Annotated in this window: 44 protein-coding genes and 1 pseudogene; 25 read left to right on the plus strand and 20 right to left on the minus strand. The window is 49.4% G+C overall.

The features are described from left to right. Positions 1-195: 195 nt before the first annotated feature. The 3 genes from ACLJTG_RS22860 to hpaR all read right to left on the minus strand — a co-directional run bounded on the left by ACLJTG_RS22860 (position 196) and on the right by hpaR (position 2,946). Positions 196-708, minus strand: a complete 513-nt coding sequence (locus ACLJTG_RS22860; RefSeq protein WP_001195551.1) for a 4-hydroxyphenylacetate 3-monooxygenase reductase subunit — start codon at positions 706-708, stop codon at positions 196-198. Between the two features lie 17 nt (positions 709-725). Further along, positions 726-2,288, minus strand: coding sequence for a 4-hydroxyphenylacetate 3-monooxygenase, oxygenase component (gene hpaB / locus ACLJTG_RS22865; RefSeq protein WP_000801496.1), 1,563 nt, complete (start codon positions 2,286-2,288; stop codon positions 726-728). Between the two features lie 217 nt (positions 2,289-2,505). Continuing rightward, on the minus strand, positions 2,506-2,946 hold the full coding sequence (hpaR, locus tag ACLJTG_RS22870; protein WP_000543920.1) for a homoprotocatechuate degradation operon regulator HpaR: 441 nt from the start codon (positions 2,944-2,946) through the stop codon (positions 2,506-2,508). A 275-nt stretch (positions 2,947-3,221) separates the two neighbouring features. Here hpaR and hpaG point away from each other — a divergent pair, with 275 nt between their 5' ends. From hpaG to ACLJTG_RS22915, 9 genes are all read left to right on the plus strand, one after another. Beyond that, complete coding sequence (hpaG, locus tag ACLJTG_RS22875) at positions 3,222-4,511, plus strand: 4-hydroxyphenylacetate degradation bifunctional isomerase/decarboxylase (RefSeq protein WP_000679210.1); 1,290 nt, start codon at positions 3,222-3,224, stop codon at positions 4,509-4,511. Continuing rightward, on the plus strand, positions 4,508-5,974 hold the full coding sequence (gene hpaE, locus ACLJTG_RS22880) for a 5-carboxymethyl-2-hydroxymuconate semialdehyde dehydrogenase (protein ID WP_000723524.1): 1,467 nt from the start codon (positions 4,508-4,510) through the stop codon (positions 5,972-5,974). The genes hpaG and hpaE overlap by 4 nt, the downstream gene beginning before the upstream one ends. A gap of 1 nt (position 5,975) precedes the next feature. After that, positions 5,976-6,827, plus strand: a complete 852-nt coding sequence (gene hpaD, locus ACLJTG_RS22885) for a 3,4-dihydroxyphenylacetate 2,3-dioxygenase (protein WP_000516978.1) — start codon at positions 5,976-5,978, stop codon at positions 6,825-6,827. 9 nt (positions 6,828-6,836) lie between these two features. Next, positions 6,837-7,217, plus strand: a complete 381-nt coding sequence (locus tag ACLJTG_RS22890) for a 5-carboxymethyl-2-hydroxymuconate Delta-isomerase (protein ID WP_023218304.1) — start codon at positions 6,837-6,839, stop codon at positions 7,215-7,217. 144 nt (positions 7,218-7,361) lie between these two features. Further along, positions 7,362-8,165: a 2-oxo-hept-4-ene-1,7-dioate hydratase gene (gene hpaH, locus ACLJTG_RS22895; RefSeq protein WP_000884795.1), complete on the plus strand. Its 804-nt coding sequence runs from the start codon at positions 7,362-7,364 to the stop codon at positions 8,163-8,165. 10 nt (positions 8,166-8,175) lie between these two features. Then, complete coding sequence (gene hpaI / locus ACLJTG_RS22900) at positions 8,176-8,967, plus strand: 4-hydroxy-2-oxoheptanedioate aldolase (protein WP_023244840.1); 792 nt, start codon at positions 8,176-8,178, stop codon at positions 8,965-8,967. A gap of 71 nt (positions 8,968-9,038) precedes the next feature. Beyond that, the gene (gene hpaX, locus ACLJTG_RS22905) at positions 9,039-10,415 is read left to right on the plus strand and encodes a 4-hydroxyphenylacetate permease (RefSeq protein ID WP_001285795.1); all 1,377 of its coding nucleotides are present in this window, start codon (positions 9,039-9,041) and stop codon (positions 10,413-10,415) included. A gap of 9 nt (positions 10,416-10,424) precedes the next feature. Next, positions 10,425-11,321, plus strand: a complete 897-nt coding sequence (gene hpaA / locus ACLJTG_RS22910) for a 4-hydroxyphenylacetate catabolism regulatory protein HpaA (RefSeq protein ID WP_000336602.1) — start codon at positions 10,425-10,427, stop codon at positions 11,319-11,321. A gap of 13 nt (positions 11,322-11,334) precedes the next feature. Beyond that, on the plus strand, positions 11,335-12,273 hold the full coding sequence (locus tag ACLJTG_RS22915) for an MBL fold metallo-hydrolase (protein WP_000976561.1): 939 nt from the start codon (positions 11,335-11,337) through the stop codon (positions 12,271-12,273). A gap of 407 nt (positions 12,274-12,680) precedes the next feature. On the opposite strand, the gene ACLJTG_RS22920 is transcribed toward ACLJTG_RS22915, so the two are convergent. The 3 genes from ACLJTG_RS22920 to cbpA form a co-directional block, all read right to left on the minus strand. Next, a complete protein-coding gene (locus ACLJTG_RS22920) occupies positions 12,681-13,043 on the minus strand; it encodes an anti-adapter protein IraM (RefSeq protein WP_001542612.1) in 363 nt (120 codons plus the stop codon). Positions 13,044-13,696: 653 nt separating this feature from the next. Then, entirely contained in the window at positions 13,697-14,002 is a 306-nt protein-coding gene (gene cbpM / locus ACLJTG_RS22925; protein WP_001284251.1) for a chaperone modulator CbpM, read from the minus strand. After that, positions 14,002-14,922 (minus strand): curved DNA-binding protein, encoded by a 921-nt coding sequence (gene cbpA, locus ACLJTG_RS22930; RefSeq protein ID WP_000420603.1) that lies wholly within the window; start codon positions 14,920-14,922, stop codon positions 14,002-14,004. The genes cbpM and cbpA overlap by 1 nt, the downstream gene beginning before the upstream one ends. Positions 14,923-15,156: 234 nt before the next feature. On the opposite strand from cbpA, the gene ACLJTG_RS22935 reads away from it, so the two are divergent. The 5 genes from ACLJTG_RS22935 to agp all read left to right on the plus strand — a co-directional run bounded on the left by ACLJTG_RS22935 (position 15,157) and on the right by agp (position 19,944). Then, on the plus strand, positions 15,157-15,519 hold the full coding sequence (locus tag ACLJTG_RS22935) for a copper resistance protein (RefSeq protein WP_001118902.1): 363 nt from the start codon (positions 15,157-15,159) through the stop codon (positions 15,517-15,519). Between the two features lie 48 nt (positions 15,520-15,567). After that, complete coding sequence (locus ACLJTG_RS22940; RefSeq protein WP_058107694.1) at positions 15,568-17,454, plus strand: protein-disulfide reductase DsbD family protein; 1,887 nt, start codon at positions 15,568-15,570, stop codon at positions 17,452-17,454. Next, complete coding sequence (locus ACLJTG_RS22945) at positions 17,451-18,074, plus strand: DsbA family protein (RefSeq protein WP_000876685.1); 624 nt, start codon at positions 17,451-17,453, stop codon at positions 18,072-18,074. The genes ACLJTG_RS22940 and ACLJTG_RS22945 overlap by 4 nt, the downstream gene beginning before the upstream one ends. After that, entirely contained in the window at positions 18,064-18,570 is a 507-nt protein-coding gene (locus ACLJTG_RS22950; protein WP_000729206.1) for a protein disulfide oxidoreductase, read from the plus strand. The genes ACLJTG_RS22945 and ACLJTG_RS22950 overlap by 11 nt, the downstream gene beginning before the upstream one ends. Positions 18,571-18,702: 132 nt before the next feature. Beyond that, complete coding sequence (gene agp / locus ACLJTG_RS22955; RefSeq protein ID WP_079951472.1) at positions 18,703-19,944, plus strand: bifunctional glucose-1-phosphatase/inositol phosphatase; 1,242 nt, start codon at positions 18,703-18,705, stop codon at positions 19,942-19,944. A gap of 33 nt (positions 19,945-19,977) precedes the next feature. Here agp and ACLJTG_RS22960 read toward each other — a convergent pair whose 3' ends face one another. Both ACLJTG_RS22960 and wrbA read right to left on the minus strand, forming a co-directional pair. Further along, complete coding sequence (locus tag ACLJTG_RS22960) at positions 19,978-20,205, minus strand: YccJ family protein (RefSeq protein ID WP_001143125.1); 228 nt, start codon at positions 20,203-20,205, stop codon at positions 19,978-19,980. Between the two features lie 20 nt (positions 20,206-20,225). Further along, positions 20,226-20,822 (minus strand): NAD(P)H:quinone oxidoreductase, encoded by a 597-nt coding sequence (wrbA, locus tag ACLJTG_RS22965; RefSeq protein WP_001062898.1) that lies wholly within the window; start codon positions 20,820-20,822, stop codon positions 20,226-20,228. Positions 20,823-21,206: 384 nt separating this feature from the next. Between wrbA and ACLJTG_RS22970 the strand changes: the two genes are divergently transcribed. Together ACLJTG_RS22970 and rutR are read left to right on the plus strand one after the other, a co-directional pair. After that, entirely contained in the window at positions 21,207-21,374 is a 168-nt protein-coding gene (locus tag ACLJTG_RS22970; RefSeq protein WP_001273663.1) for a general stress protein, read from the plus strand. Positions 21,375-21,510: 136 nt separating this feature from the next. Next, complete coding sequence (gene rutR, locus ACLJTG_RS22975; protein ID WP_000083128.1) at positions 21,511-22,149, plus strand: HTH-type transcriptional regulator RutR; 639 nt, start codon at positions 21,511-21,513, stop codon at positions 22,147-22,149. Here rutR and ACLJTG_RS22980 read toward each other — a convergent pair. Both ACLJTG_RS22980 and putA read right to left on the minus strand, forming a co-directional pair. Continuing rightward, the gene (locus tag ACLJTG_RS22980; RefSeq protein WP_000821059.1) at positions 22,146-22,541 is read right to left on the minus strand and encodes a lysozyme inhibitor LprI family protein; all 396 of its coding nucleotides are present in this window, start codon (positions 22,539-22,541) and stop codon (positions 22,146-22,148) included. The two genes, rutR and ACLJTG_RS22980, sit on opposite strands and share 4 nt — an antisense overlap. Positions 22,542-22,599: 58 nt before the next feature. After that, positions 22,600-26,562 carry a trifunctional transcriptional regulator/proline dehydrogenase/L-glutamate gamma-semialdehyde dehydrogenase gene (putA, locus tag ACLJTG_RS22985; RefSeq protein ID WP_023263043.1) on the minus strand — a complete coding sequence of 1,321 codons (3,963 nt, stop codon included), beginning with the start codon at positions 26,560-26,562 and terminating at the stop codon, positions 22,600-22,602. A gap of 421 nt (positions 26,563-26,983) precedes the next feature. On the opposite strand from putA, the gene putP reads away from it, so the two are divergent. Continuing rightward, positions 26,984-28,492, plus strand: a complete 1,509-nt coding sequence (gene putP, locus ACLJTG_RS22990) for a sodium/proline symporter PutP (protein WP_001018467.1) — start codon at positions 26,984-26,986, stop codon at positions 28,490-28,492. Between the two features lie 892 nt (positions 28,493-29,384). Further along, positions 29,385-30,173, plus strand: a complete 789-nt coding sequence (phoH, locus tag ACLJTG_RS22995; RefSeq protein ID WP_000533527.1) for a phosphate starvation-inducible protein PhoH — start codon at positions 29,385-29,387, stop codon at positions 30,171-30,173. 105 nt (positions 30,174-30,278) lie between these two features. Here phoH and ACLJTG_RS23000 read toward each other — a convergent pair whose 3' ends face one another. The 3 genes from ACLJTG_RS23000 to ACLJTG_RS23010 form a co-directional block, all read right to left on the minus strand. Continuing rightward, positions 30,279-31,160 (minus strand): MurR/RpiR family transcriptional regulator, encoded by an 882-nt coding sequence (locus ACLJTG_RS23000; protein WP_000433673.1) that lies wholly within the window; start codon positions 31,158-31,160, stop codon positions 30,279-30,281. Positions 31,161-31,445: 285 nt separating this feature from the next. Continuing rightward, positions 31,446-32,942 carry a sodium:solute symporter gene (locus ACLJTG_RS23005; RefSeq protein WP_000628085.1) on the minus strand — a complete coding sequence of 499 codons (1,497 nt, stop codon included), beginning with the start codon at positions 32,940-32,942 and terminating at the stop codon, positions 31,446-31,448. Between the two features lie 341 nt (positions 32,943-33,283). After that, a complete protein-coding gene (locus ACLJTG_RS23010; RefSeq protein ID WP_000054241.1) occupies positions 33,284-33,964 on the minus strand; it encodes an N-acetylmannosamine-6-phosphate 2-epimerase in 681 nt (226 codons plus the stop codon). Between the two features lie 505 nt (positions 33,965-34,469). Between ACLJTG_RS23010 and ACLJTG_RS23015 the strand changes: the two genes are divergently transcribed. From ACLJTG_RS23015 to ACLJTG_RS23030, 4 genes are all read left to right on the plus strand, one after another. Beyond that, positions 34,470-35,630, plus strand: coding sequence for an N-acetylneuraminate epimerase (locus ACLJTG_RS23015; protein WP_000525756.1), 1,161 nt, complete (start codon positions 34,470-34,472; stop codon positions 35,628-35,630). Positions 35,631-35,675: 45 nt separating this feature from the next. Then, positions 35,676-36,368 carry an oligogalacturonate-specific porin KdgM family protein gene (locus tag ACLJTG_RS23020; protein ID WP_000700610.1) on the plus strand — a complete coding sequence of 231 codons (693 nt, stop codon included), beginning with the start codon at positions 35,676-35,678 and terminating at the stop codon, positions 36,366-36,368. A 282-nt stretch (positions 36,369-36,650) separates the two neighbouring features. Continuing rightward, positions 36,651-37,931: an MFS transporter gene (locus ACLJTG_RS23025; RefSeq protein WP_000560758.1), complete on the plus strand. Its 1,281-nt coding sequence runs from the start codon at positions 36,651-36,653 to the stop codon at positions 37,929-37,931. Between the two features lie 10 nt (positions 37,932-37,941). Then, a complete protein-coding gene (locus ACLJTG_RS23030) occupies positions 37,942-39,048 on the plus strand; it encodes a Gfo/Idh/MocA family protein (RefSeq protein WP_000988585.1) in 1,107 nt (368 codons plus the stop codon). Positions 39,049-39,214: 166 nt separating this feature from the next. Here ACLJTG_RS23030 and ACLJTG_RS23035 read toward each other — a convergent pair whose 3' ends face one another. Continuing rightward, positions 39,215-39,508: a YciI family protein gene (locus tag ACLJTG_RS23035; RefSeq protein ID WP_000114401.1), complete on the minus strand. Its 294-nt coding sequence runs from the start codon at positions 39,506-39,508 to the stop codon at positions 39,215-39,217. A 30-nt stretch (positions 39,509-39,538) separates the two neighbouring features. Between ACLJTG_RS23035 and ACLJTG_RS23040 the strand changes: the two genes are divergently transcribed. Both ACLJTG_RS23040 and ACLJTG_RS23045 read left to right on the plus strand, forming a co-directional pair. Beyond that, a complete protein-coding gene (locus ACLJTG_RS23040) occupies positions 39,539-39,757 on the plus strand; it encodes a hypothetical protein (protein ID WP_023226754.1) in 219 nt (72 codons plus the stop codon). 84 nt (positions 39,758-39,841) lie between these two features. After that, complete coding sequence (locus tag ACLJTG_RS23045; RefSeq protein ID WP_165488521.1) at positions 39,842-40,225, plus strand: hypothetical protein; 384 nt, start codon at positions 39,842-39,844, stop codon at positions 40,223-40,225. A gap of 350 nt (positions 40,226-40,575) precedes the next feature. Here the strand turns inward: ACLJTG_RS23045 and ACLJTG_RS23050 are convergent, their stop codons facing one another. The 6 genes from ACLJTG_RS23050 to ACLJTG_RS23075 form a co-directional block, all read right to left on the minus strand. Then, positions 40,576-40,842: a hypothetical protein gene (locus tag ACLJTG_RS23050; protein WP_023226753.1), complete on the minus strand. Its 267-nt coding sequence runs from the start codon at positions 40,840-40,842 to the stop codon at positions 40,576-40,578. A 443-nt stretch (positions 40,843-41,285) separates the two neighbouring features. After that, positions 41,286-41,675, minus strand: a complete 390-nt coding sequence (locus ACLJTG_RS23055; protein ID WP_023226752.1) for a lysozyme inhibitor LprI family protein — start codon at positions 41,673-41,675, stop codon at positions 41,286-41,288. Further along, the gene (locus ACLJTG_RS23060) at positions 41,676-42,137 is read right to left on the minus strand and encodes a hypothetical protein (protein ID WP_023226751.1); all 462 of its coding nucleotides are present in this window, start codon (positions 42,135-42,137) and stop codon (positions 41,676-41,678) included. It abuts the gene before it with no gap. A 1,144-nt stretch (positions 42,138-43,281) separates the two neighbouring features. Then, on the minus strand, positions 43,282-43,764 hold the full coding sequence (locus ACLJTG_RS23065) for a hypothetical protein (RefSeq protein WP_051129339.1): 483 nt from the start codon (positions 43,762-43,764) through the stop codon (positions 43,282-43,284). 537 nt (positions 43,765-44,301) lie between these two features. Beyond that, positions 44,302-44,937, minus strand: coding sequence for a GAD-like domain-containing protein (locus ACLJTG_RS23070; protein ID WP_023226748.1), 636 nt, complete (start codon positions 44,935-44,937; stop codon positions 44,302-44,304). Positions 44,938-45,060: 123 nt separating this feature from the next. Continuing rightward, complete coding sequence (locus ACLJTG_RS23075; RefSeq protein WP_023226747.1) at positions 45,061-45,186, minus strand: hypothetical protein; 126 nt, start codon at positions 45,184-45,186, stop codon at positions 45,061-45,063. A 412-nt stretch (positions 45,187-45,598) separates the two neighbouring features. Between ACLJTG_RS23075 and ACLJTG_RS23080 the strand changes: the two are divergent. After that, positions 45,599-45,729: pseudogene (locus ACLJTG_RS23080) on the plus strand (IS3 family transposase); the annotation flags it as partial. Between the last annotated feature and the right edge of the window lie 593 nt (positions 45,730-46,322).

Raw genomic sequence — 46,322 nt, forward strand, 5'->3', positions numbered from 1 at the left:
GTGTACGCTCCGGTTTTTGCGCGCTGTCCGTGTCCAAACTGGCTGCGCCAATAACGCCTGGTGGGATAGGCTCTTAGATTGTATTAATCGCCGCGATTTATGGCGAGCAAACATCGCGGCGGGAATAAAAATCTTCAGCGTATCGACTCTTCTCCCACAAGCGGTGGTTATCCCGCTTGTGGGCATGAGTGACGGTTAAACAGGCGCTTCCATCTCAAGTCTGACCGGATGAAAACGGCGTTTGAAATAAATCAGGCCATGCCCATCCTGGCTAAGAATAATATTTTTGATCGCCACCAGATACACCAGATGCGTGCCAATGGTTTGTACCTCGCTGATCTCGCCTTCAAGACCGGCCAGCGCGCCGTTAAGTACCGGCTGGCCCAGCGGCCCGTTTTGCCAACATGGCTGGTGAAAACGCTCTTCCATCGCCATCCCCGTCATACCGGCAAAGTGGCGCGCCATCAGCTCCTGCTCATGGTTAAGTACATTAATGCACAGCTTGCCGTTGCCCTGAAAGACGGGGTTCATGGCGCTATTGGCATTAATACATACCATCACGGAGGGCGGCGTATCGGTGACGGAACAGACCGCTGTTGCGGTGATACCGCAGCGTCCGGCGTGACCCGCCGTGGTTACGATGTTGACCGCTGCCGCCAGACTTGCCATCGCATCGCGAAAACGCAGACGTTGTTCATCTACTTGCATGAGAACCTCCTGCCGCGTTATTTCAGCAGCTTATCCAGTTGATTGATGTCGTCGTTATTGTGCAAATGCGAAACCGTCCAGCCATTCTGATCGTATTCGGAGAGGCAGCGATCGACCATTGCCATCATCTTATCCATATTGCCGGAGCTCTGGGCCTGACGCAGGCACTGCAGACGAATTTCATCCTGGCTGCCCGAGTAGTTAATCTCGTACAGCTCATGGCGACCGCCAAACTCGCTGCCGATGGCATCCCACATCAATTTAAGAATTTTGATACGTTCAACATGGTCCATTCCGTTAGAGCCGCGTACGTATTTCGCCAGGTACTGGTCGATTTGCGGATTATTCAGATCGCGGGCGCTGGAAGGCAGGTAAATCAGGCCGCTGGTAACGTTACGTTCAATAATATTTTTAATTTTCGCGTAGGCCATTGGGGCCATCACACGATAGGTTTGCAGCGCGGCGTGGTCCGGTAGCCAGGCGCCGTTTACCCACGGGGTTGCTTCGGAACACATAGAATCGCTCAATGCCCAGAACATATTGCGCCAGGCCACGACTTCGCCGAGATCGGCCTGCACGCCCCGGAACTCTACGGTACCCGTACATTCGAGCGATTTTTTCAGCAGCGCGGTAATGAAATCAAGTTTAACCGCCAGACGAACACAGGCTTGCAGTGGATACATACGGGCAAAGCCGCCTTCCATCGTCCAGCGACGGCAACGATCGAAATCACGGTAAATCAACACGTTTTCCCACGGGATCAACACCTTGTCCATCACCAGAATGGCATCGTTTTCATCAAAGCGGCTGGAGAGTGGATAATCAAACGGCGAGCCCGTCGCGCCCGCGACCATTTCATACGAGGCGCGCGAAATAAGTTTTACGCCTTCGGCATCCATTGGCGCGACAAACATCAGAGCGAAATCCGGGTTTTCGCCCATCACCTGGGCTGAGCCGAAACCAATCATGTTGTAGTGAGTCAGGGCGGAGTTAGTGGCGACAACTTTCGCCCCGCTGACAATAATCCCGGCGTCCGTCTCTTTCTCCAGCTTGATATAGACGTCTTTCACTTCGTCGGCAGGTTTGTGGCGGTCAATGGGCGGGTTGACGATAGCATGGTTAAAGTACAGGCCGGTCTCCTGAATGCGGGTGTACCAGTTGCGGGCGTTCTGCTCAAACTGGCCGTAGAAGGCTGGGTTAGCGCCCAGAGCGCAGCCAAAGGCGGCTTTGTAATCCGGTGTGCGTCCCATCCAGCCGTAACTCAGGCGTGACCACTCGGCGATAGCATCACGCTGTTGGCGCAGATCGTCTGCGCTTTTCGCCACGCGGAAAAATTTATGCGTATAACCGCCGCTGCCGGTATCGGTATTCCAGCACAGGGTATCTTGCATCGACGGTTTATGTAATGCGTCATACAGTTGTGCGACAGAGGCTGCGGCATTGCGGAATGCCGGGTGTGTCGTAACATCTTTAACGCGTTCGCCGTAAATATAAATTTCCCGCCCGTCCTGCAGGCTTTTTAAATACTCTTCGCCCGTTAACGGACGCTTGTTATCAGTACGAAAATCTTCAGGTTTCATTGCGGCCTCTTCCTCGTTAATCGGAATGTTTTGTTAATAATATGTTTCTTATTTGTTGTTCAATTGAATAGGCAGAAGCGTAAACTGTGAAGAGACTTTCAGGACAACGGCGGGTACTTTTCAGATGAACGTCGAAGAAGAAGAGTAAAATGCGATCGCCGTCAACGTTGTAAGCGGGAGGGGATTCCCGTGTCGGCGGCGTGGGAAGGAAAGAATACTATGCTTCCGCTTCGCTATCAGGATGCTGGCGTCCCAGAGCAATAAGATCGTCCAGCAGCAGCATCAATTGCTGTGTTTTTTCGGGCGTGAAATCGGCCTCAATTTTTCGATAAGCCTCTTCTACCTGGCTTCGGGCACGGGCGTACAACGTTTGTCCCTGCTCCGTCAACATGACATATAACTTACGCTGATCGTTAACCGGCTTGAGTCGCAACACCAGTCCGTCTCGCTCCATGCGCGTCAATATTCCGGTCAGACTTGGACGCAAAATGCAGGAACGAAAGGCCAGCTCGTGAAAATCCATAGAGGGGCTATCGGCCAGGATTCGCACAATGCGCCATTGCTGGTCGGTCAGATTGTGGCTTTTAACGATGGGGCGGAAATAGGTCATTGCCGCTTCGCGCGCCTGAAGCAATGCGATGGTTAATGAATCATGCATAAGCGTTTCTCTTTTGCAGAATTATTAATACCTGAATAATTCGTGTTTACCGATGTGAGCTATGACATCTGTTTTATGTCCAAAGTTTAACAGAAACAAGGACTTTTATTTAACTCTTTGATATGTATGCATTTAATAATAAATTTGTGAAAATATTGTTAATCACATCACAAATACTTTACTTCAGCTTGCTAAATGTACAGCGAAAGCATAAATCTAATCATTAATATATTAATGAAATCACAGCCCGTTGAAGCGGCCTGAGGAGTTTATGTATGAAGGGTACTGTTTTCGCCGTTGCGTTAAACCATCGCAGTCAGCTTGATGCCTGGCAAGAGGCTTTCTCTCAGCCTCCCTATAATGCGCCGCCTAAAACCGCAGTGTGGTTCATCAAACCGCGTAATACGGTGATTCGTCACGGCGAGCCCATTCCTTATCCGCAGGGAGAAAAGGTACTGAGCGGCGCGACAGTGGCGCTCATTGTGGGGAAAACCGCCAGCCGGATACGCCCTGAAGCGGCGGCGGACTATATCGCCGGGTATGCGCTGGCTAACGAGGTCAGCCTGCCGGAAGAGAGCTTTTATCGCCCGGCGATTAAAGCGAAATGTCGCGATGGCTTTTGCCCGCTGGGTGAAATGGCGCCGCTGAGTGATGTGGATAACCTCACCATTATCACGGAAATCAACGGACGAGAAGCGGACCACTGGAATACTGCCGATTTACAGCGTAGCGCCGCACAACTGCTTAGCGCGTTAAGTGAGTTCGCTACGCTTAACCCTGGCGATGCGATCTTACTCGGTACGCCGCAGAATCGCGTTGCGCTGCGTCCCGGCGATCGGGTGCGTATTCTGGCGAAAGGTTTACCCGCTCTGGAAAATCCGGTTGTCGCAGAAGATGAATTCGCCCGCCACCAGACTTTTACGTGGCCGCTGTCAGCGACGGGTACGTTATTTGCGTTGGGGTTGAACTACGCCGATCACGCCAGCGAGCTGGCATTTACGCCGCCGAAAGAGCCGCTGGTATTTATCAAAGCGCCAAACACCTTTACCGAACATCACCAAACGTCGGTGCGCCCGAACAACGTCGAATATATGCACTACGAAGCCGAACTGGTCGTGGTGATTGGCAAAACGGCGCGTAAGGTGAGCGAAGCCGAAGCCATGGAGTATGTGGCCGGTTACACCGTCTGTAACGACTACGCGATCCGCGACTATCTGGAAAACTACTACCGTCCGAATCTGCGGGTAAAAAGCCGCGACGGCCTGACGCCGATAGGCCCGTGGATTGTGGATAAAGAGGCGGTTTCTGATCCGCACAACTTGACGTTACGCACCTTTGTTAACGGTGAGCTGCGCCAGGAAGGGACGACCGCCGATCTGATCTTCAGCATCCCGTTCCTGATTTCTTATCTGAGCGAATTTATGACGTTGCAGCCGGGCGACATGATTGCCACCGGTACGCCGAAAGGGTTGTCCGATGTGGTGCCGGGGGATGAAGTTGTCGTGGAAGTAGAAGGCGTGGGTCGCCTGGTTAACCGAATCGTCAGTGAGGAGAGTGCAAAATGAAGAAAATAAATCATTGGATTAACGGCAAAAACGTTGCAGGTAACGACTACTTCCAGACCACTAACCCGGCGACCGGTGACGTGCTGGCGGAAGTGGCCTCCGGCGGTGAAGCAGAAGTGAACCAGGCTGTTGCGGCGGCAAAAGAGGCGTTCCCGAAATGGGCCAACCTGCCGATGAAAGAGCGCGCGCGCCTGATGCGTCGCCTTGGCGATCTGATTGACCAGCATGTGCCGGAAATCGCGGCGATGGAAACCGCCGACACCGGCTTGCCTATTCACCAGACTAAAAACGTGCTGATCCCTCGCGCCTCGCATAACTTCGAATTCTTCGCCGAAGTGTGCCAGCAGATGAACGGCAAGACCTATCCGGTTGACGATAAAATGCTCAATTATACGCTGGTGCAGCCCGTCGGCGTCTGCGCGCTGGTGTCGCCGTGGAACGTGCCGTTTATGACCGCGACCTGGAAAGTCGCGCCGTGCCTGGCGCTGGGTAACACCGCGGTGCTCAAAATGTCCGAGCTGTCGCCGCTGACTGCTGACAGGCTGGGCGAGCTGGCGCTGGAGGCAGGAATTCCGGCAGGGGTGCTGAACGTGGTGCAGGGCTATGGCGCGACGGCGGGCGATGCGCTGGTACGCCACCATGACGTGCGTGCGGTGTCGTTTACCGGCGGTACCGCCACCGGTCGCAATATCATGAAAAATGCCGGCCTGAAAAAATACTCGATGGAGCTGGGCGGCAAATCGCCGGTGCTGATTTTTGAAGATGCCGACATTGAGCGCGCGCTGGACGCCGCGCTGTTCACCATCTTCTCGATCAACGGCGAACGCTGCACCGCCGGGTCGCGCATCTTTATCCAGCAGAGCATTTACCCTGAGTTCGTGAAGCGCTTTGCCGAACGCGCGAATCGCCTGCGTGTCGGCGATCCGACCGACCCGAACACCCAGGTCGGCGCGCTGATTAGCCAACAGCACTGGGAAAAAGTCTCCGGTTATATTCGCCTCGGCATTGAAGAGGGCGCAACGCTGCTGGCGGGCGGTGCGGAAAAACCCACTGACCTGCCTGCGCATCTGAAAGGCGGTAACTTCCTGCGCCCAACCGTGCTGGCCGATGTCGACAACCGTATGCGCGTCGCGCAGGAAGAGATCTTTGGGCCAGTCGCCTGTCTGCTGCCATTCAAAGACGAAGCTGAAGGGTTACGTTTGGCGAACGACGTGGAATACGGTCTGGCCTCTTATATCTGGACCCAGGACGTGAGCAAAGTGTTGCGCCTGGCGCGTGGGATTGAAGCCGGCATGGTCTTCGTCAACACCCAGAACGTCCGCGACCTGCGTCAGCCGTTCGGTGGCGTGAAAGCCTCCGGTACCGGGCGCGAAGGCGGCGAATATAGCTTCGAAGTGTTTGCGGAAATGAAAAACGTCTGCATCTCAATGGGCGACCATCCTATCCCAAAATGGGGAGTTTGATATGGGCAAGTTAGCGTTAGCAGCAAAAATTACCCACGTGCCGTCGATGTATCTTTCTGAACTGCCAGGAAAAAATCACGGTTGTCGTCAGGCAGCCATTGATGGGCATATTGAAATTGGCAAGCGTTGCCGCGAAATGGGCGTTGACACCATTATCGTATTCGACACCCACTGGCTGGTGAATAGCGCTTACCACATTAATTGTGCCGACCATTTCCAGGGCGTCTATACCAGCAACGAATTGCCGCACTTTATTCGCGACATGACCTATGACTATGACGGTAATCCGGAACTCGGCCATCTGATCGCCGACGAGGCGGTCAAACTGGGCGTGCGCGCTAAAGCGCATAACATCCCGAGCCTGAAGCTGGAGTATGGCACGCTGGTGCCGATGCGCTACATGAACAGCGACAAGCACTTCAAAGTGGTCTCCATCTCGGCGTTCTGTACTGTGCATGACTTTGCCGACAGTCGCAGACTGGGCGAAGCCATTCTCAAGGCGATTGAGAAATATGACGGTACCGTAGCGGTATTCGCCAGTGGTTCTCTGTCGCACCGTTTTATTGACGACCAACGGGCGGAAGAGGGGATGAACAGCTACACCCGCGAGTTCGATCATCAAATGGACGAGCGCGTGGTCAAGCTGTGGCGCGAAGGCAAATTCAAGGAGTTTTGCACCATGTTGCCGGAGTACGCCGACTACTGCTACGGCGAAGGCAACATGCACGACACGGTCATGCTGCTGGGAATGCTGGGTTGGGACAAATACGACGGCAAGGTGGAGTTCATCACCGACCTGTTCGCCAGCTCCGGTACCGGCCAGGTGAACGCTGTTTTCCCGCTGCCTGCGTAAGGGGGCTTTATGCCGCACTTTATTGCTGAATGTACTGAAAATATTCGCGAGCAGGCTGATTTACCCGGCCTGTTCAGCAAGGTAAACGAGGCGCTGGCCACCAGCGGGATTTTCCCCATCGGCGGTATCCGCAGTCGCGCCCACTGGCTGGATACCTGGCAGATGGCTGACGGTAAGCATGATTACGCGTTTGTGCATATGACGCTGAAAATCGGTACCGGGCGCAGCCTGGAGAGCCGTCAGGAAGTCGGCGAAATGCTGTTTGGGCTGATTAAAGCCCACTTCGCCGACCTGATGGAGAACCGCTATCTGGCGCTGTCGTTTGAGATTGCCGAGTTACATCCGACGCTCAATTACAAACAAAACAACGTACACGCGTTATTTAAATAGCACACTCTTTCGCCCGGTGGCGCTGCGCTTACCGGGTCTACAAAAAAAACGATGCACGAAGCAATACCGAACCGTAGGCCGGGTAAGACGCACCCGCGTCGCCACCCGGCGCAGCAGCACCGAATGACGTAACAGGAAGCAATTATGCTCGATAAACAGACCCATACCCTGATCGCCCAGCGACTTAATCAGGCTGAAAAACAGCGTGAACAGATTCGCGCAGTGTCGCTGGATTATCCCAACATCACTATTGAAGATGCCTATGCCGTACAGCGCGAATGGGTCAATATCAAAATTGCCGAAGGGCGCACGCTCAAAGGCCACAAAATCGGCCTGACCTCAAAAGCGATGCAGGCCAGCTCGCAAATCAGCGAACCGGATTACGGCGCGCTGCTTGACGATATGTTCTTCCATGACGGCGGCGATATCCCCACCGACCGTTTTATCGTCCCGCGTATTGAAGTGGAGCTGGCGTTTGTGCTGGCGAAACCGCTGCGCGGCCCTCACTGCACGCTGTTCGACGTCTACAACGCCACGGATTATGTGATTCCGGCGCTGGAACTGATTGACGCCCGCAGCCACAACATCGACCCGGAAACCCAGCGCCCGCGCAAAGTGTTCGACACCATTTCCGACAACGCCGCCAACGCCGGGGTGATCCTCGGTGGTCGTCCCATCAAACCAGACGAGCTGGATCTGCGCTGGATCTCCGCGCTGCTCTATCGCAACGGCGTGATCGAAGAAACCGGCGTCGCCGCAGGCGTGCTGAATCATCCGGCCAACGGCGTGGCGTGGCTGGCGAACAAGCTTGCCCCCTACGATGTCCAGCTTGAAGCCGGGCAGATCATCCTCGGCGGCTCGTTCACCCGCCCGGTGCCGGCGCGCAAGGGCGACACCTTCCATGTCGATTACGGCAACATGGGCGCGATCAGTTGCCGGTTTGTGTAAGGAAAAAACGATGAAAAATGCTTTCAAAGACGCGTTAAAAGCGGGGCGCCCGCAAATCGGTTTGTGGCTGGGGCTTGCCAACAGTTACAGCGCTGAACTGTTAGCGGGCGCCGGCTTCGACTGGCTACTGATTGACGGTGAACACGCGCCAAACAACGTGCAGACGGTGTTGACCCAGTTGCAGGCGATTGCGCCTTATCCCAGCGAGCCGGTGGTGCGTCCGTCATGGAACGATCCGGTACAGATTAAGCAACTGCTCGACGTCGGCGCGCAAACGCTGCTGATACCGATGGTGCAGAATGCCGATGAAGCGCGAAACGCCGTGGCGGCTACGCGTTATCCGCCTGCTGGTATTCGCGGCGTGGGCAGCGCGTTGGCGCGGGCATCGCGCTGGAACCGCATTCCGGACTATCTCCACCAGGCCAACGACGCCATGTGCGTACTGGTGCAGATTGAAACGCGTGAGGCGATGAGCAATCTGGCGTCAATTCTCGACGTGGATGGCATTGACGGCGTGTTTATTGGTCCGGCGGACCTCAGCGCCGATATGGGCTTTGCCGGCAATCCGCAGCACCCGGAAGTGCAGGCGGCGATTGAGAACGCCATCGTGCAGATACGCGCGGCGGGGAAAGCGCCGGGGATTCTGATGGCCAATGAAGCACTGGCGAAACGTTATCTGGAACTGGGGGCGCTATTTGTCGCCGTCGGCGTTGACACCACGCTGCTGGCGCGCGGCGCGGAGGCGCTGGCGGCGCGCTTTGGCGTAGAAAAAAAACTGTCCGGTGCGTCCGGCGTCTATTAAGCCTGGCCCGGTAAGCGTAGCGCTACCGGGCAACCGTAGTACCCTACAAAATTCCCATCAGAGGAAAAAAAATGAGCGACACATCATCTGCACTTCCGGAAAGCCCCGAGTCTGTCCGTTCGCACAACGCGCTCAGCACGGGTCAACAAACCGTCATAAATAAACTGTTCCGCCGACTGATCGTATTTTTATTCGTGTTGTTTATCTTCTCGTTTTTAGACCGTATCAACATTGGTTTTGCCGGGTTGACGATGGGGCAGGATCTGGGGTTAAGCGCCACCATGTTTGGTCTTGCCACGACGCTGTTTTACGCCACCTACGTCATTTTCGGCATTCCCAGCAACGTGATGTTGAGCATCGTCGGTGCCCGCCGCTGGATTGCGACCATTATGGTGCTATGGGGCATTGCATCTACCGCCACGATGTTCGCGGTGGGACCGAAAAGCCTGTATGTGCTGCGAATGCTGGTGGGCATTACCGAAGCGGGCTTTTTGCCAGGAATATTGCTCTATTTAACCTACTGGTTCCCGGCATTTTTCCGCGCCCGCGCCAACGCATTATTTATGATTGCCATGCCGGCCACTACCGCGTTGGGGTCGATTGTCTCCGGCTATATTTTATCGCTGGACGGCATATTCAATCTGCATGGATGGCAGTGGTTATTCCTGTTGGAAGGATTTCCGTCAGTTTTGTTAGGCATTATGGTCTGGTTTTACCTGGATGATACCCCGGCAAAAGCCAAATGGCTGACGGCAGAGGATAAAAAATGTTTGCAGGAGATGATGGATAATGACCGCCTGACGCTGGTTCAGCCGGAGGGGGCCATCAGCCATAACGCCATGCAGCAGCGTAGTCTGTGGCGCGAAGTATTCACGCCAATTGTACTGATGTATACGTTGGCCTATTTTTGCCTTACCAATACGCTTAGCGCCATTAGTATCTGGACGCCGCAAATCCTGAAAAGTTTTAATGAAGGCAGTAGCAATATCACCATCGGCCTGCTGGCGGCGATCCCGCAGATTTGTACTATTCTGGGCATGATTTACTGGAGCCGCCATTCGGACAAACATCAGGAACGTAAACATCACACGGCGTTGCCGTTCCTGTTTGCCGCCGCGGGCTGGCTGCTGGCGTCGGCGACCGATCATAACCTGATCCAGCTCCTGGGGATCGTGATGGCATCCACGGGTTCCTTTAGCGCGATGGCGATCTTCTGGACCACGCCGGATCAGTCGATCAGTTTACGCGCCAGGGCGATAGGCATTGCGGTCATCAATGCCACCGGCAATATTGGCTCCGCGCTTAGCCCGTTTATGATTGGCTGGCTAAAAGATATCACCGGTAGCTTCAATAGCGGACTCTGGTTTGTCGCTTCTCTGTTAGTCGTCGGCGCCGCCATTATCTGGCTCATTCCCATGAAAGCATCGCGTCCGCGCGCCACCCCTTGAGGAGAAACTATGTGCCAACGTGCGATCGCCAATATTGATATCAGCAAAGAGTATGACGAAAGCATGGGCAGTAACGATGTGCATTATCAGTCGTTTGCTCGTATGGCGGATTTCTTTGGTCGTGATATGCAGGCGCATCGCCACGACCAGTTTTTTCAAATGCACTTTCTTGATACCGGGCAGATTGAGCTACAGCTCGACGATCATCGCTATTCGGTGCAGGCGCCGCTATTTGTGCTTACGCCGCCCTCGGTGCCGCATGCTTTTATTACCGAATCGGATAGCGATGGCCATGTTCTGACGGTACGCGAAGAGCTGGTTTGGCCGCTGCTGGAAGTGCTTTATCCCGGCACCAGAGAGGCCTTTGGCCTGCCGGGAATCTGCCTGTCGCTGGCGGATAAACCCAACGAGCTGGCGGCGCTCAAACATTACTGGCAGCTAATTGAGCGGGAGTCCACGGAACAACTGGCTGGCTGCGAACATACCCTGGTGCTACTGGCGCAGGCGGTATTTACCTTGCTGTTGCGTAATGCGAAGCTGGACGATCACGCCGCAACCGGGATGCGCGGTGAACTGAAACTTTTTCAGCGCTTTACCCTGTTAATTGACAACCACTTCCATCAGCACTGGACGGTGCCCGATTATGCCTGCGAGCTGCATATTACCGAATCTCGTTTGACCGATATTTGCCGACGTTTTGCTAATCGCCCGCCTAAACGCCTGATTTTTGATCGGCAATTACGCGAGGCGAAACGACTGCTGCTTTTTTCCGACAATGCTGTCAACGAGATCGCCTGGCAATTAGGTTTTAAAGATCCGGCTTATTTTGCCCGTTTCTTTAATCGCCTTGCTGGCTGTTCTCCTTCGCAGTTTCGCCAACGTGAAGTTCCCTCTTTTCTCAACTAAGAAGAGTAAAAACATGATGAAAAAAAGCGTCGCTATGCTGGCGGTTTGTATGCTGGCGCAAAGCCACCTTGCCATTGCTGCCGGTACTCCTGCGCCTCAAGAGATCAACATTGTTTTACTGGGCACCAAAGGCGGGCCTTCTTTGCTCAATACAGCCAGACTACCGCAAGCGACGGCGCTCACTATCGGCGATAAAATATGGCTGATAGATGCCGGCTACGGCGCCAGTCTGCAACTGGTGAAAAACGGCATTCCACTGCGCAACATCAATACTATTTTGCTTACCCATCTGCACAGCGACCACATACTGGATTATCCTTCCTTGCTGATGAATGCCTGGGCAAGTGGTCTGAAAGACCATACCATACAGGTGTATGGCCCGCCGGGAACCCAGGCGATGACGAAGGCTAGCTGGAAGGTCTTTGACAGGGATATCACGCTACGCATGGAAGAAGAGGGGAAACCCGATCCGCGCAACCTGGTTAAGGCGACCGATATTGGCCAGGGCGTCATCTATAAAGATGAACTGGTTACAATAAGCGCGCTAAAAGTGCCTCATTCCCCTTTCCCGGACGGTGAAGCGTTTGCTTACCGTTTTGATACCCAGGGTAAGCGAATCGTCTTCTCTGGCGATACGTCCTGGTTTCCGCCGCTTGCAACGTTTGCCCAGGGGGCGGATATCCTCGTACATGAGGCGGTACATGTCCCTTCGGTAGCAAAACTGGCTAATAGTATTGGCAACGGAAAAACGCTGGCTGAAGCGATTGCGTCGCATCACACCACGATTGAAGATGTCGGTAAGATTGCTCGCGAGGCCCACGTGAAAAAACTGGTGTTAAGTCATCTGGTGCCTGCGACGGTTGCGGATGACGTCTGGCAACAGGAAGCCATGAAAAATTACCCGGGCCCTGTCATTGTCGGTCATGACAATATGACGATAAGCGTACCGTAAGTATCAGGGCAGGGGTAAACCCACGGGCTGACATGATGTCAGCCCGTTATGCTTTTGGCGATCAGCATGACGCGCAGAGCTTTTGTCTAAAACATTATTTTTTCTAAACACTACTTGCTGATTTTTATGCACAATAAAGGTAAGATGATTGCTCTGGTGAAATATCACGAAATAAGAATGTCACGGATGGAATTTATACAGTGTTAAAAGCAATGCGTTTCTTTGTCTGCCGGCCATCAGTAATATCCTCTGTACCGGCTCCTCGTTGCCAAAGTGAAGGTTAGATTAAACGAATCAAAAAATATCCGAACTGTACAATTTTTATATCAAACATATTTAACTGCAAAATACTGCAAACATGCGCGAATACACTTAATCAGTAGTATGGCTAATGCATACTTTATTTCCTAAACTTTCTTATTATCTATTTGAATATTTCTGGTTAAACCAAATGGACAAACGGATACCAGACACTCGAAAGGATAACTGCAGGCTTCTGGTTTAGGATTGCAGTTACCAGGACAGTGGCTATTTTCTTTAAGCGATTTCCATAGAGCAGGATTAAACCTGGTAACGTTGTAAACAGTAACGGGATAAAGTTTATCGTTTATTAAGACCCCCTTATTAAAGGGGATGATAATGCTACCTGGAGGCATGTAAACATCTGCCTGATACCATAAGGTCAATCTAAGATTTTTTAGGCTATGTATGCATGAGAACGACACTCCGGTAGAGGGACTTATAACTGTATCAACGACCTTCCATTCCATTACAGAAACCTTTTAAGTGAAATAGTCAATGGTGTAAATTACATTTTCCGCAAGCCTATTCAGGATAGATGAAAATCTGAGAAACATAACTCGTTGAAAACGATCGTTTTTTATTGACCACTCTATTTATATTGATTTTTTAATAAGTTATTTATTTTATGCTCTTATTTTGTTTACATTCTATTACATTTTTGTATTTTAGGCGTGGTGTAAATATTGGGCGGTAGTGGATGTTATAACGCTCAATTATTAAACTGTAAGTGACTGTTGTATTTCTTATTTATAAATACCGCAACCTGTAAGCGCAGCGGTACATTTTACCCGGCATTGACAGGGAGAAGGTACGTATCAACCAGAGAGTACAAAACAGTGAAAGAATATATTCTTCAGGCAATAAATGATCGCTAACGTGTAAAAATAACCGACGTATCTAAAAAATGTGAACGTGTGGCTGGTCTTTATTTAAACGATGATCTTCGCAATGGCGCATTAATGGCTGACATTGGCGGTTCGTTGATCGGGTTGTGCGCGGTGAAAGGCTATATTTCTTCCGTTGGGGGAAGTATGTCAGAGGCATTCTGGTATTATACCGGGTGCATGTAAATCCGGGGTGGGCAGAAAGCCCACCCTCGGTTTATTGCCTTTATCGTGGATTAGGGATGCGAGATAAAGCGAGAAAGGCGTTGCAGCAGTAACCGGTTTTCTTCGCGCAGCCGCGAATTCTCTTCCAGCAGCGTTAACGCGACCGCGATCCCTGGCCAGTCGAGCGCCAGCTCCTCGCGTAAGCGTAGCGCGCGTTGTACCACGCTCGCTGCGCGATCGTCGAATTGCCAGTCGGCGTTATCGTCTTCGTAAGGCTCAATTACGCCAAGTCCGACGATTTCGTTTAGCTCCTCTTCCGTCACGCCGGTGTGCAAACAAAATTCGGTGATGGTAAAGGTGACAGTGATGTTAGCCATTATGCTTTCCCCCATTGCTGGCGTGGGTCAAAGGACGACTGCGCGTCCGCCAGTTGTTGCCACAGGGCAGCTGTTTTCTCGTCAGGTTTCGGCGGCATAACGATTTTGATGATGGCATAGAGATCGCCAGTGTGCTTTTTACTGGCTAATCCTTTTCCTTTGATACGCAGCCGCTGACCTGCCTGGCTACCGGGGGGAATGGTCAGCAAAATACGCTCTTTAAGCGTTGGCACAGACACCTTAGCGCCGAGCGCCGCCTCCCATGGGGCAAGCGGAAGGACGACTTCCAGATCCTGATTGACAATATCAAAGAGCGGATGCGGGGCAATATGGATAACGAGCCATAAATCGCCATTAGGTCCGCCGTTTTCCCCCGGCGTGCCCTGGCCTTTCAGTCTGATTCGTTGCCCGTTGCTGACGCCAGCCGGGATTTTCACATTCAATGTTTTGGGAATTTCCCGCTCCACCAGGCCGAACGCGTTATAAACGGGGACGGAATAGCTAATCGTACGCTGGTGCTCTTCCAGCGTTTCTTCCAGGAATACCGCCACTTCAATTTCGATATCATGACCGCGTGCGGCGTGGCGGTGGTGCGAATGGCGACCGTGCTGACCAAAAATAGACGAGAAAATATCATCAAAATCTTCGGCGTTATACGGCTGGCCTTCGTGTTGCTGGAACTGGCGATTAAATTGTGGATCGTTACGGTGTTGCCATAACTGGTCATACTCGGCGCGCCGTTGCTCATCACTCAGCACTTCCCATGCTTCAGCAACCTCTTTGAAACGGGCTTCGGCATCGGGTTCTTTGCTGACATCAGGATGGTACTTGCGGGCCAGTCGGCGATAGGCGGTCTTAATCGTCTTGAGATCGTCCGTCGGTTTCACGCCCATAATGGCGTAATAATCCTTAAGTTCCATAGCATCATCTCGCTAAATCAATACATACAGAAGGGACCCCAAAAGGTTTCTCCACTAAGTGTAGGGTAAACCTGAAAAGTGCGTATGAAAACACCAGTTATATCATTAGTAAGAATAAATTACGTTGTTCGACTATCAGAAGGTTGCGCAGCGCGCCGACATAACTTTACAGGGGAAAGGTTGCCAAAACCGTGCCAGTGGCTAAGATAACTCGCGTTAAACAGTGAGGGCGCAATGGCGAAACAACAACGGATGGGCTGGTGGTTTCTTTGCCTTGCATGTGTCGTGGTAATGGTTTGTACCGCGCAACGCATGGCGGGCCTGCACGCCTTGCAGATGCAGGCGACGGCCTCTGCTGCGGTGGTCAGCGCTCCCTCCTCGACAGATGACGGCTCGCCGGTCACCCCCTGCGAATTAAGCGCCAAGTCGCTGCTGGCGGCGCCTCCGGTACTCTTTGAAGGCGCTATCCTTGCGCTTTGTCTACTGCTTTCCTTACTGGCGCCTGTCCGGGTCATGCGCCTGCCTTTTTCGCCTCCACGGGCTATTTCGCCGCCCACATTACGGGTACATCTACGATTTTGTGTCTTCCGTGAATGACAGACCGGTTATTGCTAACGGTTAATTACTCATTCACGGAGAAAAAATATGATGATTTTGTTCAGGCAGATACTGTTCTGCCTGTTATGGCTTTGGCTGCCCGTCTCCTGGGCGGCGGAAAGCGGCTGGCTGCGTTCGCCCGATAACGACCATGCCAGCATACGGCTACGTGCCGATACGTCCGCTAACGGTGAGACCCGGCTGTTGCTGGATGTCAAACTGGAAAACGGCTGGAAAACCTACTGGCGCGCGCCGGGGGAAGGGGGCGTGGCGCCCTCTATCGCCTGGAAAGGCGACATGCCTGAGGTAAGCTGGTTCTGGCCAACCCCCTCGCGCTTTGATGTGGCGAATATCACCACCCAGGGATATCACGACGAGGTGACCTTTCCGATGATCGTGCGCGGTACGCCGCCGGCGACCTTGAGCGGCGTGTTGACGTTATCAACCTGCAGCAATGTTTGTCTGTTGACCGATTACCCCTTTTCCGTGAAGCCCACTGTGCAGAATGCCGATTTTGCCCATGACTATGCGCGGGCGATGGGTAAAGTTCCGCTCCGCAGTGGGCTAACGGACTCGCTTGACGTCGGCTATCGCCCGGGAGAACTGGTGGTCACTGCTACGCGAGCGGCGGGCTGGTCATCGCCCGGGCTCTATCTTGACACCATAGATGACGTCGATTTTGCGAAGCCTCGCCTGCGCGTAGAGGGCGACAGGTTACAGGCGACGGTGCCGGTGACGGACAGTTGGGGCGAAAAGGCGCCCGATTTGCGCAACAAATCGCTGACCCTCGTGTTAGCCGATGGCGCTATCGCCCAGGAGAGCACGCAAACCATTGGCGCTGCGCCAGCGCAAACGCCGGACAATGCGGCGCTACCTTTCTGGCAAGTTGTAATGATGGCGCTGATCGGCGGACTGATTCTTAATTTAATGCCCTGCGTACTGCCGGTTCTGGGCATGAAGCTTGGCTCTATTTTATTGGTAGAGGAAAAAAGCCGCTCTCACATCAGGCGACAATTTTTGGCTTCGGTCGCCGGTATCATTGCGTCATTTATGGCGCTGGCGGCGTTTATGACCCTCCTTCGCCTGTCAAACCATGCGCTGGCCTGGGGAGTCCAGTTCCAGAATGCATGGTTTATTGGTTTTATGGCGCTGGTGATGTTGTTGTTTAGCGCCAGCCTGTTCGGGCTTTTTGAGTTCAGGCTTCCCTCATCTATGACCACGAAACTGGCCACTTACGGCGGTAACGGTATGTCGGGACATTTCTGGCAGGGGGCATTCGCCACGCTGCTGGCGACGCCTTGTAGCGCGCCGTTTCTGGGCACGGCGGTCGCCGTGGCGCTCACGGCGTCGTTGCCGACGCTGTGGGGGTTGTTCCTTGCGCTTGGCCTGGGAATGAGCGCGCCGTGGCTACTGGTCGCGCTACGACCAGGGCTTGCGCTACGTTTACCGCGCCCCGGGCGTTGGATGAATGTCCTGCGCAGGATCCTCGGTCTGATGATGCTGGGATCGGCTATCTGGCTGGCGACGTTACTCCTGCCGCATTTCGGCTTCACTGCGTCAAAGAGCGCGCAAGACACGGTTCAGTGGCAACCCTTGAGTGAACAGGCAATCCAGTCGGCGCTGGCGCAGCATAAGCGGGTATTTGTCGATGTCACTGCGGACTGGTGTATTACCTGTAAAGTGAATAAATACAACGTCCTGCAAAAAGAGGATGTGCAGGCCGCCTTGCAACAGCCGGATGTTGTGGCGCTGCGGGGAGACTGGACGCTGCCGTCCGATGCCATTACAGATTTTCTGAAAACGCGTGGCCAGGTCGCCGTGCCGTTTAATCAGGTATATGGCCCCGGCTTGCCGGAAGGGGAGGCATTGCCCACTTTGCTGACCCGCGATGCGGTATTACAAACGTTGAAAAAAGCGAAAGGAATAACCCAATGAAATACATGATTGTTTTACTGCTGGCGCTGTTTTCAACGCTGAGCATCGCGCAAGAAACCGCCCCTTTTACGCCGGATCAGGAAAAGCAGATTGAAAATCTGATCCATGCGGCGTTGTTTAACGACCCTGCCAGCCCGCGGATAGGCGCTAAACACCCTAAGCTGACGCTGGTGAACTTTACGGATTACAACTGTCCGTACTGCAAACAGCTCGATCCGATGCTGGAAAAGATTGTACAGAAATATCCTGACGTTGCGGTCATTATTAAACCGCTGCCATTCAAAGGAGAGAGTTCCATACTGGCGGCGCGTATTGCGCTGACCACCTGGCGCGAGCATCCGCAACAGTTCCTCGCGCTACATGAAAAACTCATGCAAAAGCGCGGTTACCATACGGATGACAGTATTAAACAGGCCCAGCAGAAAGCAGGGGCTACGCCAGTGACTCTGGATGAAAAAAGCATGGAAACGATACGCACTAATTTGCAGTTGGCAAGGCTGGTCGGCGTGCAAGGAACGCCAGCGACGATCATTGGCGACGAGCTGATTCCGGGCGCGGTGCCCTGGGATACGCTGGAAGCGGTGGTGAAAGAAAAACTGGCGGCTGCCAATGGCGGCTAAACTGCGGCGTTGGCTGCGTGAAGCCGCGGTTTTTCTGGCGCTCCTCATCGCGATAATGGTGGTCATGGACGTCTGGCGCGCGCCGCAGGCGCCTCCGGCGTTTGCCGCGACACCGTTACATACGCTGACGGGAGAGTCGACAACTCTGGCGACCTTGAGCGAGGAACGCCCCGTACTGCTCTATTTTTGGGCCAGCTGGTGCGGGGTATGCCGCTTTACTACGCCTGCGGTCGCTCGCCTGGCGGCTGAAGGGGAAAACGTCATGACCGTTGCGCTCCGCTCCGGCGATGACGCTGAGGTTGCCCGCTGGCTGGCGCGCAAGGGCGTTGACTTCCCGGTCGTCAATGATGCTAAAGGCGCCTTATCCGCTGGCTGGGAAATCAGCGTGACGCCAACGCTGGTGGTGGTTTCACAAGGTCGGGTTGTGTTCACCACCAGCGGCTGGACCAGCTATTGGGGCATGAAGCTTCGGCTGTGGTGGGCAAAAACGTTCTGAATATGCGCCGGGGTTTCCCGGCGCTAACGCGTTTACTGTAAGAAAAACCCCCGTTTTGCGAAATCGTTCCCGGAAAAATGATCCATTTCTGTCACACTCAGAACGATTTGATAACAACAAGAGGTCATAGGGATGAAAAAATCATTACTCGCTGTTGCTGTGGCAGGGGCTGTTTTGTTGTCATCCGCCGTACAGGCGCAGACAACGCCGGAGGGTTATCAATTACAACAGGTGCTGATGATGAGCCGCCATAATCTGCGGGCGCCGCTGGCGAATAATGGCAGCGTACTGGCGCAGTCGACGCCGAACGCCTGGCCGGCGTGGAACGTTCCCGGCGGGCAACTGACGACGAAAGGCGGCGTGCTGGAAGTCTATATGGGACATTACACACGTGAATGGCTGGTCGCGCAGGGGCTGATACCGTCGGGAGAATGTCCGGCGCCCGACACGGTATATGCCTATGCGAATAGTTTGCAGCGCACCGTCGCCACCGCGCAATTTTTCATTACCGGCGCTTTCCCCGGCTGTGATATTCCTGTTCATCATCAGGAAAAAATGGGCACTATGGACCCTACCTTCAATCCGGTGATTACCGATGATTCCGCCGCGTTCCGGCAACAGGCCGTACAGGCGATGGAAAAGGCGCGTAGTCAGCTACATCTTGATGAGAGTTATAAACTGCTTGAGCAGATAACGCATTATCAGGACTCGCCGTCCTGCAAAGAGAAGCATCAGTGTTCGCTAATCGACGCGAAAGATACCTTCAGCGCGAACTATCAGCAAGAGCCTGGCGTGCAGGGGCCGCTTAAAGTAGGGAACTCGCTGGTGGATGCGTTTACCCTGCAATATTACGAAGGGTTTCCGATGGATCAGGTCGCCTGGGGCGGGATCCACACCGATCGGCAGTGGAAGGTGCTGTCAAAACTGAAAAACGGCTATCAGGACAGCCTGTTTACCTCACCCACGGTGGCGCGCAATGTCGCTGCGCCGCTGGTGAAATATATCGATAAGGTGCTGGTTGCCGATCGCGTTAGCGCGTCGAAGGTTACCGTGCTGGTGGGGCATGATTCCAATATCGCGTCGCTGCTGACGGCGTTGGATTTTAAACCCTATCAGCTCCATGACCAGTATGAGAGAACGCCGATTGGCGGTCAGCTTGTCTTCCAACGCTGGCATGACGGCAACGCTAACCGGGATTTGATGAAAATCGAGTATGTCTACCAGAGCTCCCGGCAGTTACGCAATGCGGAAGCGTTAACGCTCAAATCGCCCGCGCAAAGGGTAACGCTGGAACTGAAAGGATGTCCGGTGGATGCGAACGGCTTCTGTCCGCTGGATAAGTTCGATAACGTCATGAACACTGCTGCAAAATAGCCATATGCCCCCGCGCAGGCGGGGGCGTTTGTGTTATACGTTTTTACGTTCGATGATTTGTTCGCCCCAGAAGAGCGAGTCTTTGTCCGTTTTCTCAAAGGCTTTGATCAGCACCTCATCGCTACCTTCTTCCCATATTTTTTCTGCCAGTTTCTCGTCATAGTGAGCGACTTCAAAAATGGCTTCGGCAATTTCCGGCGACGTATTACGCAGGCTTGCCCATTCGCCGACGCGGTGCGCTTTTGCTTCTTGAGTTGGCATTCGAATCCTCCTGTTGAAGATTAGCCGTTGAGTTTGACTGCCAGACCGGCGACGTATTCCCCCTGATAGCGAGCGATAGAGAGTTCCTCCTGGCTTGGTTGACGTGAACCGTCGCCTCCGGCGATAGTCGTTGCGCCGTAAGGCGTGCCGCCGCGAACCTGGGAGACGTCAAAGAGTTCCTGTGCGGCATAGCCTATCGGGACGATCACCATCCCATGATGGGCAAGCGTAGTCCAGGTCGAGGTGATGGTCTGCTCCTGGCCGCCGCCCGTTCCGGTAGAACTGAACACGCTGCCGAGCTTGCCGTATAGCGCGCCGGATGCCCACAGTCCGCCGGTTTGGTCCAGGAAGGTACGCATCTGGCCTGACATATTGCCAAACCGGGTTGGCGTACCAAAAATAATGGCATCGTAATCCGCCAGCTCCTGTGGGGTGGCAACCGGTGCGTTTTGCGTTTTACCGCCAGCTTTTGCGAAGATTTCAGGCGGCATTGTTTCTGGCACACGCTTTATAATGACCTCTGCGCCGTCGACTTTCTTTGCCCCTTCCGCCACCGCGTGCGCCATGGTTTCAATGTGTCCGTACATGGAATAATAGAGCACCAGAATCTTTGCCATTTGTACTACTCCTCAGATTAATCAGGTGTGTAGCGATTCGCTACGTCTATTTAAAGATATGCTCTCCTGTGAAGAGTGCAAATTTCAGCGCCATTTCTTTGATTTATAACAATAATTAATTTGGCGACCTTTGTTGCAAAATGATACATTTTTAAGCGCTTTGATTTTCCCAAATATAAGAATAACTTATTTATTTCTTATGGTTATTATTCTGCGTATTCGGCTTCCAATGTTGCAGAATATTTCGGTAAGCGGCCTACCACGACGTTTTTCACTATGCTTAATGTTACGCGGCGTTACTGATGATATCGTTCATACGCGGCGCGAGGAGATACTCCTCATTACCTATGCAATATGATGTCTAATCTATGACGGAGGTCAGTAATGGCAAACCATCGTGGCGGTTCCGGTAATTTTGCGGAAGACCGCGAAAGAGCATCAGAAGCAGGTCGTAAAGGTGGTCAGCACAGCGGGGGCAATTTTAAGAATGACCCGCAGCGTGCATCCGAAGCAGGCAAAAAAGGGGGCAAAAGCAGTAACCGTAATAGCTAGCCTGCGTCACAACAGCAAGACGCTGAGCGTTTCGCGCTAAAAAGCGTCATGCGCCACCGCCGCCGGATTTCCGGCGGTTTTTTTGTTTATAAGCCGGATTTGGTATGCTTGCGTCCTGACAAAAAGGAGAGGGCGCATGTCGCAACGCACAGAGAAAAAAATCGGGAAACGCTCGCAGGCCACCGGTGCAAAACGGCAGCTTATCTTAACTGCCGCGCTTGCTGTTTTTTCCCAGTATGGCATTCATGGCGCGCGTCTTGAGCAGGTCGCCGAGCGGGCTGGCGTCTCCAAAACCAATCTGCTTTATTATTATCCCTCGAAAGAGGCGCTGTATGTCGCAGTAATGCGACAGATCCTGGATGTCTGGCTGGCGCCGCTCAAGGCGTTTCGCGCAGAATTTTCCCCTCTGGAGGCCATCAAAGAGTATATCCGTCTCAAGCTGGAGGTTTCGCGTGATTATCCGCAGGCGTCGCGGCTCTTCTGCATGGAGATGCTGGCGGGCGCGCCGCTCTTAATGGAGGAACTGACCGGCGATCTAAAAGCGTTGATAGATGAAAAATCCGCGCTGATTGCCGGATGGGTGCACAGCGGGAAACTGGCGCCCGTTTCTCCGCATCATTTGATCTTCATGATTTGGGCCGCCACGCAACATTACGCCGATTTCGCCCCTCAGGTTGAAGCGGTAACCGGCGCGACGCTTCGCGATGAAGCCTTTTTCAACCAAACGGTCGAAAGCGTTCAGCGCATTATTATTGAAGGGATTCGCGTGCGTTAACCGGCTGGCGGCAGTGGGCAGCTCAAATCACCCTCTTCACATTGCAGCAGCGAGGCTAAAAACGCTTCGCGTTCGTTCGTTTTATCGGTCAGGCACTGGCTGGCGATCATGGGTTGCACGCTGCCGCCCTCCGTACCTGAGCGAATCAGAGCGCAATCGGCGTCCCGCAGGGCAATCCATGCCACCTGCGCTTTTTGCAACAGCTCGCGCTGCGGCGGTTGCGCACGCTTAATCGCGCTTTGATAGGTTTCGTTCAGCTTTTTATCTGCCGCCTGGTATTGCGCGGCGGCGCAGCGATTCATTTCCAGCTGCGTACTGGCGCTGGCACACTCATCGGCCAACGCCTGACTGCTGAACAACAACGCCGCGCAGGTAAGGAAAATTCGTTTCATACGCTCCTCTGACGCGAGTAAAAAGGCTCCATTGACGGAGCCTTAATTAACCACAGTATTAGCCAATTGTCATCAGGCTGGCATTACCGCCAGCGGCAGCAGTGTTTACGCTCAGCGAACGTTCAATATAGAGCCGTTCCAGCAGCATATTGCTTTCGCCGCGGGCGAAACCCTGTACCGACACTATCGCGCCTTCGCGGGCGGCGACGGCTTCGCACACGGTTCGCAGCTTGTCGGAGTCGCCGTGGAAAATCACCGCGTCAAACGGCTGCGCCATCAGCGTTTCCGCTTTCGCAAACTGGACACGCGCCGCGACGGCGGCGGGGAGACGTTTCGCCAGATCGCGGTGGAAGGCGTCGTCTGACCATAGCGCCTGACTGCCGACGGCGAGAACAGCGGCAAGCTGCGTCAACGCGTCCTGTTCATCATCAGCCAGGCATAATACCCGTTCACGCGGCAACAGCGTCCAGGTATTACGCTCGCCGGTCGGTCCCGGTAGCAGGCGCTGCGTGCCGGCCTGCGCCAGATCGGCGAATTGTCGGCAGAGCGTCTGTAGCGCCGGGCGATCCGCCGCCCATTGCGTCAGGGCGGTCAACGGCGCGAGTAGCGTGGTTTTAAGCTGCGCATCTACCGGGTAACGCGCATCCTGACGAGTCAGCGTCGTATTGAGCGCATTGGGCGGACGGTGTGCCAGCAGGCGGTAGAGATAGAGCGGCCCTCCCGCTTTTGGCCCGGTACCGGACAGTCCTTCGCCGCCAAACGGCTGGACGCCGACGACCGCGCCCACCATATTACGGTTAACGTACAGGTTGCCGACGTGGGCGGAACCGGTGACTTGCGCAATGGTTTCATCAATACGGGTATGTACGCCCAGCGTTAGCCCGTAGCCGGAAGCGTTAATCTGTTCGATAAGCTCCGCCAGTTGGTTACGGTTATAACGCACGACGTGCAGCACAGGCCCGAAGACCTCTTTTTCCAGTTCTGCGAAGTTTTCCAGCTCAATAAGCGTGGGCATTACAAACGTACCGGTTTGCCATTCCTGCGCATCATCGCTGTTTTCACGCGCGGCCTGGAAAACCGGGCGGCCTTTGGCGCGCATTGTCTGGATATGACGTTCAATGTTGGCTTTGGCCTCGCTATCGATCACCGGCCCGATATCGGTCGTCAGACGGCCTGGATTCCCCATCCGACACTCCGCCATCGCGCCGCGTAACATTTTCAGCGTATGTTCGGCGATATCGTCCTGCAAACACAGCACGCGGAGCGCGGAACAGCGTTGTCCGGCGCTGTCGAAAGCGGAAGCCAGCACATCCACGACCACCTGCTCGGTGAGCGCGGAAGAGTCGACAATCATAGCGTTCATACCGCCGGTTTCCGCAATCAACGGAATAGGGCGGCCCTGGGCGTCAAGACGCGTGGCGATGTTGCGCTGCAACAACGTCGCGACCTCCGTGGAACCGGTAAACATCACGCCGCGTACACGCGCATCGGCGGTAAGCTGGGCGCCGACGGTTTCTCCCCGTCCCGGCAACAGTTGCACGACGCCCGGCGGTACACCCGCTTCCAGCAAAATGGCAATGCCCTGGGCGGCAATCAGCGATGTCTGCTCTGCCGGTTTCGCCAGAACGCTGTTACCTGCCGCCAGCGCGGCGGCGATTTGGCCGGTAAAAATAGCCAGCGGGAAGTTCCACGGACTGATGCAGACTACCGGCCCTAACGGGCGATGCGTTTCGTTATCGAAATCGTCACGTACTTGACCGGCATAATAATGGAGGAAGTCTACCGCTTCGCGCACTTCGGCAATGGCGTTGCTGAACGTTTTCCCCGCTTCGCGCACCAACAGGCCAATCAACTGCTGCATTTGGTCTTCCATCAATACCGCCGCCCGCTGCAAAATGGCGGCGCGTTCTTGCGGCGGCGTCGCAAACCAAACCGGCGCCTGATTGACCGCGTTTTGCAACGCCTGCTCAACCTCGCTTTCTGTCGCTTCGCGTCCCCAGCCAACAATATCTTTCGGTTCCGCCGGGTTGATAACCGGCGTCATCTCACCGTCGGCCACCGGTTGTTCCAGCACAGGTTTGGCCTGCCATTTCTGCATGGCGTTGCTTAACAGGGCAGAAGAAAGCGAGGCGAGGCGATGTTCATTCGCTAAATCAAGTCCGGCGGAGTTTATCCGACCTTCGCCGTACAGATCGCGCGGCAGCGGAATTTTCGGATGCGGTATGCCAGCCTGACCTTCCTGCTGCGCCAGTTTTTCCACGGCCTCGACCGGGTCCGCCACCAGTTCATCGAGCGGTAGGGTGGCATCGGCGATACGGTTGACAAAAGAGGTGTTGGCGCCGTTTTCCAGCAGGCGTCGTACCAGATAGGCCAGCAGGGTTTCGTGTGTTCCCACCGGCGCGTAAATACGGCAGGGACGGTTAAGTTTTCCGTCCGCCACTTTACCGGTGACCTGTTCATACAGCGGTTCTCCCATGCCGTGCAGGCACTGGAATTCGTACTGACCCGGATAGTAATTTTGCCCGGCCAGATGATAAATCGCCGCCAGTGTGTGAGCGTTATGGGTCGCGAACTGCGGGTAGATCAGATTAGGGACGGCGAGCAGTTTTTTCGCGCAGGCCAGATAAGAGACATCGGTATACACTTTGCGGGTATAAACCGGATAGCCCTCCAGCCCTTCCATTTGCGCGCGTTTGATCTCGCTATCCCAGTAGGCGCCTTTCACCAGACGAATCATCAGCCGACGGCGGCTACGGGAGGCCAGATCGACTAAATAATCAATGACCAGCGGGCAGCGTTTCTGGTAAGCCTGGATCACAAAGCCAATGCCGTTCCAGCCCGCCAGTTCGGGTTCGAAGCAGAGTTTTTCCAGCAGATCGAGCGAGATCTCCAGACGATCCGCCTCTTCGGCGTCGATATTGAGACCGATGTCATACTGGCGCGCCAGCAGCGTCAGGGATTTCAGGCGCGGATAAAGCTCCTCTATTACCCGATCGTATTGTGCGCGACTATAGCGTGGATGCAGGGCGGACAGCTTAATCGAGATGCCTGGCCCTTCGTAAATACCGCGACCGTTAGACGCTTTGCCGATGGCATGAATCGCTTGCTGGTAAGAGACCATATAGGCCTGCGCATCGGCGGCGGTTAACGCGGCTTCGCCCAGCATATCGTAAGAATAGCGGAACCCTTTCTCTTCCAGTTTTCGGGCATTCGCCAGCGCCTGAGCAATGGTTTCGCCAGTCACGAACTGCTCTCCCATTAAACGCATCGCCATGTCGACGCCTTTGCGGATTAACGGTTCGCCGCTCTTGCCGATAATGCGGTTCAGCGAGCGTGAAAGATTGGCTTCGTTATGCGTTGAGACCAGTCGGCCGGTAAAGAGCAGCCCCCAGGTGGCGGCATTTACAAACAGTGACGGGCTACGGCCAATATGCGACTGCCAGTTGCCATTACTGATTTTGTCGCGAATTAACGCATCGCGCGTAGCTTTGTCAGGAATACGCAGCAGCGCTTCCGCCAGACACATCAGCGCTACGCCTTCTTGCGAAGAGAGGGAAAACTCCTGCAACAGGCCTTGTACCATACCCGCGCGACCGCTGGCGGATTTTTGATTGCGCAATTTCTCCGCCAGTTGATACGCCAGTTTATGCGCCTGCTCAGCGACAGGCGGCGACAGGCGCGCCTGTTCCATTAGCATTGATACCGCATCGGTTTCCGGGCGGCGCCAGGCGGCGGTGATGGCGGCGCGAGAGACGGATTGGGGAAGAATCTGTTCGGCAAACTCCAGAAAGGGCTGATGCGGCTCATCCTGCGGCGCGACCGGCTCCTCGCTTTCATTTGCCGCGCCGGCAAACAGCGCAGGTAGCTCCGGTAGCGTATCGCTATTTTCCAGCTTGTCCAGATAGCTAAAGATTGCCTGTTTTATTAACCAGTGCGGCGTGCGATCGATACGCGACGCGGCCATTTTGATCCGTTCGCGCGTGGCGTCGTCCAGCTTAACCCCCATCGTGGTGGTTCCCATACCCTCTACTCCTGTTATTTGCTCTATCTGCTAACCAATAGTTAGCGGAAAATATCCACCATGTTGCAACTTTGTGCAACCGCGTTAAATGTGACCTGCGTTGCAAGCTTAAAAATGAATAAATTGTTAAAAAAAGAAAGGGGGAGTCTGACGGGGAAAACCATCTGGATTTATTTTCTCTGCGGTAGTTAACACTTTTAAAAGGTGCAACCGCAAAAAATGTGAGAGAGTGCAACCTGGAGAAAAATAGTATCCCTCTGCAATCAAATTTGATGTAAATGGTGTGTTAAATCGATTGTGAATAACCACCGCTTCCGGCAGGATACGGTCGCCCTGGTAAACATAACACCCTTGCCACGTTCCGGCAGGGTACGAAACGGCACGCTACGGTAGTGCCAATAAATAAATTTGGAGAACCTTGATGGCTATTAGCACACCGATGTTGGTGACATTCTGTGTCTATATTTTTGGCATGATATTGATTGGGTTTATCGCCTGGCGCTCAACCAAAAACTTTGATGACTATATTCTTGGCGGTCGCAGCCTGGGGCCGTTTGTTACGGCTTTATCAGCCGGCGCGTCGGATATGAGCGGCTGGCTGTTAATGGGGCTGCCTGGCGCTATCTTTCTGTCGGGGATCTCTGAAAGCTGGATCGCCATTGGCCTGACGTTAGGCGCATGGATTAACTGGAAGCTGGTGGCCGGGCGCCTGCGCGTGCATACCGAATTTAACAATAACGCGCTCACGCTACCGGACTATTTTACCGGTCGGTTTGAAGATAAGAGCCGAGTCCTGCGTATTATTTCCGCGCTGGTCATTCTGCTGTTTTTCACTATCTATTGCGCATCAGGTATTGTCGCTGGGGCACGACTGTTCGAAAGCACCTTCGGTATGAGCTATGAAACCGCACTGTGGGCGGGGGCCGCGGCAACCATTATTTATACCTTTATCGGCGGGTTTCTTGCCGTTAGCTGGACGGATACCGTTCAGGCCAGCCTGATGATTTTTGCGTTAATCCTGACGCCGGTGATGGTTATTGTCGGCGTAGGCGGTTTTAGCGAGTCGCTGGAGGTGATCAAGCAAAAGAGCATCGAGAATGTCGACATGCTCAAGGGGCTGAATTTTGTCGCTATTATTTCTCTGATGGGCTGGGGACTGGGTTACTTCGGTCAGCCGCATATCCTGGCGCGCTTTATGGCGGCGGATTCCCATCACAGTATTGTTCATGCGCGTCGTATCAGTATGACCTGGATGATTCTGTGTCTGGCGGGCGCGGTGGCGGTGGGCTTCTTTGGCATTGCGTACTTTAACAATAACCCCGCGCTGGCCGGGGCGGTGAACCAAAACTCAGAACGCGTATTTATTGAACTGGCGCAGATCCTGTTTAACCCGTGGATTGCCGGTGTTCTGCTGTCTGCTATCCTGGCGGCGGTGATGTCGACGTTGAGCTGTCAGTTGCTGGTATGCTCCAGCGCGATTACGGAAGATTTATATAAGGCTTTTCTGCGTAAAAGCGCCAGCCAGCAAGAGCTGGTATGGGTAGGGCGAGTGATGGTGCTGGTGGTAGCGCTGATCGCCATTGCGCTGGCGGCGAACCCCGATAACCGTGTGCTGGGGCTGGTGAGCTACGCCTGGGCTGGATTCGGCGCGGCATTTGGACCTGTTGTCCTGTTTTCTGTGATGTGGTCGCGTATGACACGTAACGGCGCGCTGGCGGGAATGATTATTGGCGCGGTGACGGTTATCGTCTGGAAACAATATGGCTGGCTGGATCTGTATGAGATCATCCCTGGCTTCATTTTCGGCAGCCTGGGGATCGTAATCTTTAGCCTGCTTGGCAAAGCGCCGACAGCAGCGATGCAGGAACGCTTTGCAAAAGCGGACGCGCATTATCATTCCGCGCCGCCGTCGAAGCTACAGGCGGAATAACCGACATGTCCGATAGCATTATCGCCATCGGACATATTTTACCAGGCGGCGTTATACGCCTGCCTGGTCCTCTGATAAGTCCCGTACCGATTGACTGAAGATGTTCAGGTAAATGAGGACGCACTCTCAAACCATTTTTAGCCCTTGAGCGCCGTTAACGCGGGCGTAATACGTCTCGAGTAATCACTAACTGGCCATATATGAAATCGCCTGTTAATGGTACCAATAGCCTTGACGCAATAGAGTAATGACAAAAATTAAAACGAGTCAGCGTTACTGGCGTAAGTATGCCGCACAAAATTTTGCATAAATAATGCCGTTTTAGCGATGGGAGAGAGGACACGTTAATTACTCCATTTTAACCTTTTATATGTTGAATATTCAATGGGTTATGGGTGGTTTCACCATTAATACCCGCAGTAGCTAATGATTATCTTTTTTAGTCTCCTGCCGATGAAATAATCGTGTAATCTTTCTGTAAGAGACTGACAATGACGCAATAATGTTTGGTTAATACTTGGTGAATATATTGTTGCATTATTGATGTTTTGTGTTGTACTTAGTAGTAATAGCGGTAGTTCCCCGGCAGTGATGGTCACTCACTATGGAGATCGCGAATGGTAATGTCCGCACCAGGACACATTGTTTACAGTAGTTACAACACCCTGTACGGACATTCTCTCTCCGGTGGTGGTCTTGTCACCTTAAAAGCTCTCATCATTTCTCTTACTGTCCATACCCATGACGTCATATGTGGTGCGCGTAGCCGTGTGTGGCGTCGTTTCAAAAAGCAAGCTAAGGCTTACAAGGAAGCCAACCCTCAGATGTGTGTGCGCATAATCGCGTTCAAGAGAACGCGGGTGATGTATACCTACAACTCAAGGTGCTATCCATGGGAAGACAAAAAGCAGTGATCAAAGCTCGTCGTGAAGCAAAGCGTGTGTTGAGACGAGATTCGCGTAGTCATAAGCAACGTGAAGAAGAATCGGTCACGTCACTGGTACAGATGGGCGGAGTAGAAGCCATTGGCATGGCGCGCGATAGTCGCGATACCTCTCCTGTTAAGGCGCGAAATGAAGCACAGGCGCATTATCTGAACGCTATCGACAGTAAACAGCTTATTTTTGCGACCGGCGAAGCCGGCTGCGGAAAAACATGGATCAGTGCGGCAAAGGCGGCAGAAGCATTGATTCATAAGGACGTCGAGAGGATCATTGTGACGCGTCCGGTATTGCAGGCTGATGAAGATCTTGGTTTTTTGCCCGGTGATATCGCTGAAAAATTCGCGCCTTATTTTCGTCCCGTCTACGATGTCCTGCTTAAACGGTTGGGCGCGTCCTTTATGCAATATTGTTTGCGCCCGGAAATCGGTAAGGTAGAAATTGCCCCGTTCGCCTATATGCGTGGGCGTACTTTTGAAAATGCGGTCGTGATCCTCGACGAGGCGCAAAATGTGACTGCGGCGCAAATGAAAATGTTTTTGACGCGACTAGGCGAAAATGTCACGGTCATTGTCAATGGCGATATTACGCAATGCGACCTGCCGCGCGGCGTGCGTTCCGGATTGAGCGATGCGTTGGAACGCTTTGAAGAAGATGAAATGGTAGGGATTGTGCATTTCAACAAAGACGACTGCGTGCGCTCGGCGCTTTGTCAGCGAACGCTCCACGCATACAGCTAATATAGCATTGACTTTCAGAGCCCGGGAGACCGGGCTTTGTTGTCTATAAAGCGTCCAGCAGACTCATGGACAAAAAAGGAAAATGACGCCTGTACGTGAAGGGAATTATTTTGTCATGTCCAGGGCATTCATTGTCCGTAATTTGCTTTCTCGGGCCTGTTCCGGCGAGGACTGTACAAGAAGGGTATAGAGCAGGTCAAAGACGAAAAGCTGCGCGGCTTTCGTACCGATCGAGTCACCCTGCAACATTCCTTGCCGATTACCATTGATCAGGCAAAAATCGGCCTCTTCACATAATGGAGAACCCAGATTATGGGTAATGGCGACTGTGGTGGCGCCAGCCTGTCGGGCCAATCGGAGTGAATGCACTGTTTCTGGCGATGTGCCCGAGTGACTGACACCCATCGCGACATCGCCTGCTTTTAATAGCGTAGCCTGCATGTACATAAAATGGTTATTGCTTACCGCATCGCCCCGTAAACCAATACGCATTAGCTTGTGTTTCATATCCAGCGCCGTGATCCCCGATGAGCCCACACCAAAGATATAAACTGAGTGACAGTGACGTAGGGCGTCCACGACACCGAGAACCTGTTGCATATCAAGCAGATTTAGCGTTTCAGATAATACATTACTAATGGTGTTCTGCAATTTTAAACCAATGGCGTGGGCATCGTCGGATTCGCTAACTTCGGCATCCAGTAGAGGACTACTGTCATCAGACTCGGTAGTGGCAAGTTCAATGGCCAGGTCCATTTTAAAATCCTGAAAACCTTTATAGCCCAGGGTGCGACAAAAGCGAATAACCGTGGCTTCTCCGGCCTGTGTGTCGCGCGACAAATCGGCAATAGATGACTGTGTCACCTGTCTGGGGAAGGCTAAAATATATTGCGCAATACGCTGGGAGGCACGTGTCAGGCTTTTTTGCATAGCACCCAGAGTGTCAAGGATTTTTCCGGGTTTAAGACGTGGGGGTTGAGGCTCCATATAGTTCCTGCTCTTGAGGGCTGATTGCGGCACAAAGCCTGCAATATCGAACAGAGCAGAGCCTATCAAGTCTGCGGCATGAAAAAAAGCGCGATGTAAGTAAAGGAGGGGGAATATTTACATCGCGTTGCCAACTTATGACAGAACATCACTGGAGAGTAATCTGTTTGCTCTTACGGTGTTTATAGCGCGCCATCTGTCGGATGGTTTATATCTGGCCCGGTATTGTCGCCCCGGGCGTTGGCGTCACCGTGTGCTGTGTCGGTATAGCGTGGTATCATGAAATCATAATGTCACCTTTGGCTCAGGTTTTTCATCCAGCGTCAATGGCGGTGCCGGGGCAAATAACGGGGCGAAAATAACGCCGCTGATCACCACGCTTAGCGAGCCAATGACCCCATAAAAGAAGAAGTTAAGGTCAGTGGCATAGCGTGCGCCCAGCACGGTAATGACGCTGATAATAATTCCTAAAACCGCACTCCCGGCATTTGCTCGTTTAAAGAAAATGCCCAGCATGAACAGACCGGTCATTGGCCCTCCCATCAGACCTATCAGACTATTAAATGCATCCCAGATTTCTGATTCATCGGCCATGACCAGCCATACCGAGGCCGCGCTACTTATCAGGCCCGCGACCAGAATAACTAACTTAGCTATTTTCATACGGTTTTCTGGCGTTCTTTTTTTATGACTCAAACGCTGATAGATATCGGAATTAAAACAACTGGAAATGCTGTTTAAGCTGCTGGAGATGCTGGACTGCGCGGCAGCGAAAATAGCGGCGATTATCAACCCTGCAATGCCGACTGGCATTTCGGTGACCACGAATAAGGGTAAAATGCCGCCAGTGTTGAATCCCGCCGGTAATAATTGTGGATGTTGCTGATAGTAGACAAACAATGCCGAGCCGATAGCAAAAAAGAAAACAGGGATCACAGCAACCAGTTTGGCATTTGTAAGTAATGTTTTCTTCGTTTCCTCTATGGAGTCAGTCACGATATAGCGTTGGACCACATCCTGACTGGCAGTAAATTGCTGAATATTGGCAAACAGAAAACCAATCATCAATACAGGTACTGTGCTTTCCGTCCAGCTCCAGTGGAACTGCGTAGCCGGAAAGAATTTATCCGCCTGCTGCGTCACCGTAAAAATTTCACCAATGCCGCCCTGGACTTTGAGACATATCACTATAAAAATCAGTATCGCGCTACCAGAAAGTAAGAGGCCTTGAATAACATCAGTCCATATTACTCCTTCAATTCCACCCATCCAGGTATAAATGATACACATCACGCTAATCAACAGTACCAAAATCACCGGGTCTATAGCGATGAAGGGGCGCAAGGCCAGCACGGTGAGGAAAGTGATAATGGCGATACGTCCGATATGAAACAACATAAATGACATGCTGGCGAATAGACGGCAGCGCACATCGAACCGTGCTTCGAGATATTCATAGGCTGATGTGACTTTCAATTTCCGAAAAAACGGAATATAGAAATAAAAAACCAGCGGTAAAATTGCGATAGCCAGATACTGACCAATGATAAACGTCCAGTCGGAAGTAAACGCTTTGGCAGGAATTGACATAAATGTAATTGAGCTTAACGTAGTAGCAAATACACTGACCCCAGCCGCCCAACCAGGAACCCGGCCACCACCGCGAAAATAATCGTCTGCTGTTTTTTGCCGTCTGGAAAAATAGACACCGACTAACATCATGGCCAGGAGGTAGCCAAATAATACAAGATAATTAACGATGCCGAAAGAATGTGTAATCATAGTTCTTTCCTGCTTATGGTTTTGAGTAGAGTTGCGGTCATCGTCTGTGTATTTTTATCTTCCCATCATTCAGACGATACGATACGATATTCAGATCAAGTAATAGTTTTTGTTAATCTCAATGACGGTAATCATGAGATGTAAAAGGCAGAGCATTTATGCTCCACCAATGGTGATGCCCAGACGTATGTCCTGCCGGATACCTGAAATAGCAGATATCCGATATTGCGTTCAAACAGGCTTCAGGCCTGGGGATCGTATTTGCCGATAGCATTATTAACGTCGGATTATTATCTGAGACATAAATATCAATAGTAAGCGTGTTCATTTTCTTTTCCTGTTCAGCGTTTTACTGCGTGACTGAACCACTGACAGATATGCTCGATACGGGTGATAGCGGAACCAACGGTAACTGCCCAGGCACCATGCTCAATAGCATTGGCCGCCAGTGCAGGCGTGTTATAGCGCCCCTCGGCAATAACACGACAACCTGCATGGCTCAGTTGTGTCACCATTGCCAAATCTGGCTCAACCGGCGTGATGGGGCCGGTATAGCCAGACAGTGTTGTACCAATGAATTCGATTCCTTTCTGATGGCAACTTATGCCTTCATTCACGGTTGAACAGTCTGCCATCGCCAGTAATCCATGCAGGCGAATACGTGTCAGTAAACTATCAATATCAACCGGGCGAGAGCGGAATGAGGCATCAAAAGCGATAATATCGGCACCTGCCTGCGCCAGGGCGTCAACATCCTGTAAATAGGGAGTGATACGGACTGGCGACCCTGTAAGGTCACGTTTAATTATCCCAATAATAGGAACAGAAAGATGGGGACGAACAGCCCGCAGATTCTCAATGCCTTCAATGCGCACAGCGACCGCACCCGCCGAAGCCGCTGCCTGTGCCATTGCAGCCACAATTTCAGGTTTATCCATAGGGCTGCCTGGTACCGGTTGGCATGAGACAATCAGCCCACCGTTTTCGTGTACACTTTGTTCCAGCCTGGCTAATAGTGACATCCAGTTCCGCCTTATATATTTTGAAGTTTTGCTCCGTTTTATGTTATGTTGTGGAGCGTTGCTACATCAAGCAAAAAGATAGAAAAATGTGAACACAGTCATAAGGTATGTTTGTTATTCAATTACTGCGCCAGCGGATTTGAGGCTATAACCTGAAGCTACAAGACAAATACAATTCACTCTGACGGCAGCATGCTGTATTTTATTAACTGCTTCCGGCATAAAGATAAAATGCTCAGAAAGAGCTTATACGCCACGGGATAGCCAGTATGAAATGCATCACATAATTCTTGTTGTATTTATTCGAATGCTATCACTAATGAGTTTGACCATAACAGGTCACCCATAATCACTTCTAACATCACCATGGTGTGCTTTTACCTCGCACATGATAACCCCATGTAATTATTTTTAGCGCTTGGTCACATTTTGTCATTATCATTGTTGAAATTGTGCGCCATAAGATCACTAATGATGAAGCTTTACTCCAATTGTATTTCTTCGCATGGGGATGCAGATGAAAAATTTTAAGAAAATGATGACGCTAATGGCGCTATGTTTATCAGTCGCTATCACCACATCAGGATATGCAACGACGCTTCCTGATATACCAGAACCACTGAAAAATGGTACTGGCGCTATTGATAATAATGGCGTGATTTATGTCGGCTTAGGTACCGCAGGGACATCCTGGTATAAAATTGATCTTAAAAAGCAACATAAAGACTGGGAGCGTATAAAGTCGTTTCCTGGTGGAGCTCGTGAGCAATCCGTGTCGGTATTTTTAAATGATGAGCTTTATGTTTTTGGTGGCGTAGGGAAAAAAAACAGTGAATCACCGTTGCAGGTTTATAGCGATGTGTACAAATACTCACCGGTGAAAAATACATGGCAAAAAGTTGACACTATATCTCCAGTTGGATTAACAGGGCATACGGGAGTAAAATTAAACGAAACGATGGTACTTATTACCGGAGGGGTTAATGAGCATATCTTTGATAAGTATTTTATTGATATAGCGGCTGCGGCTGCGGATGAAAGTGAAAAAAATAAAGTCATCTATAATTATTTTAATAAACCTGCCAAAGATTATTTTTTTAATAAAATCGTATTTATCTACAATGCTAAAGAGAACACATGGAAGAATGCCGGTGAGCTGCCAGACGCGGGGACGGCAGGATCGTCATCGGTAATGGAAAATAATTTCCTGATGCTGATTAATGGTGAGCTCAAACCGGGTTTACGTACCGATGTGATTTACCGCGCCATGTGGGATAACGACAAGCTAACATGGTTGAAGAACAGCCAGTTACCGCCATCGCCTGGAGAACAACAGCAAGAAGGGTTGGCCGGAGCATTTTCGGGCTATAGTCACGGTGTCCTGCTTGTCGGTGGTGGCGCGAATTTTCCGGGAGCAAAACAAAATTATACCAATGGAAAGTTTTATTCCCACGAAGGAATAAATAAAAAATGGCGAGATGAAGTCTATGGTTTGGTTAATGGCCATTGGCAATATATGGGTAAAATGAAACAACCTCTCGGCTATGGTGTATCAGTAAGTTATGGTGATGAAGTTTTCCTTATTGGTGGTGAAAATGCTAAAGGGAAACCTGTTTCGTCTGTAACCTCCTTTACCATGCGTGATGGTAATTTATTAATAAAATAATTTTTTAAATACAAAAATAAAGTTAATTGATGAGCGGAGTATTTTATGAAAATCAACAAATATCTTCTGGGTATGGTTTCGTTTATAGCATTTTCATCATATCTACAAGCGGCAACCCTTGATTATCGGCATGAATATGCTGATAGAACCAGAATTAATAAAGACCGTATTGCTATAATTGAAAAGCTTCCTAACGGCATTGGTTTTTATGTCGATGCCAGCGTTAAATCGGGAGGAGTAGATGGTGAGCAGGATAAGCATTTAAGCGATCTCGTCGCAAACGCTATAGAACTGGGCGTAAGTTATAATTATAAAGTTACGGACAATTTTGTTTTGCAGCCTGGATTTATATTTGAAAGCGGTCCAGACACTTCAATTTATAAGCCTTATTTAAGGGGGCAATATAATTTTGATTCTGGTGTTTATATGGCTGGTCGTTACCGTTATGACTATGCAAGGAAGACAGCTAACTATAGTGATGATGAGAAAACGAATAGATTTGATACTTATATAGGTTATGTTTTTGATGAGTTGAAATTAGAATATAACTTTACCTGGATGGATAGCGATCAAATTAAATTTGATAACAAAAAAACAAACTATGAACATAATGTGGCTTTAGCCTGGAAACTGAATAAGTCATTTACACCATACGTTGAGGTCGGAAATGTAGCGGTGAGAAATAATACCGATGAGAGACAGACCCGTTATCGCGTTGGATTACAATACCACTTTTGAGAAAGGTTAAAGAGTTACTGTACTAATCTTTGCTTAGTATTCATGTCGATAATCTTATAGCCCGTGGCTACGTTACAGAACGTTAGACTTTGTCTTGAGTATTCACGTCCTTAACGTAGCTACGAATAAGGATGGTAAACAATGAATATACGTCTTACATAGCTACGATCTCAGGCGGTTGTCGGAAAGTGCCGGTTGATTGTGTCTTATTCGGCAATTGATATGACTTAAAAATTAATTCCGTAAGCATTTCAGACGGTAACAGCAAATAAGGGTTTTATTGTGATAGCAAAATTCTTCCCGTGGTATAGCGAGATAACTCGTCCACAAAAAAATGCTTTATTTTCAGCATGGCTGGGTTACGTTTTTGACGGCTTCGACTTTATGCTGATTTTCTACATTATGTATCTGATCAAGGCTGACTTAGGATTGACAGATATGGAGGGCGCATTCCTTGCCACAGCGGCCTTTATTGGGCGACCATTTGGCGGGGCGCTATTTGGTCTGCTGGCAGACAAATTTGGCCGTAAGCCGTTGATGATGTGGTCGATAGTTGCCTATTCTGTAGGTACAGGGTTAAGTGGCCTGGCTTCCGGTGTAATTATGCTGACGCTTAGTCGCTTCATTGTCGGTATGGGGATGGCGGGGGAGTATGCTTGCGCTTCTACTTATGCCGTGGAAAGTTGGCCAAAGCATTTAAAATCTAAAGCGAGCGCATTTCTGGTTTCAGGTTTCGGTATTGGTAACATCATAGCAGCCTATTTTATGCCGTCATTTGCCGAAGCGTATGGTTGGCGTGCTGCTTTTTTTGTCGGTTTGCTACCCGTTCTTTTAGTAATCTACATCCGGGCCAGGGCTCCTGAATCTAAAGAGTGGGAAGAAGCTAAACTCAGTGGTCCCGGAAAGCATTCACAAAGTGCCTGGTCAGTTTTCTCTTTGTCAATGAAAGGGCTATTTAATCGAGCTCAATTTCCACTGACATTATGTGTATTTATTGTTCTGTTCTCTATTTTCGGCGCAAACTGGCCGATCTTTGGTCTACTGCCTACATATTTGGCGGGAGAGGGCTTTGATACGGGTGTGGTCTCTAATTTAATGACGGCGGCGGCATTCGGCACTGTATTGGGAAATATCGTTTGGGGGCTGTGCGCAGATAGAATTGGTTTGAAGAAAACGTTCAGCATTGGTCTTCTCATGTCCTTTTTATTCATTTTCCCGTTATTCAGAATTCCGCAAGATAATTATTTACTGCTGGGCGCATGTTTATTCGGTTTAATGGCGACTAACGTAGGTGTTGGCGGGTTGGTTCCCAAATTTCTCTACGACTACTTTCCTCTTGAGGTTCGTGGTTTGGGTACCGGGCTGATTTATAATCTTGCTGCGACATCAGGCACATTCAATTCAATGGCGGCGACCTGGCTTGGAATAACAATGGGGCTAGGCGCTGCGCTAACGTTCATTGTTGCTTTCTGGACCGCAACAATTCTACTCATTATTGGCCTATCCATTCCGGATAGACTAAAAGCACGTCGTGAAAGTTTTCAATCAACAAAAGAATTTTAATAGAGGATAAATGATGACGAAATACGGTGTTGTAGGTACAGGTTATTTTGGCGCTGAACTGGCGCGATTTATGTCTAAGGTTGAAGGGGCGAAAATCACTGCGATTTACGATCCGGTAAATGCGGCTCCGATAGCGAAAGAGTTGAACTGTGTCGCCACTGCAACGATGGAGGCGCTTTGTTCCCATCCTGATGTGGATTGCGTAATTATTGCTTCACCAAATTACTTACATAAAGCGCCAGTCATTGCGGCGGCTAAAGCGGGTAAACACGTGTTTTGTGAAAAACCTATCGCCTTAAATTACCAGGATTGTAAGGATATGGTTGATGCCTGCAAAGAAGCTGGTGTTACCTTTATGGCGGGTCACGTTATGAACTTTTTTCACGGGGTTCGCCACGCTAAAGCGCTCATCAAAGCTGGTGAAATTGGTGAAGTTACACAAGTTCACACTAAACGTAATGGTTTTGAAGACGTGCAGGATGAGATCTCATGGAAGAAGATTCGCGCAAAGTCAGGTGGGCATCTGTACCATCACATTCACGAGCTAGATTGTACACTGTTCATCATGGATGAAACCCCATCCCTGGTTTCAATGGCGGCGGGGAATGTTGCGCACAAAGGTGAAAAATTTGGTGATGAAGATGATGTTGTCCTAATCACCCTTGAGTTTGAAAGCGGTCGTTTCGCGACACTTCAGTGGGGATCATCGTTCCACTACCCTGAGCACTATGTATTAATTGAGGGCACGACAGGTGCAATTCTCATTGATATGCAAAACACGGCTGGTTATCTAATAAAAGCGGGCAAAAAAACACACTTTCTTGTGCATGAAAGCCAGGCGGAGGATGATGATCGTCGCAACGGTAACATATCCAGCGAGATGGATGGCGCAATCGCTTATGGTAAACCCGGTAAACGTACGCCGATGTGGCTCTCATCAATTATGAAACTGGAGATGCAGTACTTGCATGATGTGATAAACGGTCTGGAGCCAGGCGAGGAGTTTGCTAAATTGCTAACGGGAGAAGCGGCGACAAATGCCATTGCTACCGCTGATGCTGCGACGCTTTCCTCAAACGAGGGGCGCAAAGTAAAACTCACTGAAATTCTTGGCTAAAATGGGAAGCCGGATGGTGGTGTTATTACCCGGTGGCGCTGCGCTTATGTAGACCGGATAAGGCGCCCGTGAACTGTGCCGCCATCCGGCAATGGACGGGTCACATATATGAAAAAAGCCCGTTGTTCTGGTGTGAACTCCGACTGTCGGGCTTTGTTGTTTTTGGTTATAAGACCGCTTTTAATTCCGTGACCATCATTGTGGGTTCAAAAGGAATCAAATCGACTTTAGCTACGCCAGACAAGCGAAAAGGATCTTGTGCCAGATAGTTTTGCAGTACATCCGCGTCATCATAGTTTGCAAGTATTACGCCTCCTGTGCGCGGAATTTTTCGCCCGGAAGCCAGAAAAAGTCCATCGGCATAACCTTTTTTTAGCCATTCCACATGTGCAGGGATTTGCGCATCAATTTCATGCAATGGTTTTACGTAGGTTAAGACAACCACACAAAGCACACTCATTTTGTTGTCCATAAATATAAAGGGGATATTATGCTAGCACTCTATGCAGAGACGCGAAAAATTTTAATGTCTGGAATTATGGAAACGACCTTCATTAGTGGGCCGTTCTTCTATGCGCCAGGAGACGCCGCCAGTAATCTTGATGAACTTTATGTGAGGTTGGCTGAATTGCAATATGCGAAAAAAGCCGAGCTTGATGACAAACCTGTTGTGCGGTTATACATTATCCGACGTGGCAACGTTGGGTGAGGCGAAACCGAAACCCAACATTGCGGTATTGGGTATGAATGTTGGGTTACGCGCCGTTCCACCCAACCTCCGGGAACGATGGTTTTGGCAGTTGGAAAAGCGAAGCGCATTTCGGCATCAAGGTTTGTCAGTCGTCTGATACTTTCGTACAGGCTCTTTTTTGAAGATGCCGGTGAGGGGGCTGCCATATTTACGTTCATTATCATTCGCGTTAATCATAATTATTTCTTTATATACAATGTGTTGTCATTATTCTTTTTTCGCTGGCGTATTGCTATCTTTCGTAAAATCGTCATTTTATGCAGTACAGGATGCATGACAAAAGAGTGGGGATTATGCCAAAGAAAGCCAGAGGCAGGTTCTGGTTTGCTTCCAGTCGTAGCAGTTCCTTCTGGGGCCATTTTTACTGTAAAACCGTGGCCAGTGTTACTTGACCACTACATTTTGCGAAGTTATTTAGGTAATTAAATTCTTCCGCATGCCGTTCACAGCATGAGCATTTGCCCTGCACCTTTTCATATTTGGCCATGTACGGCGTAATAATACTGGTTAAGGATTTGTAAAGAAGAACAACCGGTGTGTTTTTATACTATTTTTCTGGACTGCCGATTGGGAATTTATAATCAAGTTTTTATACATAATAAAATTATTTTCCATACTAAGTGTTTTTATTCAATCCTATAATTATTAGATTTACTTTATTGTAAAGGTGAATTATTTTTTAATTTGAGTTTAAAGTAATTGTTTTAGATGCCTTTTGACGATGTTATAAGCAAGGAGATATATGGATAGTATGAATTATTTATTTGTAATTAAATTTAACGTTCAAAGCATATACCTCGGTTGCAAATTTCATAACCGAGGCATTCTCCGGTAACCATGCTGACGTATACATGAAAAGCAGTAGTAGTGACCGTATCTAACCAGTCCAGTTTGGTTAAATCAATATCACCTGTATAAATCACAAAGCAAGGATCACCCTTTATCATTTGTTTTTTAACAACAACGCTACTCTCATCCCAGCCAAGTTTTTTTCGAGTGCTATAGTCTTTTGCGATATCAATAGCAACTTGTGGTGTAATCATTTAGTGACTCCATAATACACATTGTACAATATAATATACTAGAAACTGTAATGAGACCTAACTTTATCTTGTAGTTGGTTTTTTATCCCATTATATTTTTAAAATATAAATAATCGTAAATCTTAGAAATCTAATATATTGAATAACACATCTTATTTTCTTAAGCGCTATCTATTTGAATGCTTGTTAATTAGTTCATCCTAATCAATCTTGGGTATTTGATTGGGTATAAATCAGAAGGATGGTTGCACTGGATAAGGACTGGTTTTATTTTCTAACAAAAATATGGATTCATTAGTATAAGAATGCCCTGTTTCTACATCTTTGGCGACTGGTCAGATCGCATAATGCAGGTTTAACAAATTTCAAACAAGGTACTATTCTGCGCTGATGCAATTTAGGTAGTAACCTTAACTCGATAAAATATTGACTTGCCTGTCACCCTAATTATTAGCCAGTATGGTTTCAAGCTCTTTAGTTCTTTTTAGTGTCATATCATTTTTACAAGAATACATTGATGTATCATATGCTTGCGATTCCTCATCGATTATGAATGAAAAAACGGTACAATTTGCATCTCTGAAGTTAATCCATGCTCTCTGTGATAATTTTATTTTTTCAACAAACTCCGCGCCTGAATTTGGCTGGGAATTATATTTCTTGCGAATGGTGGACAAAAGTGTTCTGTAGGTTTCATTAAGTTTTGCATCGCTATCTTCGAATGTCTTTTTTGAGCAAAGAAATACTGCTTCAGAATATTGAATACTGAGACAAGGGTCATCCGCCAGTAATGCAAATGGAATAAAATAAATCAATAATAACGACACTCTCATTTAATGTCTCTCCAGATAATCAGTGCGATGTAGATTCATATCGTGATAGTAATCAGTGATGCCTGCATGTTTTAAACCACAACTTTCCAGTACTTTTAGTGCATCATCTGATATGACCAACCGTAGGTCATCAGCTATACCAAAATCATCTTTCCCAACTATACCTGTAATTTTTGCCCAATATATCTCTGGTAATTTAATATTTGGATAAAGTTCTTCAAATATATCTGATTTTGATGTTATTACACTATCAAAAAATATCCCCGAAAGGTTTAAATTTTCAATAAGTACTTTTGCCTTTTCCGTAATTACAAAACAAGGGAATGTTTCCATTATGCAATCACCCAACCAACCGTCAAAACTGTGTTCTAAGGTGAACACAATGGGAGGAGGCATACTGATATCAAGAGTAGTGGCTTCGCCAAAACCGCCTGCAACTTCTGTTTCGATATACTTAAACATGTTTTTCTCCTCTATTCTGTCGGCGAGTTAAACTGACTACCATATTTTTTATCAATTTTCGCTGCCCTGTCTAATATTTTTTGCTTTGTTGCATTGGAGGGGCGATAAAAATCATTCTATTCTTTTCGTATTTTACTTAAATGTAGAATAATATTTACAGTAAAAATTTTTTTCACCTAAAAGGCCTAATATGTGTTTCCCCCAGTCACTGGTATCGATGTCATTATTTATATGCTCATAGGCTACATCAAGTTCTGTAAAGGAGGATTTTGCTTCTGAAATGGTCTTATAGCAACCAGTAGCATAGAGATTATTGGTCCCTGCGATTAGCTCAGGTTTAATACTGCCCGGTTTTACATCTGGTGGGGGTAATATCTTGTAATATAAATTTGTTACTTCTGAGAATGTATAACGGCATCGCTAAAAATGTTCTTTCTGGTATTTAAAACTACATGTCACTGCCCACAGGAAGGATGGTTTATTATTGCTTTCTTTCATTATAATAACTCTCTCTGGATTATCTACATTTCATTTTTTAACATAAAACACATCACAACTAGAAAACTTAAACATTTTATATTAAAAGTTTATCTAATATTCGAATATTATAAATTTAATGGCCATGTAGAAATAAAATATAGTAATAAAAATCTTTAGAGAGAAACTTATCGTATGTTTATGTTTCATAAATGAGAGTATTGGCTGTTTATTAATGTTTTTATTATTGTATTTAATGTGGAAGTGGTGTATTCCCCCAATCCCAATATCTACTAATGAAAATGCACTATAATAAAAGAATATATATCCTGATAGTACTACAAGAAATTTAATAAATATAATGCTATGTATATTATTTATATTTCTGATCAATAAAAAACAAATTAGCGAGGACATTACGATGCCCAAAAAAAATCTAAAAAAATTATTATGATACACCTTGATAATCTTGCCTGAAAGTTTCATAAGATACCATTATCCACCAACATTAAAATTTTTTTCCGGTCAATATAGTACCCGATGTTGAACCCGCCAACTCTGGTAGTACTGGCTAAGGGGTTTCAGTAAAGGGGCCTGTTTGTATATCTTCCTCCTGGTCAATTAGATAAATTTAATATTATAAGAAATGATTCGTTTTAAAGAAATGTTATATGTTAATTCCTAAATTTTTTCGATGAAAAACATTAGGGGAAATAAATTTAATAAGATTGATATTTTCACTTGAATCCATGAAAATCACTATCACTAAAAAATCATGAAAAAACGTTAAAACTCTTCTTTCTGGCAATCCGTTTTGATTATCTTTTAACTCTTTACCCAGCTTTTCTCTTAAGAATTGTAGATGGTCATTGAAATTTAATTTATATGGTAAGTCATCCTTGTTTTTTTGGTAGACCACAAGTTCAGAAAAAACAAATTTCCCATCAGACTTGATGGGAAGCAAACTCTCAGACTCATAAGTGGATCTGATTCTAAACCCAAGAGAAACACTACCATCTGGAATGTCAAAATATTCTATTCCACCTTTACCTTGAGGGCGATTTCTTATTCCATTAGTTATCAAATATAAATCAAACTGTGGATGAATAGTTGTAAACCTTAGAAAGCTAATGCATTCAGTAATATTCACGTTATTTCCTTAAATATTTTATGATATGCTTATTTTGGCTAAGTTGCTCATTAATATATTTATACCAATTAACCTTAGATAATTACGCTACGGATTTTTTATACGTCTCACTACATTATAGGCCAGTTTACCAGCCCCGGCAGCATCTCCAGCTATTGGTATTGCAGCAAAAAGAGAAAAACTAGCCTCAAATAAGTCCCACGGCACAAGCTTATTCCTGCATTCAGCAGGTCAGGAAAAATGCCAGTCCCTGAAACAAGACCAGCCACATCAAGTTTCGTCTGTAATCCATCTAACCAGCCATCACCTTCATTCTTTTCTGCCGATGTTTCTTACTTTACTGGTGAGGTTGTTTCTTCTGCGCTTTTTCCGATGCAGGGGGCTATATCCGACAAATCTAAAAGATTCTCAAGAAAATAGTTGGGTTATTTATCATGTATTATATCATTCCTGTCTAAGTCCGTTATTTTTACATAGCCAGCCTCAGGTCAATATTCATCTATTTCAAGCCATTTCCAGAATTGATAATTCCCTCCTTTAGAAGACTATAATATTAGGGGGAGATAACTCTCTCAGAATCATCAAATGTATTTGACAGTCCACTTTACTCAAATTTTCAATTTTTATTTCTCCGCCAAAAATGTATGCAGGTTCCAAACCAAACATTTCATTATTAGCTAATACGCCTAGTTGTTTAACTGCCCGGTCAAAAATGTAATTATCATTACAATCAAATAAATCAAACTCTTCGACATTTGAAAATGCAAGAAAAGATTCAATTTCACTTACTAATTCATCTATTGTTTTTACCATAAAACCATTTTCGAAAAAAATTATTTGATTAAATAAGGGCTGAATCGTAATATTTCTTCCGGTAGACTCACCAAAAACATATAATTCGCCAAAGGCACTCCTGGCTATGACATGGTATGCGTCCATTTCTTTAAATGGAGTATCTTCTAGCCATATATCCAGTACATCTTCATACTCATCAGGATTGACAAGACTAAACAATCCATTTTTATACGTTCCCCATCCCTCTGTTTTCCAGTAAGAAAGAAGTTTATCCGGAAGAATTCCTTTCCATTTTGTCATACTTTTCTCTGGAACAGCGCTATAAGATGTAGCTTCTCCAAATTTCTCAATGAAGTAACTAAAGTCTTGATCTCGCATAAAATTTCCCCCTGGATTCTAAGCCCTTTGCCCCGGCATAATACCAGTTTAACATTCATCTTTTCTCAAACATGGCCTGATTTAATGCTGTCATTAGGTGCTTCATCTGGTGTTTTTAGTCTTTCATTCTGATTCCAGCTTGCACCTGTTGAACTGTTGATACCACTGGAGGGGGAAATTGACGACAGCGGTTGCCGTCGGCGTTAATCCGTCCACATCCAGCGTAAAACGCAGGCCATTTTGTGACATAACCTTATCCTGGATTCATTGGCGAAAAAGGAATCACGGCCCGTTCGTGGCAGTGGGGAGGGCAGGCGTTTCAGACACACTACCGCCGAAGTTTCCGGCATCCGCCATCTCCCATATATGAAACGTAACAGACGTAACTCATTGCTGAAACGGGTTTTTTGTCTCCGTTTCCGGACAAAAACAGCATCCTGCCATTAAGGCGGAATGCTGTGGATTTAACGGATTGGAGGTGATTTACACACGCTTACCTAATATGTAGTCAATAACGCTCAAGCTTGGGTCTTCCCGGATATAGCCTCTGAGACGGATGTAGAAAGCCATACCGCTATGACGCTATGGAGGCAGGTGTCGACGCTGGACACTGCCATTCTCAGTCTTATTGGTGAAAACAATATTTCCGAAGACCAGGAACGCTACATTTCGCGGGATGGAAGCGGCTGATACTAAAAAACCACAGGCCTGGAAGACGAGAACCGACTACTCAAACAGATTTTTGCTGACTTCAATCTGGAATGTTGGGCGCTAAAAAATGTAACTCATAGATACCCATAGATGTTGAATGATGGTAGTACCTGAAGAAACGGGAAAATCATTATCAGCGGTTGGTAATAAAAGACGGTGAGTACATGGAATGAGTGAGAAGGAGAGCTAAAATCAGTCGTGTCCAGCGAAAAAGGGGCATTGCTTCCGAGGTGATCATGGGCAGGGTAGGGGATGTGAAAGCAGGTTATCGATGGCTCAGATGGCACACTTTTTTGGTGCCGCTCCATTACACGAGCTTCTTTATGCAGCATTTTATGCAGGGTAAAACCAAAATTACGTTGTAAGTTATTGATTTTGTATCAAATGTGGCGGTGTGGTGGGGGGGATTCGCTGCGCTCTCCCTTCGGGCAGCCTCCTCGCAGGTTCGTCGTTTGTCCAACTGGCTGCGCCGCTACTCAGCCCATCCCTAGGCCTCGCCCCTTCGGGGCCAGAGCAAGCGCTGTTCAAAAACGCTCCCGGCGTTTTTGTGTCGAACCCCGGTCGGGTGTTCTCATCCCCCCTGTAGGGTGGCTTTATTGACTAGTCCTGATATAGGTTGACAGTTTTTTGTCTGTAAAACGCCTGATGAACATCATCGGGCGTTTTGTATTTCA

It is taken from the genome of Salmonella sp. SAL00672 (genome assembly GCF_046552175.1).
GTDB classification, from domain to species: domain Bacteria; phylum Pseudomonadota; class Gammaproteobacteria; order Enterobacterales; family Enterobacteriaceae; genus Salmonella; species Salmonella enterica.

What these genes read in the sequence shown, in the direction of transcription:
- ACLJTG_RS22860 (WP_001195551.1), bottom strand. Translation starts at nt 708, where the DNA reads ATGCAAGTAGATGAACAACGTCTGCGTTTTCGCGATGCGATGGCAAGT.
- hpaB (WP_000801496.1), bottom strand. Translation starts at nt 2,288, where the DNA reads ATGAAACCTGAAGATTTTCGTACTGATAACAAGCGTCCGTTAACGGGC.
- hpaR (WP_000543920.1), bottom strand. Translation starts at nt 2,946, where the DNA reads ATGCATGATTCATTAACCATCGCATTGCTTCAGGCGCGCGAAGCGGCA.
- hpaG (WP_000679210.1), top strand. Translation starts at nt 3,222, where the DNA reads ATGAAGGGTACTGTTTTCGCCGTTGCGTTAAACCATCGCAGTCAGCTT.
- hpaE (WP_000723524.1), top strand. Translation starts at nt 4,508, where the DNA reads ATGAAGAAAATAAATCATTGGATTAACGGCAAAAACGTTGCAGGTAAC.
- hpaD (WP_000516978.1), top strand. Translation starts at nt 5,976, where the DNA reads ATGGGCAAGTTAGCGTTAGCAGCAAAAATTACCCACGTGCCGTCGATG.
- ACLJTG_RS22890 (WP_023218304.1), top strand. Translation starts at nt 6,837, where the DNA reads ATGCCGCACTTTATTGCTGAATGTACTGAAAATATTCGCGAGCAGGCT.
- hpaH (WP_000884795.1), top strand. Translation starts at nt 7,362, where the DNA reads ATGCTCGATAAACAGACCCATACCCTGATCGCCCAGCGACTTAATCAG.
- hpaI (WP_023244840.1), top strand. Translation starts at nt 8,176, where the DNA reads ATGAAAAATGCTTTCAAAGACGCGTTAAAAGCGGGGCGCCCGCAAATC.
- hpaX (WP_001285795.1), top strand. Translation starts at nt 9,039, where the DNA reads ATGAGCGACACATCATCTGCACTTCCGGAAAGCCCCGAGTCTGTCCGT.
- hpaA (WP_000336602.1), top strand. Translation starts at nt 10,425, where the DNA reads ATGTGCCAACGTGCGATCGCCAATATTGATATCAGCAAAGAGTATGAC.
- ACLJTG_RS22915 (WP_000976561.1), top strand. Translation starts at nt 11,335, where the DNA reads ATGATGAAAAAAAGCGTCGCTATGCTGGCGGTTTGTATGCTGGCGCAA.
- ACLJTG_RS22920 (WP_001542612.1), bottom strand. Translation starts at nt 13,043, where the DNA reads ATGGAATGGAAGGTCGTTGATACAGTTATAAGTCCCTCTACCGGAGTG.
- cbpM (WP_001284251.1), bottom strand. Translation starts at nt 14,002, where the DNA reads ATGGCTAACATCACTGTCACCTTTACCATCACCGAATTTTGTTTGCAC.
- cbpA (WP_000420603.1), bottom strand. Translation starts at nt 14,922, where the DNA reads ATGGAACTTAAGGATTATTACGCCATTATGGGCGTGAAACCGACGGAC.
- ACLJTG_RS22935 (WP_001118902.1), top strand. Translation starts at nt 15,157, where the DNA reads ATGGCGAAACAACAACGGATGGGCTGGTGGTTTCTTTGCCTTGCATGT.
- ACLJTG_RS22940 (WP_058107694.1), top strand. Translation starts at nt 15,568, where the DNA reads ATGATGATTTTGTTCAGGCAGATACTGTTCTGCCTGTTATGGCTTTGG.
- ACLJTG_RS22945 (WP_000876685.1), top strand. Translation starts at nt 17,451, where the DNA reads ATGAAATACATGATTGTTTTACTGCTGGCGCTGTTTTCAACGCTGAGC.
- ACLJTG_RS22950 (WP_000729206.1), top strand. Translation starts at nt 18,064, where the DNA reads ATGGCGGCTAAACTGCGGCGTTGGCTGCGTGAAGCCGCGGTTTTTCTG.
- agp (WP_079951472.1), top strand. Translation starts at nt 18,703, where the DNA reads ATGAAAAAATCATTACTCGCTGTTGCTGTGGCAGGGGCTGTTTTGTTG.
- ACLJTG_RS22960 (WP_001143125.1), bottom strand. Translation starts at nt 20,205, where the DNA reads ATGCCAACTCAAGAAGCAAAAGCGCACCGCGTCGGCGAATGGGCAAGC.
- wrbA (WP_001062898.1), bottom strand. Translation starts at nt 20,822, where the DNA reads ATGGCAAAGATTCTGGTGCTCTATTATTCCATGTACGGACACATTGAA.
- ACLJTG_RS22970 (WP_001273663.1), top strand. Translation starts at nt 21,207, where the DNA reads ATGGCAAACCATCGTGGCGGTTCCGGTAATTTTGCGGAAGACCGCGAA.
- rutR (WP_000083128.1), top strand. Translation starts at nt 21,511, where the DNA reads ATGTCGCAACGCACAGAGAAAAAAATCGGGAAACGCTCGCAGGCCACC.
- ACLJTG_RS22980 (WP_000821059.1), bottom strand. Translation starts at nt 22,541, where the DNA reads ATGAAACGAATTTTCCTTACCTGCGCGGCGTTGTTGTTCAGCAGTCAG.
- putA (WP_023263043.1), bottom strand. Translation starts at nt 26,562, where the DNA reads ATGGGAACCACCACGATGGGGGTTAAGCTGGACGACGCCACGCGCGAA.
- putP (WP_001018467.1), top strand. Translation starts at nt 26,984, where the DNA reads ATGGCTATTAGCACACCGATGTTGGTGACATTCTGTGTCTATATTTTT.
- phoH (WP_000533527.1), top strand. Translation starts at nt 29,385, where the DNA reads ATGGGAAGACAAAAAGCAGTGATCAAAGCTCGTCGTGAAGCAAAGCGT.
- ACLJTG_RS23000 (WP_000433673.1), bottom strand. Translation starts at nt 31,160, where the DNA reads ATGGAGCCTCAACCCCCACGTCTTAAACCCGGAAAAATCCTTGACACT.
- ACLJTG_RS23005 (WP_000628085.1), bottom strand. Translation starts at nt 32,942, where the DNA reads ATGATTACACATTCTTTCGGCATCGTTAATTATCTTGTATTATTTGGC.
- ACLJTG_RS23010 (WP_000054241.1), bottom strand. Translation starts at nt 33,964, where the DNA reads ATGTCACTATTAGCCAGGCTGGAACAAAGTGTACACGAAAACGGTGGG.
- ACLJTG_RS23015 (WP_000525756.1), top strand. Translation starts at nt 34,470, where the DNA reads ATGGGGATGCAGATGAAAAATTTTAAGAAAATGATGACGCTAATGGCG.
- ACLJTG_RS23020 (WP_000700610.1), top strand. Translation starts at nt 35,676, where the DNA reads ATGAAAATCAACAAATATCTTCTGGGTATGGTTTCGTTTATAGCATTT.
- ACLJTG_RS23030 (WP_000988585.1), top strand. Translation starts at nt 37,942, where the DNA reads ATGATGACGAAATACGGTGTTGTAGGTACAGGTTATTTTGGCGCTGAA.
- ACLJTG_RS23035 (WP_000114401.1), bottom strand. Translation starts at nt 39,508, where the DNA reads ATGAGTGTGCTTTGTGTGGTTGTCTTAACCTACGTAAAACCATTGCAT.
- ACLJTG_RS23040 (WP_023226754.1), top strand. Translation starts at nt 39,539, where the DNA reads ATGCTAGCACTCTATGCAGAGACGCGAAAAATTTTAATGTCTGGAATT.
- ACLJTG_RS23050 (WP_023226753.1), bottom strand. Translation starts at nt 40,842, where the DNA reads ATGATTACACCACAAGTTGCTATTGATATCGCAAAAGACTATAGCACT.
- ACLJTG_RS23055 (WP_023226752.1), bottom strand. Translation starts at nt 41,675, where the DNA reads ATGAGAGTGTCGTTATTATTGATTTATTTTATTCCATTTGCATTACTG.
- ACLJTG_RS23060 (WP_023226751.1), bottom strand. Translation starts at nt 42,137, where the DNA reads ATGTTTAAGTATATCGAAACAGAAGTTGCAGGCGGTTTTGGCGAAGCC.
- ACLJTG_RS23070 (WP_023226748.1), bottom strand. Translation starts at nt 44,937, where the DNA reads ATGCGAGATCAAGACTTTAGTTACTTCATTGAGAAATTTGGAGAAGCT.
- ACLJTG_RS23075 (WP_023226747.1), bottom strand. Translation starts at nt 45,186, where the DNA reads ATGTCACAAAATGGCCTGCGTTTTACGCTGGATGTGGACGGATTAACG.